Source organism: Nostoc sp. JL33, assembly GCF_017114985.1.
GTDB lineage: Bacteria > Cyanobacteriota > Cyanobacteriia > Cyanobacteriales > Nostocaceae > Nostoc.
Genome location: NZ_JABXKP010000018.1, coordinates 1 through 57,671, shown reverse-complemented (window position 1 = coordinate 57,671; position 57,671 = coordinate 1). Strand labels below are relative to the sequence as shown.

Here is a 57,671-nt window from a genome sequence, read left to right as displayed (position 1 = left end):
GGAAAAGCTTATTACATCAGATTAGATTCTGCCAACAAAACCATTTCGGTTCTCAAGGAATTCAATCTACCAGGAATTATTCCAGGAAATAATTTTGAAGCATTTGGATTACAAAATATAGACGGCAAATTAGTTGCTATTTGGGGACATCGAGGTGAAGCAGAACAACCAGCAACTATTTTTTGGGGAGTGTTTGACTTGGCTAAATATCAAATTACCCTCGCAGGTTCTGCCAATCTGAAAGTACCGTTTCCATCAGGCAATGTTCGCCATATTTCAGATATTAAAGTAGACCCCGTAGGAATTGTGTATATCTCCTCAGCAAGTGATGCCGGAGATGATGGCCCATTTCAGTCAGCTGTGTATGTCGCTGGTTACCTGGGATTGCGTGGTAATAAAATTGCATGGCGACAAAATCCTCAACTTGTTCCCCTCTACCGCTCTAATTACCACAAAATTGAAGGTATAGAACTTGTTCCCGGTGCAGAAGGCGGTGTGATTGTTGGTACAGATGATGAGAATTTGGGTTCCTATGTATACATTGTGGGTGGAAGTAGCTGAACTATGTCCAATGATGATCAGAATAGACGGACATTCTGTCTGCCTACCCACTTTTAGCTTGTTGAGGGTGCGATCGCCTAGCAACTTCCTTAAAACTAGATGCATATATTGAGCATTTTGTCAAGGTTTAGAGTGCGATGCCTACGGCGGGCAAAGCCTACGCAATTAGGTGTAGGTTGACCATTATCTGATTGATAACGGCCACTGATTAATTACCCCTACACATTAAATCGAAACAACATTACATCCCCTTCCTGCACAACATACTCTTTTCCTTCGCTGCGAACCAACCCTTTTTCCTTGGCAGCATTCATCGAACCAGTTGTTACCAAATCTTTATAAGCGACAGTTTCGGCGCGAATAAATCCCCGCTCAAAATCACTGTGGATTACACCAGCAGCTTGAGGTGCAGACATTCCGGCATTAATTGTCCAAGCACGGGTTTCTTTGGGGCCGCAAGTGAAATATGTCCGCAAGCCTAGAAGCATGTAAGTTGCACGAATCAACGATTTCAAACCGCCTTCTTCCACACCTAAAGACGCGAGGAAATCAGCTTTATCTGATTCTGGTAATTCCACTAATTCAGCTTCAACTTGAGCCGAAACTATCACAACTTGGGCATTTTCTGTTGCTGCGATTTGCCGCACTGTTTCCACAAAATGATTACCAGTTGCCAACTCATCCTCAGATACATTCGCGGCGTAGATAATCGGTTTATAAGTGAGCAGTTCTAATCCTTTAATAATTTCTGTTTCTTCTTCATTCAAGCTCACCTGACGCACCGATTTACCTTCATTTAAAGCCGCAGCTAATTTTTCTAAGACTGAGACTTCAAACTGTGCATCTTTGCTGGTACGAGCTTGTTTACGAGTGCGGTCAATTCGCCGTTCAATTTGTGCTAAATCTGATAAACCCAGTTCTATATTAATGATTTCAATATCTCGCGCTGGATCAACAGAACCAGCAACGTGGATAATATCGTCATTTTCAAAACAACGTACCACATGCACGATCGCATCAACTTCCCGGATGTGGGACAGGAATTGATTCCCTAGTCCCTCACCCTGACTTGCACCTTTAACTAAACCGGCAATATCTACAAATTCCACCCGCGCCGGGATAATTTGTGCTGAACTGGCAATCTTAGCAAGAACATTTAACCGTTCATCCGGTACTGCGACAACGCCGACATTCGGTTCAATCGTGCAAAAAGGGAAGTTAGCTGCTTCTGCTTTAGCATTAGCAACTACAGCATTAAATAAAGTAGATTTTCCGACGTTGGGAAGTCCGACAATTCCGGCTCTTAGCATTTTGGATTTTAGATTTGAGATTTTGGATTACATTACCAAGTTAATCTAAACAGGTTCCGGTATGGTTTGGGGAATCGGCCCTGGAACCGTCTGAGGAATGGGAGCAGGTACTGGTTCTGGTACAGGTTGAGGAATCCCTGGCCCCGGTACAGGTTCAGGACTAGGTAACGGGTTCGGGCCAGGAGTAGGAATTTGTGGTTCGGGTATAGAAATCGCAGTGGGATTAATCATCGTAAGTCTAAATTAAATTATTCAACCTTCCCACGGTAGATGACAACCTCATCTGTTGACATCTCCCCAAATAGCTATACCCACGAACACATCCTTTAATAATTTACCGCTCTTATCATTCTCTGCGTCCCTCTGCGCTTCCCTTTGCGTCCCTTTGCGTTTAATCACCCCTCAATTCCCCACCATACACAAAACTACTCCTCCTTCACCTTTTCTACCACCTCTGGCACTGGATCATAGCCACCTGGATGAAACGGATGACAGCGCAAAATCCGCCGAGTTGCCATCCACCCACCACGCAACACTCCAAATCGTTCAATAGCTTCAATAGCATACATCGAACAAGTTGGTTGAAAGCGACAAGTCGGGAGAAACAACGGCGAGATAAACATTCGGTAGCCCCGAATCAGCCAAATAAATAATAATTTCATTACAGCTACCCAAATCTTATAAATTAGTAACAGAGGTAAAAATTTTCATTTTGTTGCATCTTTGTTAATTACATTTTCTGACTTCACCTCAATTCCGGTTTTATGGCTGCAAATTGCGTTGGCTTTGCCCGCCGAAGGCATCGCTGCAATTTGGGTGTTACTCATCCTCCTGATTGCATGGGTGGTAAACCGCTTTGCCGACAAGCCAGAAATCGTGCGGAAGATAGTTCATATTGGCACTGGTAATGTGATTTTAATCGCTTGGTGGCTAGATATTCCCGCTAGCGTCGGGATTACAGCTTCTATTTTAGCCAGTGCAATCACCTTATTATCCTACCGATTACCAATTCTTCCTGGTCTTAATAGCGTTGGACGGCAAAGCTTAGGGACATTTTTTTACTCTGTCAGTTTCGGTATTTTAGTTGCCTGGTTCTGGTACTTGCAACAACCCCAGTACGCAGCACTCGGAATTTTGATAATGACTTGGGGAGATGGATTAGCAGCCTTGATTGGGCAGCGCTTTGGTACACACAAGTATAAAGTTTTTGGGACGCAAAAAAGTTGGGAAGGCTCCCTAACTATGATGCTCGTTAGCTATGTTGTCAGTAGTTTGATTTTAGTTGGAACTCAAGGAAACAGTTGGCAAACTTGGGCGATATCACTGTTAGTAGCAGTTATAGCTACTGCTTTAGAGGCTGTTTCATTCTTGGGTATTGACAATTTGACAGTTCCCTTGGGCAGTGCAGCACTTGCCTTCTTTTTAAGTCAGTTAGTTTTGAGTTAGTAATTGCTTTGAGTACTATTCCTAATTGAGCAAATAAGAGATAGCGCCAAAACTTTATCGTCAGTCAATAATTTGACTTTGGACAAAAAGTTTTTGATAGGGTAAAAGCATTGAAATTACGTTAACTTTTGAATATTTCCGGTAAAAGTTGAGCCTCATTTTGACAAAGAAACCGCCCTATCTAAAATCATCTTAACGTCAGATGGATTTCTTGATATATTTTGTTGCCAAAAACCAAAGCCACCATGCTGATTAACCGCTTGAATCCATTGATCTAAAAATACACTTTTAGCTGCGTCTTTTTGAGTGTAATGACCTTTAGTTTCTAAAATCAAGAAACTCCCACTTTTTAGGCGAATAATAAAGTCTGGCCGATATTTGCGAACAACCCCTTCAAATATATAGAGAATTTCAAACCCAAGGTGGTCATTCTTAACCCAAGCCTCAACATTGGGATTTCTATCTAGTTCAAATGCTTCACTAGCTTCCCATGTACTATCAAAAGTACAGCAGGTGATGTGTGATTTCCGCGTGTATTCACATGGCTTACCCGTATACCATGAGCGCATATCACCAGTAGAGCGAATTGGATGATTTTGGTCAAAAACAGGTTCAATTGCTTCTGTATTTTCCAAATAAATAGCATTCCAAATGTGCTGAACTAATTTGCTCAAGTTCAGAGTAATAATAATCCGCCGTCGAATTTCATCTAAATTGAATAAAGGTGGACTAATGCGGATTAAACCTGAGTCAATAAAGTCTTCTACTAATCTAATCAGCTTGGCTAATAAATATTCTCGATTACCTTTCCATCCAGGTTTCATCTGATCAAAGATATCTCTGGCAGTCTCAAAGGCAATTTTCTGCATCCGAAATTTGCGCCCTAAATCTTCCAGATCAATCCCCTTAATTTTTGTAACATCTGGTTTACCATCAACAATTGGCGCTAATTCAGCCAGTGTACTATTATCAAAGGCATCTAGCTCTAAAGGCTCAACTTGACTTAAATTAAGCTTAAGTTCAGGCTTATAAATGTAATCAACTCGGATGATATTGGGAAAGCTAATTTCAAACTCTTGCTTTTCGGGGTCGGGTTTTATTTCAGTTTTAGGTTGAGAAGGTGGAGGTGTTGTTTCTTCATTAGATTCATGGGGAATAAAGGTGAAGGGAACACCAAAAATGTTGACATACTCTGGTTCAAGTAAATTTGTTTCTGGGTTAACGTCGTAAGCGGTTCTTCTCAAGCCTCGACCCACAACTTGTTCACAGAGAAGTTGGCTGGTGAACGCTCTAATACCCATAATGTGAGTTACTGTTTTAGCATCCCACCCTTCAGACAGCATCCCAACTGAGATAACATTTTGAATTTGTTCACCTGGTTTACCAACTTGACCAACGGTGTCAACTTTTTGTCTTAAAAGTTCCGCTTGCTGCTGTTTAGTTAACTTGGAAGTATTTTCTTCATCAGATGTATTGTCTTCATTAATATCTGAGGTTCTGTATTGGATCTCAGAACTTTCTTCCTGAGACTCTGCCATTTTCAGAACGTTAGAGTCTATGTGGAGAATGCGTTCTGGAATGCAAAGTTCTTCTATTTGAATTTTATGATGATTGAAGGCATAATTAATCCGGGCTGCGGTTTCAGTACGGTTAGCAACAGAAATCATTACTGGAGGAACTTTATGGCCAGCTTCCTCCCAAGCTTTGGCTGTTTCTAACCAGTCTTTACCTAATAAATAATAAGCATTATTTAATAAATCAGGTAAAGATTCATTTGGTTTTGCTTTCCGATTGAAATCATCTTTAACTTCAACATCATTATATAAGTGATAATAACGAGATTTAAAGTCTTTGAGGTTAAGCCTGCCATCATCACGAATAACAACACGAGGAGTTTTAACTAAGCCTGACTCAATGGCATCATTTAACCCAAAATCGCTAACAATCCAGCCGAATAAAGCTTCTTCAGAACTTCTCTTACCAGAAGGTACAAAGGGTGTGGCTGAAAAATCAAAACAGGTGAGTATTCCTCTAGCTCTGTGGATACGATCAAGTCCACCAATCCATTTTGTTGCTTCCTCAATATCTTCTTTACTAATACCCTTTATTTTAGTTTCAGCAGGAATACGCCAAGCATGATGTGCTTCATCGTTGATGACTAGGAGGTTCCTAAAATTAGCAAGTTCACCTAAAACATCTCTGACATAAGCTTCGTCACTTTTTGCTCCACGTTTATCTACTCCCTTCTTTTTCTCAATCTGTTCCTCAGTTTCCCAATTGAGAATGTGCCAATTACGGACTAAGACTTTACCCTGACGCAGCTTATCAAACAAGCCAAGGGGAATGATGTTGAAAATCTCATAGTAATTGTTTTCGCCAGAAGGAATTAGAACTTGTAGGCGATTCTTAACCGTTAATCCGGGTGCGACAATAAAGATGGCTTTGGAAAAACGCGGATCTTGGGGATAGGTGACTTTGTTGAGGATTTGCCATGCAATTAGCATTGCCATGACGATTGTTTTTCCTGAACCTGTCGCCATTTTGCAGCAGAGACGTTTGAGTGCTCCACCATCAGAGGGAATATCAATACCAATCTTTTCAGATGGTGGAGATTCAACCAGCCAGATTAAGGTTTCTATTGCTTCTAACTGACAAAAGAATAAAGGTAAATCACGTTCTTCTGGATTGTGCCAGTGTTCTAATAGATGCTTGGTAACACCTGTAAGGCCGGGATGCCCATTCTTACACCAAGCTTTGACACGCAGACGTATTTGGTTAACTAGAGGGATTTCAACAAACTTACCAGGAGCATCAAAGGATTTTGAGTTTTCAGCAGCGATGGTGTAACCTGCGGATCTTCTGCCTTCTACAAGTTTAAACAGACGAGTTTGGTAATTGTACTGCCAATATTTTTTTGGCTCCTCATAGGGGGAATTTATAATAAGCTGGTGAATTTTGGACGTAGATATCATAGCTTTTTTCAATATTCCCTAACAAGGATTTGTAATTTTTAATTCGTATTTATACAATAAGTAGTGTGTGCAGCTTGGGAATTCATTAATTTAATTTTTTTTAGTTTATTTCTTTTAATTTCTTTATGGAGGTCTGAAGCATTATTCAAAATGTCTACCCCATCATTAGTAATTAAATCAGCAGTGGTTAAAGCAGCAGTCGCTACAAGGCAACGATCAACACTTTTGGTTTTATCATTAATAATCTTTTCTATCCCATTTCTTAATTGCTCTGATGGTTCAATGTCTATTATATTTTTTTCCTTGATTAAAATCCAGAACTGGAGAGTGTATTTTTCAAACCTTTGCTCGTCCATATTCTTGATTGCTTCCACAAGCTTCCTTTTATACTCAAGGTCAATTTTACCTGCTTTGTCAATTTGAAGTTGATGTGTGGATGCAAGTCGAGCAAGTAGGATGTCGATATGCCTACCTTCATTGATTTGGGGATTAAGAATATGGATAAATACACTAGTATCAATCACAATTGGTATTAACTGCTTATTATCTGTCATTTTTGATCCATTACATAATATCAATACTGAGAGCTTCTAGAATATCTGCTCCAAAAAATTCCATAGGAAGTCCTTTTTCAAAACTGCCATCCGAGTTAATATCTAGATTTTTTACTTGGACAGAATTATCCTTAATATAAAAATATGCAACTGTCACATCTTTTGAATTCAATTGTCCTGTTGCAATCAGCTTACGCAACCTGATAATGATATTCTCACTATGAGTTTCAATTATGGACGGAACACTTCTTTCTGTCCACAATTCAGCGAAAAAAGAACCCATTTCAAGTTGTGCTGTGGGGTGAATTTGAGCTTCTGGTTGCTCAACAATTAGTAATTTTCCTGGACTGAGTAAAGCTCCTTGTACAAAGATTGGTATACATTGGCTAACACCAAAGCCAAAATCAGCTAGATAAGATTCGGCTCCAGTTAACTTGTTTTTTGCTCTAAATTCAGGAATAAATCCTTTCAATTGAGATTTAAATTTTACATCTTCAATATCAATAACAGATTCAATATGTCGTAAAACAAAATCTGCTCTTTCTCCACCATCCGTAAGCAAACGCTGTAAGTGAGGCATAGCGTATTCACCCCTGTGTCCAACATCATCCAGAGGGGGACTACCTAGTATCACACTTCTCTCTGATTCTTCACGAACAGGTGAGAGATGTCGGATAGATATAATTTCATCTTTTACAGTATCTAGATAGAGATTATCAAAAGCGGATTTAAGTATATCTATAGGATTGTTTGGAAGAGGAAATTTAAGAAATCTAGTTCGCCTAAGATTAGTTTCTTCTTTATGGATAACTTGTTCTCCTTGAATTTTACAGGTGACTATGTGCTTATATTTATTACCTGGAATTTCACGATATGGGATATTTCCAGAAACGCGAAATTCAGCCATTAGCTCATCTGCTTTTATTGGTGAGGTAATTTTTACACTGGTTGTTTTACCTAGTGCATCTTCGGTAGTAACAGTTGAAAAAGGTAAACTAACTGACAATTCAACACTGTCACTTTCTAATTTTTGTATATGGGTACTTTTTTGGAGTGCTTCTCTAATTTGTTGAATTATAGATTCAGGCAAAGAATTAGTTTTGAAATTTAAAGTAAATTGAAAACCATTGTTATTCGACTTAGTATTTTTTAAATCTTTAAAAGTGCCAAGACTGACGTGCCGCCCCTCAGTAGTAAAAAAATTACCTTGACTAGATTCACTGGATTCTAGAGTTTGCTGGAGCATAAGCAAAAACTTAATCAGGGTGGATTTCCCAGCACTATTGCGACCAATCAAAATTGTGATCGGTCTGATACGAATATCTATATTTTCTCGAAATGCTCGAAAATTTTTTAGTTTTATATTGGTGAGCATAGGTAAATTTTAATTAGTTAATCTTCTAAGTTAGCCGGATAATTTTTAGAGATTCGATTCCTCGATCATCAACTATTTTTACAGCAACACGCTGATAATTACCTATTTCAAAAGGTAATGAAACAGTTCCTTGATAAGACTCAATTAAATCTTCATCAATTTCGGATTTAAGATTTCTGGCAAGACGCGACCAGCCATCTTTCTCTCCTGCCATTGGAAAGAAAATTTGGCAAGGAAAAATACTTCTGCCATCATAATCAGTATCCAACATCCACATGGCAATTTTTTCGACAGTGCCAGATTCAATATTTCCGTTTCTGGTGTTGTAGTAATCGAAGCCATGAACTTCCACTTCCCATTTACCTATATTTTCTCCTCTATGAATACGACGAAGTGCGACATCGGGTTGACCTATGAGCCAAAAACTCTCGTTGCTAGCGCGTTTTTTCTTCAGGTCTTTTGTAAATAGATCAGCATTCATTTGTACTTTTAGGAGAGTAACACCAGGCCAGTTAGTTTCATCAATATCTTTTGCTGCTTCAGGGTCAAATTGAAAGGCAGAAAAAATAACTAGCTTAGGCTTAGGAATCAGGCTTTGCGCTTCTTCAATTGCCATTTCTACCTGCCGTTGATCGAGAGCAGCGTGTTCTAGCCCAAAAGAAATAACGGCTCGCATTGGATTGTCTTGAGTGCCGCCACTTAAGAGAGAAGCGTCGTCTTCTTTATTACTGGGTTTAGTTTCGCCATCAGCATGAAGCCAACGAGTTCCCGGTAAAGGTTCAACTCTGGAAAATAGAATGTATTGACCGCCTTTACCTCGAATTCCTGTTTTTAAAAGCTCCTCTCGCCATTCTGCCTGCCGCAGCGTTTCACCAGAACGACCAATTGATTGATCAGTAACTGGAGTATTAGCAAACTCTTCGATATTATCAAGAGGTTTAACAGTTGGGGCAGGAACAGCTTCAACTGTAAATGGCCCTGTAACTCTTACTTTTGATTTATCGACAGTAGGTTGGTCGTAAAGAGTTTCTTTAGCAGCGTATTTTTGAATAACTTCCTCAATTTGCTTCCTTGCCATTCCTTCCTTAATTTCTGGGTTGTTGGCAATGGATTTCAGCGTAATACGTGATACTATTTTATATTTGAAATCGCCACCTAAACCTTCTTTTATATTCGCAAATTCATAATAATCAAAAACTGCCGTCATTAACCTCTGCTTTGCAAGAGTAATAGCTACACGAGAAGTATCGCAAGTGATCCAACGTCTTCCCCAGCGTTCTGCAACATAGGCTGTAGTGCCACTTCCACAGGTTGGATCTAGTACCAAGTCTCCTGGAGCAGTTGTCATCAAAAGACAACGCTCTATTGCTCTATGATCAGTCTGTAGAACATAGGTTCTCTGTTCCCCAAATCCACCCGGTCTTAAATCTAACCAAGTACTGTTTAAAGTCTTGTATGGAAATTCATCGTGATAGACTTTCCATCGTAGTGATTTACCAATGGGATGTAATCTTGCGGCAAATGCTAAACGTTTTAGACCTGTGATAGTAGTTTGCCACCCATATCTTACAGGCGGCTCATACTCAACATCATTAAAGGTGTATTTGAATGAATTATCATTACCACGTCTTTGAGAAAATGTTGGCCATAATCTACAAATACGGCCTTCTGGTAATGGTTGTTTGCCTGTTTTTTGTGCTACAGAAAGATCAATAAGTTCTCCATGTTTTGTCTCAACGCAAATATATCGCTCGTTTGGATTTTCTATAGGGTCGCATTCTGTAAACAATTCCTTATACTTTATCTGGTTCATATCCTTTGCAAACCATAGCAAGAAATCATTTACACCTGGCAATAATTCAGATGATTGGCTGCTTGCTTTCATAAGAACAATTTCCATACAAAAGTTATCACTACCAAATACTTCATCCATTAAGCACCTTACTCGATGGACGTTTTCATCACCTATTTGCACAAAAATAGAACCACGTTCATGAAGTAAATCTTTTGCCAGCCATAAACGATCGCGCAAATAAGATAAATAAGAATGAATTCCTAACTCCCAAGTGTCCCTAAATGCTTTGATCGTCTCTGGTTCTTGGGTCAGGTCTTCATCTTTACCATCCTTTACATCTCGCTTATTGACAAATGGCTGAAAATTTGACCCATATTTAATCCCATACGGAGGATCAATATAAATCATCTGCACCTGCCCTCCCATACCTTCCTTTTCTAGTAATGAGTTCATTACTAAAAGGGAATCTCCAGCAACTAAGCGGTTTGTCCAGTTATGCTTGTGCTTATAGAACTCAATAGCCTGTCGAATGGGGGGATTTTCTTCTGGGGTTTGAAACAAGGACAGTTGTTTAACCTTTTCATCCTTGCGCTTCCGTACTGCCTCAATAATCGTGCGCGGATCTATGCGTTCATGGACGTGCAGCGAAACTGTAGGGACTTCAAAACTTGTATGCTCTGCTTTCCCAGCCCAAACTAACTGAGGATCGAGGTGAGGATCGTAGGCATACTTCTTAGTACCCTCTTCTGGGTCAGTATCTGGGTTAACTAGCCCAATTGGTGGGTTATTGACTCGTTGCTGGTTTTCATGCTCGTACTGCTCAATTTCTCTCTGCTCTGATTTCCTCTGCCTTGCCATATCAGTTTCCCTTGCCTCAGAGCTTTTAATTTACAATCTATTTGACCTTTTAGACCAGTTCGTTAAAATTTTCATGACTTAGCTTTTCAACTGGCTTACTACTCGTTGGTAAATTTTCTCCAACCAAATGGGTATTACGGGTTCACCTGTATCTAAAGATATTAAGCCTACCTCAACCTAAAGGAGGTGCATCTTAGCTCGACTTTATCCAAAATTAAGAACTCGGTTTTCTTTATCTGGCAAAAACCCTGGATTTTTATTTAGCAAATACTTTTTCCACCTCACAGATTATCGGCGAAGCTAAACCACCCATTACGTGAAAATTCAGCCCTTGTCTATTAACGCGATCGCTCCAAAATCCAATCGAGTAAAATCGGATTGACTAACTCCGGCGCTTCATCCTGCGGACAATGCCCCACTCCCTCTAAAGGAATAAACTTTTCTACTTGCCCAAAGTTAGCTAATTCTCTACCTAATTTAATTGGTTCCCACGGATCAGCCGTTCCCCACAAGATAATCGCCGGACACTGTAACAGTGGCAAAAGCTCTTCTGGTAATGGGCCTGTAGAATAAGAAGTAAAAGCCAGAAACACAGCCCCAGCCCCCGGATCACTTGCTGGTGAAGTGAGAATATCTACCAACTCATCTGTCACCATCTCAGGATTCGAGTATGCTTGTAACAGAATTTTCCGCACTGTTTTCGGTTTAGCGAGTTGATTGAAAAAGAAATCACCAACTGGTTTAATAGACAACAGGCGTTGCAGTACAGGTGCTCCGAAACGACGAGACCAAGGTAAAGTTACCCGTTTGCGATCGTGCAACAGCCGTAAAGAACAGTTTAGCAAAGCAACTCCCAAGGCAATATCTGGGTTGCTTACTGCTGCTTGCATAGCTACAATACAGCCAATAGAATTTCCGACTAAAAAAGCTGGCTCACCGACAACTTCCCGGCAAAAATCTGCTACTTGCTGTCCCCAAGTTTCTAGGGTATAGGCAATTTTTTCACCAGGTTGAGGTTTTGCGGAAGCACCAAAACCAATCAAATCAATCGCATAAACACGGCAATTTTGTGCTAATACGGGAATATTTTTTTGCCAATGCCACCAAGAAGCGCCAAATCCATGCACCAGGACAACAGCAGGCCCAGTGGTTCCTTGGGTTTGATAGCAGATCGGGAAATCTTGCCAAATCCAGGTTTTTGTAGAGTTAAGTGCTGTTTTTGAACTTGAGGTTGCCATAAAAAATTTGATGATCACAAGGGTAAAAGCCTTTCAGCAGCAAGACGCAAGTAAAATTGTTGGGAATTTGAATAAAATTTATCAGATTTTAAAAGTAAATCCTTTGCTCTAGTGATAGCTTAGACGTACACTACGAAAGCTTCTAGGCTGATAACACTAGCATCAAGCTGATAGTTTTATCCAGTATAGATTTTCATCTTGTTCAAAGAGGTAATTTACCCACAACTTAGATTATGTCAGTATTAGAAACCATAACTTCTGTAATGTGAGTAATATTTTTGCTATTTTTAGATGTGAGTGAATTAGCATTAGTGCTAGATTCAGTAGTTTCACAATTTACGACAGCCAATGCAAGTCTATAAGATTGTTGAATATGAGGCATCGGCTAAGGGGTGGTTTGCAACTGGAAACTGACGCTGAATTTCACAATATTTTTCTTGTTCCTAGTTCTGCGAGCCAGAAAACATGAATCTATTAGAAACAATTGATACTCCTGTAGGAAGTTACGCACCAGATTTTGAAATACCAGGAATTGATGATCAAGTACACCATCTCAGGCGTTATCTTGAGAAGTTCCGAGCAGTCGGTGTCATTTCCATGTGTAACCACTGTCCTTATGTAGAGTGGTATATAGACAGGTTAAAAAACATTCAAGCCGAATTTGCGCCAGAAGACTTCACACTAATTGGGATGAATGGTAGTGATGGCGATCGCGACACTAAGCCAAGCTTTGAAAATATGAAAGGTTTTGCCCAGCGTCACGATTTGAACTTTCCTTACCTGTGGGACTCGACGCAAGATGTAACCCGCAGTTTTGGGGCGACAAAAACCCCAATGGCCTTTCTCATAGATACTAATGGTATAGTACGCTACAAAGGTCAAATTGACGATCATCCCCAAGATCCATCATCGGCGGGAAAGGATTATTTGAGAACTGCGATCGCTTCTCTGCTTCAAGGTGAAAAAATAGATATACCACAAACACAACCAATAGGTACTACATTGATTTGGCGTAACTAGACATAGATAGTCCCTGTAACTGCTATCTTAAATTGGAGGCAATTGCAACTTTTTTGATAAAGCGGAACTTCATGGGAACGAATTACCGACGGGTTTTACTCAAACTGAGCGGTGAAGCCTTAATGGGCAACATGGGCTATGGCATTGATCCAGAAGTGGTCAAAGGAATAGCACAAGAATTAGCAGAGGTGATCGCCACTGGAGTTGAAATGGCCATCGTTGTTGGCGGTGGCAATATTTTTCGTGGCGTCAAAGCGGCGTCGGCGGGGATGGACAGGGCAACGGCTGACTACATAGGGATGATTGCCACGGTAATGAACGCCATGACGCTGCAAGATTCGCTAGAACGTATAGGAGTACAGACGCGGGTGCAAACTGCGATCGCTATGCAAGAATTAGCGGAGCCGTATATTCGTCGTCGTGCCATCCGCCATCTGGAAAAAGGACGGGTAGTGATTTTTGGTGCTGGTTCGGGAAATCCCTTTTTTACTACAGATACTACTGCGGCATTAAGAGCCGCAGAAATTGATGCGGAGGTGATTTTTAAAGCCACTAAAGTAGATGGAGTATATGATGCTGATCCTCATATTTATCCTGACGCCAAGCGTTACAATAGCCTTACCTACGCACACGTTTTAACGAAAGATTTGCGGGTGATGGATAGTACTGCGATCGCCTTGTGTAAAGAAAATAATATCCCAATTCTGGTATTTGACCTAACGGTGCGAGGTAACATTCACCGAGCAGTCTTGGGAGAATCCATCGGCACCCTTGTGGGAGGTTCTTGTGAAATTAGCTGAAGCTGAAAGTACGATGCAAAAGACCGTTGAGGCGACTCAACGAGCTTTTAACACAATTCGCACTGGTCGCGCCAATGCGAGTTTATTAGATAAGGTATTGGTGGATTATTACGGTTCGCCCACGTCCTTGAAATCACTGGCAAACATTAGCACACCAGATGCCACGACAATCTTAATTCAACCCTACGATCGCAGCAGTTTAAATATAGTCGAAAAAGCGATTTCTTTATCTGATGTCGGTTTAACCCCCAGCAATGATGGTTCCGTGATTCGGCTGAACATTCCGCCTTTAACGAGCGATCGCCGTAAAGAATTCGTCAAAATGGCATCTAAGTATGCTGAAGAGGGTCGTGTTGCTATTCGCAACATCCGCCGCGATGCCATAGACGCGATTCGCAAACAGGAAAAAAACGCCGAAATTCCTGAAGATGAAGCACGCGATCAGCAAGACAAACTGCAAAAACTAACAAACAAATACAATGCTCGAATAGACGAATTGCTGGCAGAAAAAGAAAAAGACATTACGACTGTTTAAAGTCTAAAGTCTGAAGCATAAAGGCTGAAGGATGATGGTTAAATTCTTCAGCCTTTATCATTTGTTAGGTATTTAACAAAAATTGATCAAGTATCTTAAGAGAAAATCACTAATTCAGGAGCAAAAATTCAGCCATATGTACGACTGCATCATCGTCGGTGCTGGCCCAGCTGGTGGAACAGCTGCATATCATTTAGCCAAACAAGGCCGCTCAGTATTAGTATTAGAAAAAGAATCCCTACCAAGATATAAGCCTTGTGGCGGTGGTGTATCTCCAGCGATCGCTCAATGGTTTGACTTTGATTTTAGCCCAGCAATTTCTGTAAAAGCCGACTCCTTTCGCTTTACCTGGAAATTGGGCGACCCAGTGGAAGCAAAAATCGCCACAAAAGAACCAGTCTGGATGGTGCGACGAGATATTTTTGACCATTTTCTAGTGCAGCAGGCACAGAAGCAAGGGGCTGAACTCCGAGATAATACTGAAGTAACGAGTATTGAATTTAAAAGTGACTATTGGCAAGTTAACACAGCCAATGGGCCAGTTACAGGTCGCTACTTAATCGCGGCTGATGGTGCTAAAGGGTCGATGGCAAAATGGCTAGGCTTCAAAGAACGTAAACGCAGTTTAGCAGCAGCTTTGGAAGCAGAAGTTTCTGCAACTGTCAAAGACAAATCCACAATTCACCTTGAGTTGGGCTTGGTGAAAAATGGCTACATTTGGAACTTCCCGAAGGCGGATGGTTATTCTATTGGTATCGGTACATTTGTCGGTGGCCAACCCCAGGATTTTAAAAAGATTTTAGATGAGTACGCGCGATCGTTTGATCTAGATATCAAAACTAGCAAGCAGTATGGTTATCCCCTTTGCTTGTGGAATGGAAAGCAAAAGTTGCATACCCAAAATGCAGTTTTGGCTGGAGAAGCTGCTTGTGTAGTTTATCCCATGACAGCAGAAGGTATTCGTCCTTCAATTTTTAGCGGTTTGATTGCAGCAGGAGCTATTAATGAGGCTCTTTCTGGTGATACCAACGCTTTAGAAAAATATACTGAAGCTATTAATGAAGAATGGGGTACTGAGATGGCTTGGGCACAAAAATTAGCTGGAGCATTCTATCGCTTTCCTGCTATTGGCTACAAAGTTGGTGTTAAGCATCCCTCCGGTGCCAAAATCATGGGTAAAATTCTCTGTGGAGAACTCCGCTATAGCGACGTTACTGATCGCGCCCTCAAGCGTTTAATTCCTGGTTTTGGAGGTTAGTATTAGGGATTAGGTAACGAATCTCTAGCAAAGAGATACACACCCCAGAAAAATTAATCATCTCTTGTGGGGTGGGCATCCTGCCCGCCCTATTTATAACTTTATTTATGCCTATCTACTTAGCATTTCTTTAAACTAGGGTTTTAGACAAGGAACTTTCAAAGGTCTGCAATATAATTCCTAGAATCTTATCGACTGCATTAACATGATATTCTATTGAGTCAATGCAAACAGTATTCTGTTCTAAAGTTAAGAATTTCCAAGCGGTTCCACTTGTTACAACTCCATATATGACTTTAATATCATTACCTGCTCTTTGATTGAATATCTGAGCAGCAATCATTGTGGCTGCACATTGTCCCAATCCGGCGATAATATTCTCATTTTTGGCCTCTACAACAGTGACTACTGGGGCACTGATAAAATACTGTTCACGAGATGCGCTGAGAATGAAGTCACAAAAGCCTGAGAGTCCTTTAGCAGGATCAATATTGAACTCTGTACCTGAAAATAAGCTGATCTGATAATTTAACTGTCGCCTCACCTCAGACAGAATAGGAGCGATTAAGAACTCAGAACGAGCTTTTTCGCTGTTAATCGCAGTCGCTAAAGTTAGGTTCTCATCCAGCAACCGATTTAGCAAGTCAGAGGGCTGCACCGCGCCTACAGTCAGAAACAGATTGCGTGTCTCTGACAAAGTTAAGCTAAATGCATCTCTGACTTTAAGGAGACTAAAATCAGTGTATGCCATAGACTTCTGCTCCAGTTCTATCTTAATTGTGCATAGCTTGCCCGTCTTTGCAAAATATTATTTGAAAGGCAAGCTTCGTTAGCAAGCTCACCTCTTAAATATTGCAGCCTAAAGCGAAGTTAAAAATACCTAGAGAAAAGCCAGATAATCACTCCAGTTCCCAATACACAAATAATTCCCGCCAAACCAGCTAGAGGTTTTTTGTTCTTACCAGTGAACCAGTCAGAGACTTTACCTGTGTAAGTAATTAGTTCTGCTGTGTCTATGGTAGCGATCGCCCATATCCATCCCGCGTGCAATCCCCAAGCTAAACCCAAATTGCCGCTCGTTGCAAAGCGTGCCAACACCAGCACCATTCCCATCAGCCACAATCCAGGGAGTTGGGGTGCCGTTTCGCGTTGTTCCCAAACCAGGTGTAGCAAGGCAAAAATCAAGCTAGAAATTGCTGCTGCTACCCAAACTGGATAATCCTGCGCTAATTCAGTAAACAGGAAACCGCGAAAAACTAACTCTTCTATCCCACCGACTAATAACGCTATCAAGAAAATCGGCAGCAAGATCGGTAGTAGTAACTTGAAATTCGTCTTTTCAAATAAACACCAACCTAGCCCAAATTGCCCACTAAATACAATAGCTAGGCTCACCACTCCCAAACCGAAACCTAGTGCTAAAGAGCCAAGAGTTGAAAGATTGCCAACAAAGCCGTAATCCGAAAAAGATTTATTTGTCAGCCAACTAACTCCCCATAGAATCAGGGGAGCTAATAGGTAGAGTGACAACAATAACGGCATCTTTTGCTCTGGCTGCAAAGGTTTGGCAGGTTGCCAATTGAGCAATATTGCTGATACTGTTGCGATCGGCAACCAGCAAACTATCCAGAAAATAAAAAATGCCATCACTACAACTAGTGCTGGTGCATTTTCCATAAACGCCAGTAAGGCGTTGACCGAAGGCTCAAAGAAAGTTATCAAAATAAACAAAAAAAACACGATAGACTTCTTGCACTATAGATTTCTTGCTGATTAATCAAGAGTCTAATAAATTTGGTGACTCCTGCAAGGGGTCTAATCGTATTTTTAACTTGGGACAAAATTCTCTAAATAGAGCTACTAGTTTCCTGCCGGGGTAAGGACAAGTTATCATCACCTGAAACTTATCCCTACCATCAGCAAATTTACTCTTCGTCTTCCAAATCTTCGTCCAAGTCGTCGGCGTCTACATCTTGTGAGGTTAGTTTTTTATCGGTTTCACCGAGTTGAATTAGGTGAATATGCTTGTATCCCAGCCTAATTTCAAACTCATCTCCAGGTTTTAAGCCCATTGCTTTGGTATATGTAGCACCAATCACAATCTGACCATTTTGATGGACACTAACCCGATACGTCGGTTCACGGCCACGACCATCTTTAGGTGCTTCTGGACTTAGAGGAATTCCTCTAGCAGATAGCAAAGCGTCATAAAAATCGGTGAGATTGACACGAACCTGGTTATTCTTAGTAACAGTGTAATAGCCGCACTGTTTAGCTCTTTCTCGGCGTGGTAAAGTGGAAAGTTCTTTTACTTTACCAAGTAGTGCTTTTCCGGTTAATGGCGCGGTTGCAGTTTCAGTCATTATGCTCAAATTTTCCTTACTCTCTCCAAACTGATAAATGATGTAGTCTCATGCCAGCATTTGACTTTTTAGCATTTGCATAGAGCTACTTAGGACTCTAGTGTAACGGGTGAATTCCTGCTGATAGGAGCCAAAAGCACTTCTATATATGGTTGTCCACAACAAATTAGAGGTCATAGTTTCCACAGACATTAATTTTGCTGATTTTACGGCACTTTTAACCATTATTCGCCATCAGAAATGAAATTGTTTTCTCTTTTGGCGCTACTGTAGCGGTGTAACTTTCAGCCACCTTTACAAGTTGGGTTGGTTCTACTACAAATAAATCGTAGATCCAAAAAATTGCAGGTTTACCACTTTTAGTGCTTGCCCTTCCGGCTAATGGGTAAGTAGAGTTTTCTCTACTTCTACTCTCAACCTTAGGACAGCATAGTATTTCAATAGAGTCCTACGGGCATACGCCCTTTTGTCCTGCGGGTAGAGACGCGAATTTTCTTGTCTCTACATTACGAATCAACAAAGCAGTAGTAGCCGCGCTGATACGGCTCTTGATTCTGGTTTTGTCAGTTCGTAATTTTATATTAAATACTAGCATGGACTAATAATAGCAAAATAGTTGTTTAATTTTGAATTAAAGTTGCTGGTAAATTTTTATTTAAATTCCTGGACTTAAAACTTGGGTATTTTTGTAACTCTTTATTGCAAGCGTGAGTATTGCCCTATGCCTTTTATAAAAATTTATTTAATATAGACTGGTCATTTTGACCAATGACTTAAATCCAAGATTGCCTTGATTGAGAGTCAGCAAAAATCTAAAAGTCTCGCGCATCTGGGATTCCCGGTGCAAGAACTTTTATTTGAAAGTGGTGAGGATTTTTCCTCAGTTTCTTACCGTAAGCTCAAAAGCGGTCAGAAGATTTTCTACGTCTGTCTATGGAAAGAATAAATCTCTTAACATATGCCTAGCGCTTGATTGCGACTACTATATATTGAATATCTGCTTTCACGCTTCTATATAATCAAAAAATTCCGTCAAGCGGTAGCTTGGCGGAATTTTCCAGCCAGGACTGCTTAACTCAAGTTGACATCAAGACGTGTTGCTAACCTGACATGCATTTAATTTGGATATGATCGCTAGGTGAAAGATAAACCTAAGTCCCTTTCTAAGCAAACCCCCTTTCCTTTACATTCCCAAACAGGTAAATTCAATCCAAAGCGGCGATTACACTTTTGGCGTTTTAACTCAAAATTTGACACAAATCTGGCCTACAGCGCTGCAACAAGTAAAATTTTAATGGTTATCCTTAAACTAGAATGAGTTACTCTTTGATCGTCAGCCTATTAACACCAGGATTTGAATTAAGGGCAAAAAAAGTATAGCTCACTTCTCGCAACGACCTGCCTTGACCGATGATTGTTGAGGCGGGTGAAGCAATTTTAAAATTTTGGTTAGTGGTCATGGAAGTTATTTTTAAGGTGATTCGACAGCAACAAAATTCCTCCCCCGTAGTGCAAACCTACCTCGTAGAGGCTCAAGCAGGTAATACAATTCTGGATTGCCTCAATCATATTAAGTGGGAGCAAGATGGAACCTTGGCGTTTCGCAAAAATTGCCGTAATACCATTTGTGGTAGCTGTGCTATGCGAATTAATGGGCGTTCGGCTTTAGCTTGTAAGGAAAATGTTGGCAGTGAACTTGCCAGATTACAACAAATAGCATCATCCCAAAGTAAAGTAAATGCCATTGACGAAATCACGATCGCCCCTCTGGGCAATATGCCCGTGATTAAAGATTTGGTTGTAGATATGAGCAGTTTCTGGAATAATCTAGAGGCAGTTGCTCCTTATGTGAGTACGGCAGCACGACAAGTACCAGAAAGAGAGTTTTTGCAAACACCAGAAGAGCGATCGCGCCTCGATCAAACTGGCAACTGTATTATGTGCGGTGCTTGTTACTCTGAATGCAATGCCCGTGAAGTTGATCCAGACTTTGTAGGCCCCCATGCCCTTGCCAAAGCTTACCGGATGCTAGCAGATTCCCGCGATCGCGACACCGAAAATCGTTTAGCAAGCTACAACGAAGGTACTAAAGGCGTATGGGGTTGCACGCGTTGTTTATACTGCGATTCAGTTTGTCCAATGGAAGTTGCACCATTAGAACAAATCACCAAAATTAAACAAGAAATTCTCACCCACAAACAAGTCAGCGATAGTCGCTGGCTTCGTCACCGGAAAGTATTGGTGGATTTAGTTAAAGAAGGTGGTTGGATTGATGAACGTCAATTTGGTTTACAAGTTGTCGGTAACTACTTTCGGGATTTAAAAGGATTACTCAGTCTTGCACCCCTCGGTTTGCGAATGATCCTCCGGGGTAAGTTTCCCCTATCATTTGAACCTTCAGAGGGAACCGAAGAAGTGCGATCGCTCATTGAATCTGTGCAACAAGAAATGGGGAGTAGGGAGTAGGGAGTAGGGAATAGGGAGTAGGGGGAGTAAGGGATTTTATTTCTCCACACTCAGCAAGTAGAGAGTAGGAGGTAGAGAATTTTATTTCACCACTCCCTACTCCCCACTCCCCACTCCCCATTTTTTCAACGCGGTTCTTGAGGTATATTCAACGGCTGTCCATTGCGGTCATATACCAAAACATCCCACTGCCCGTTGTTACTAGATTCAAAAGCAATTCTACTACCATCAGCGCTAATGGTAGGGTTGCGGACTTCCGCTTGCAGGTTATTAGTCAAATTCCGTGATTGGCGTGTTTCCCGGTCATAAAGAAAAATAGCCGATCGCCCCTGACGACTAGCACCAAAGACCACATAACGACCATCTTGTGAAACGCTAGGATGAGTTGCGATCGCATCAAAGGAGTTTAAACCTGGCAAATCAACCAAATCACGAGTTACCGTATCAAACATATAAACATCTTGGCTACCCCGTCGGTCAGTAATAAAAACAATGTATCTCCCAGAAATTTGGGGGTCTAATTCCGACGCTAAACTATTGAGACTGCGACCCCCTGGATCAAAGGGATAATTCAAAATGCGAGGGTAGCCAAAACATCCAGTCAATAAACTTAAGCAGAAAAATACAGGTATAAAATAAACACGTTTCATATATTAGTCATTAGTCATTAGTCATTAGTCAATAGTCTCACAACTTTTAACTCCTAACTCCTAACTCCTAACTCAGTAGAGACGCGATTAATCGCGTCTCTACCCACTCCTAACTTTCCCCTACGGAGGTGAACCTACAGTTGCACCGTTGGGAATATCTAACTCAATATTTGGCCCCCGGTCTAAGACTTCAATATCCCACTGACCACGGCTGGCGGTTTCAAAAACAACATAACGTCCATCTGGGCTGATATTTGGTTTTCTGACCCAGCCGCGATAGATTGGTGTGACGATTTGCGACTGTTGCGTAGCGCGATCGTAAAGCGCCACCACTGGTCTACCTTGGTCGCTAGTAAGATAAGAAATGTAACGCCCTGTGTAGCTCAAACTAGGACTTTCGGCAATTGTTTCCTGCCGATTTATCCCCGGTATGCTAATAAATAGTTGCCTCTCCAAATCGTACACTAGTAGCTGCTGATTACCATTCCGATTAGATACAAACGCTAAAAAGCGCCCATTTCCACTCAAAGCAGGTTGCTCCTCAGTGTAGCGACTGTTGAGGGAAGTAGGCCCTGTGGGAATATCGTTAGAACCACAAGATACAAGCAAACTTGTTAAACCAAAAACCAGGCTCCAATGAATAGGTCTTTGGAGCCAAAATGTCGGCGTAAATTTTTCCACCTCAACTGCTTTCCGTCGCCTCTAAACCTACTTCCACGCCAACTGTTTTAAACATCGTCATAATCAGTCAAATTATCTGGCTCCTGATTTGGCTTTTCAATCGGGTTATATGGCACATAATCAGTTGGTATGGCGTCATCATCTTCGCGCCCTCTTCGAGGAGTTGAGTCAGTGGGTGGACGACGCCTTCTTGGTCTGGGAGCAACATCATCTTCACGATTTTCTGGTTGCTGGGGTCTGTTATTACTGCGGCGAGAAGGTTTTCTGACTTCCCCTCCCGAACTTTCCCAATCATCAACTTGCCTAGATGAAGAACCCCAATTTTCTTCTTCAGAGCTTTCTGAAGGGCGATTCACAGGACGGCCAGAAGTCCGCCGACGCGTTTTATCAGCTGGAGCCTGTCTTTCGCTACTGGTGCTGTTACGGCGTTCTGTACGACGGGGGGGTTGCTCCTCGTAGTAATCATCACGAGTTGAAATCTCATCCCTGGTACCCTGAATCCGGCGACGCGGGGGGCGTTCTTCCTCATCTTCATAAGGCAGTGGATCTAAGTCTGCCTCCATCTCAGCCCCATAATTCTTGCGATTACGGTTCATTGAATAATTTCCGCTTACCTCTCGCTCATCGTCCACAATCGGAGTGTTGCGCTTTGCTTGCTGGGTAGCTATACTCCGCAGACGAATACTTTCAACTGCAAAAAACACAGTTGTGCCGACTAAAAGCAGTTGACCAAATTGTAGAATCGGGTCTAGCCGCCATCCTTGAAACACGAGAATGAAGCCGCACAGCAAGCCGACTGCTGCAAAAAAGATATCTTGATCCCGTGACAATTCTGGACGCACAGTGCGGAGAAAATACAGTGCTGCCCCAGCCACAGCCAGGAAAATTCCTAGAATACTGGCTGAGTTTGCCCCAAAATTTACCTGAGCCAGAAAACTGGCTGAGTTCAGCCCAAAATTTATCATTGCTGTTTTCCCAATATCAAATCTATGTTAGCGAGTCACAATTAAAATCACTACTGTAATTAAAGACGATATATTGAAGCTTCAAAGCCTCTGGCAAAGAAGCTCTGAAGCTGTTCACCGAAAAATAAAAAAACCTATGTCTGTTAGCTACAACTGCTTCTTGCGGCAAACACTGCTGCTTTTGGTGCAATTATAAATACCTGACAGACAATCGGTTGTGAGAGTCAAACTGACTCTCATAAGCATTATGAACGCTGAATTTTATCTTTCTGGCTAATGAAAATTAGACCAACTGTAACAGGGATCACAACAATTGCACTACCCCAAGCCAAACTCCAAAGAAAATTTGCTAAAGAAGGCGTCATACTTCTAAACCTTTTTTTACACACTTCATCCTAATTTTAATAGTGTATTACTTTCTTGAGAAGCCTCTAACTCTGAACTGCCAAACTTGGTAACTGCTTTCACTAGTTGTTGAGTTAACCGCGTGAGCGAGTTTGCTTTTCTTTTTCAGAAGGAAGTGACAGTATTTGGTTAAAATAAGGATGAGAGTGCTTTACAAAGCTTAAAATTTTCTGGCGATGTCTACGACGGGCTATTCGGTGACGCAAAGCGCGGTGAGCCAGCCCGATCTTCTCGCTTTGGTGAGAGACTAGCGCCAACTCTTGGAGACGCTCCGCGTTGGCGGAAGCCTCTCCAAGAGTTGGGGGTTTCCACGCCACTTCCTTCAAGCCTCTTAACCCGGCCAACGGAGTGGCTCCCCTTTCCTCGACTGGCGTTAGCGACGTAGGAGCATCACCCGTTCGCGTAGCGTCTCCGACAGGAGAAGGGCTTGCCGTTGCCTAAGTTTTCCTTTCTTCACAGATAGATAGATAGATAGATAGTAACTGAAACCGATGACTGGTGTTAACCTGACTGCTTGGATTCTGGGCCCTGTGTTGGGACTGATGACATTTTTATTTATATTCCGGATCATTCTCACTTGGTATCCGCAAGTGAATCTGAATCGTTTGCCGTTTAATTTAATAGCTTGCCCGACTGAACCATTTTTAATCCCGTTGCGAAAACTAGTCCAACCCATAGGCGGGGTAGACATTACACCTATTATTTGGGTTGGTATCTTCAGCCTGGTGCGAGAAATCCTGCTAGGTCAGCAAGGATTGCTGACTATGCTATCTCGTGTTAATTAGGGTACAGGGTACAGGGTACAGGTTATACGTTATGAACCCTGTCCCCTGTAACCTATAACCTGTACCCTTCCTACGATAATTCAAACCTTACAAATAGACGATTTGGGCTATGAACCCTGTACCCTGTAACCTATAACCTGTACCCTTCCCACTCCCCACTCCCTTAACCGTTCATTTCCTGCACAAAATTTGTATAGACATTACCCTGCAAAAACTGTGGATTTTCCATAATTTTTTGATGAAACCCAATGGTGGTGGGTAGTCCAGTGATGGCACATTCCCGGAGTGCGCGTTTCATGCGGTTAATAGCAGTGGGTCGGTCTGGCCCCCAAACAATCAATTTGCCGATCAAAGAATCGTAGTAGGGCGGGATTTGGTAATCTGTGTAAACGTGGGAATCAATCCGAACACCAGGCCCTCCAGGGGGAAGATAGCCACTAATCCGCCCAGGAGAAGGGCGAAAGTCATGATCGGGGTCTTCAGCGTTGATCCGGCATTCGATCGCATGACCCCGTAAGACTACTTGATCTTGGGTAAGCTTAAGTCTTTCCCCTTGGGCAATCCGAATTTGTTCGGCAACCAAGTCTACCCCAGTAATCATCTCTGTTACAGGATGTTCTACTTGAATCCGGGTGTTCATTTCCATAAAGTAGAATTTACCGGATCTATCCAAGAGAAACTCGATAGTACCCGCCCCAGTGTAGTTAATGAATTGGGCAGCTTTGACAGCAGCTTGTCCCATTTTCTCACGCAAATCTTGGTCGAGAGCCGGACTTGGTGCTTCTTCCAGTAGCTTTTGATTCCGGCGCTGAATTGAGCAATCCCGTTCGCCCAAGTGGATAACATTACCGTAGTTATCCGCCAAAATTTGAAATTCGATGTGGCGGGGACGTTCAATAAATTTTTCTATGTAAACGCCAGAATTTCCAAAAGCTGCTCCTGCTTCGCCTTGGGCGGCGAGAAAAAGTTTGACAAATTCATCTTCAGAACGAACTAGGCGCATACCCCGTCCACCACCGCCGGCTGTGGCTTTGATCATCACTGGATAGCCGATATCCTTAGCGAATCTTAATCCTTCTTCCTCGGATTCTACCAACCCCTCACTACCTGGTACTGTGGGTACTCCAGCTTTTTGCATGGTTTCTTTGGCAGTGGATTTATCCCCCATCCGCCTGATAGCTTCTGGAGTTGGGCCGATAAAAGCAATATGATGGTCAGCACAGATTTCCGCAAACCGGGCATTTTCTGCTAAAAAGCCATAGCCTGGATGAATGGCAGTGGCATTGCGTGTCAGTGCGGCAGCAATAATATTGGGAATATTCAAATAACTTTTACTGCTAGCAGGTTCGCCAATGCAAACAGTTTCATCAGCAAGTTGGACGTGAAGAGCATTACGGTCAACGGTCGAGTGAACCGCAACTGTCGCAATCCCCATTTCTTCACAGGCGCGGAGAATGCGAAGGGCGATTTCTCCCCGATTGGCAATTAATATTTTGTCAAACTTCATTTTTTAGTTTCGATATCATTACCAGTAGATTGACATTTTCTGTGATCCAACTTGAAACGACGCTTTCACACTATTTCAAATTATCACAGGAGATTCGCCACCCTGATTCTAAGCAAACTCGCATATTGCAGGCTTGCTGCCTCTACGGGTCTTACAAGACTAACAACATTCATTCATTGCTGCTGTAAGTCTTGGCTAGCTTACCAAACTGGGCTTTTGCTTCGGCGTAGCCTGTCGTAGACATCTCCTACTGCGGGTGGTTACGCCATCGAAAGACTGCCGAACACAGTAGCTCTACCCTTTTTAATATCACTTGTGCAGTTGCTAAATTTCTGTCAGTCTGATACCACCTTGAGAAAATTTATATTTTTGAGCAACTGAATTTAGATATCACCTTACTATAATTATTTTCTTATGCTATAGTCTATCTTTAGACAAACCATGCGGATGTGGCGGAATTGGTATACGCGCACGCTTGAGGTGCGTGTGGCTTTGCCTTGCGAGTTCGAGTCTCGCCATCCGCATTTTTGCTTGTTTAGTCATAGGGTCAATAGTTAAGGGTCAAAAAACCTTAGACTATTGACCCTTAAATCTGAACCTAGCTCTAATACTCTTCAAGGCAACAATGCTTGCTAAGAGACTGCCAAATAAAAAAGTACTCAACTACTTTTTGTGGGGTGGGCCAAAAAGCCCGCCTTTGGCTATGGGCGGGCTTTTCGGTCTACCCCACAAGATTGAATAATTTATTTGTTGGAAATCCCTAGATAAGTTTGTAGTCTAGCCCTTTAGGGAAGCAAGTTACGTGTAAGTCCTTGTAGTAAGCACTTTAGTGCTTACTACATACTTAGAAAATTTGACAAAACGAAAAAATCTTTTCCCACCGCCCACTCCCCACTCCCTACTCCCCAGCCAGCAAAATTGCCTTGCCAAAGTACTAATTTTTTATGCTTTTATAGAGAAAGGTGAAGTTTTGTAAAAAGCATTGAGTATAACTTTTACGCCGACAAACAACTTAACACTGCCAGCAGCTTGGCATCGCCTCACTCCGATTTGGCAAGGAGGGGAGGAAATAATTCAACAAAGTTTACCTCACACTCAGCTGGCACCTGCGTGGCAGCTAATGCTTTTGGGTGACGGCTCTCCAACACGTCATTTAGAATTGCTTACAGGTGAGGCTGTAGAAGTAGATGTGATTGATATGTCATTGATTGGCATGGACTTGGATGCTGCTCCTGAGTTAATCCAAGCTGTCCCAGAGCCGCGACTACGGCGACAAGTGTGGCTGCGTACTGCTTCTGGGCAGCGATTAGCCTATGCTACTTCGTGGTGGGAAGCCAGTCATGTAGATGAGTATTTGCAAAATCGTTCATTACCAATTTGGGCGAGTTTAGCTCGTCTTCGTACAGAGTTGTATCGGGATGTTCGAGGAATTTACTACGGTGACTCATCGGCGCTAGAGTCTGGTTTTGATGTAACTGGGCCTTTTTGGGGTCGCCATTACTTGTTTTGGCATCATGGACAGCCACTAACCTTAATTTATGAAGTTTTTTCGCCTTATTTAACTAAATATTTGGGGCCTATGCAGCTGAGTGCAGTTAATGCTGAGGCATAATACCATTGAAAAATTCAAACGTGTTCTTAGCAGCAGCCTAGTACCCCTTTTCTACGAGACGCTGTATATAGCGTGTTTGTTTGAAAAAGTAGGCTCCAATTCAAAATTTAATTTTTAATCAAAAAGTACCAGTTTATCCTCAGCAAAAATAACAACTGTTTTGTATAATTTTGATGCAAATTCCGAAAAATGATAATTCGGCAACATATCTGATTTGTAAGATTGGTAATCCATGCGAAATGCCGGATACTGAATTTATCTAGGTTAGATAAAGTCAATACAACAGATGGAAGTTCTGTAAATAGAAGGTAGTGTGGGTTGCTGATGACTTGCAGCAATGCCCAAGTTAGTTATATCCTCAAAGTGCTTGAATGACGGATTTAAATCTCGAAGAATTTCCGCAGAGGCAACCGTCCAAAAGGAAGTGTCCGGCGAAATTCAACAACCCGTGTTAAAAAAGGTAACTAACCACTAAAACACCGCTTTTGAAACAGTAGGGAAGGTTGATTACGGAAATATGATCAACAATAATTACTAATTGCTAATTCGTAATTAAACCGATAGCGCAGCGAAGCGCGAGTATTCGTAGAGAAGCGCGTCTGGTAGAGAGCATCGGGTGAGAGTAAGAGAACTCTACAGGTCGTGCCGTTATGGGTGGGGTCTAAATTCGCATCCGTAACGTAATTACTGTCTTGGTAGCGCGAAGGAGTCCGCGTACTCCTGCGTCTAAGCAAGCTAGCAAGAGCGTCTGTCTGCGACAGGCTATTCGCGAACGCACGAGAGCGTCATTTGTAATTACGAATTAGAAATTGTTAATGTCTAGGATGGAGACATTTATGCAGTTAAGTGTCCTAGATAACGAGAAACTTTTTGGTTAACTCAACCAATCAAACAAGTAATGAGTTTGCAAGTATGAGGTATAGGTTTCGATGGCACCGCCTCTTGTGTCTGTTCCGATGAAGAAAGATAAAAATAAAAAACCGTCTCTGGTGTTGACGCTCTCGGCTGCTGGGTTATTGATTGGTGCTGGGAGTGCAGCATACTGGTTGTTAAGCCAGAGACAACCATATTGGAGCGATTTGCTAGTAGGTGCAAATATTATTCCTGGTGATGCCCTGTTTGCGGTTTCTCTGACAACAGATCCCCAGCAGTGGCAGCAATTGCGGCAGTTTGGGACAAGAGAAACCCAAACAGAACTGGACAAAAATTTAGTAGAATTGCGCGATCGCTTTCTGACTAATAATGGTTACGACTTCCAGAAAGATGTCGCTCCTTGGGTAGGCGATGACGTGACGATCGCAATTCTCGCCCCAGCAACAGCGAGTAAACCTGCACCCAAACCAGTTACCACCAATGAAGATGCTGCCAATGATCAGCAGTCGATGGTAATAGTATTGCCAGTGAAAAACCCAGAAATCGCCAAAAGCATTTTGGCACAACCCAAAACCCTTAAACAAGGCAAATGGATTGACCGTACTTATCAAGGGATCGCCATTAAACAAAATCAGGGACAAGCAGGGGAAAACTTCTCAGCCGCATTATTAGATGGGCGTTTTTTAGTCATAACTGATAATCCCAAAGCCACAGAACGAGCGATCGACGCCTACAAAAATAAAACATCCCTAGCGACAACAGGGGGCTTTACTGAGAATTTTCGGAAAATTGGCAATTACCAACCCTTTGCCCAGTTTTACGTAAATGTGCCAACAGCAGCCAAAATAGCCGCAGCTTCTCCAAACCGCCCTTTACCTGCTCAAGTTTTGGCTCAACTGCAAAATAACCAAGGTTTAGCGGGGACAATGACCTTAGAGCCAGAAGGAATCCGCTTCAAGGGTGTTTCTTGGTTAAACCCTAGTAGCCAACGTGTGCTGGCGGTAGAAAACAAAGCTGGGGAAATGCAAAGCCGCCTACCAGCAGAAACCTTAATGATGCTATCTGGCGGTAACTTACAGAGGTTGTGGGGAGATTACGTTTTAACATCTCAGGGAAATCCTCTCTCGCCGATCGCACCAGAACAGATCAGAGGTGGTATCAAATCTCTTACCAATCTCGATTTAGATAAGGATTTACTCAGTTGGATGAAAGGCGAATTTTCCTTATCAGTGATTCCGACTACTGCAAAACAAGGTTCACCAGATAATTTTCGTGCGGGTTTAGTGTTCATGGTACAGGGAAGCGATCGCCAATCAGCTGAAACATCCTTAAAACAGCTTGATGACGTGATGAGAAATCAATACCAGTTCCAAGTCCAACCGGCAAAAGTCGCAAATCAACCTGTTGTTAACTGGGTTTCACCCTATGGTACGTTAACGGCCACCCACGGCTGGTTAGATGGAGATATCGCTTTTCTAGTAGTGGGCGCTCCCATCACTGATAAAATTGTTTCCAAACCCAACAACACACTAGCTAGCACGATCCCCTTTCAACAAACAGTTCCTACAGAACCAAATCCGACAAATGGTCAATTTTTCCTGGATGTGGAACGAACTGTGAAAAATTTCCCTTTACCAACTTTAATTCCCAATCAACAAACTTTGCTAGATGCAACGCGCTCAATTGGGATGACATCTGCTGTCAGCGACAGTCGCAGTAACATCTACGACATTTTTATCGGACTGAAAAAAGTTACGAACTCGACTGCCTTGCCTAGTCCAGGAAGCAATAAGGGGAACTTTGTTAAATAGGGGAGTGGGGAGTGGGGAGTGGGGGAGTGGGGAGTGGGGGAGATGAGGGAGATAAGGAAGATGAGGGAGTAAAGAATAGCAAATAAATTCTTCCCAATGCCCAATGCCTAATGCCCCATGCCCTATTTCCCATTCCCCCTGCTTCATGACCCTGTAAGCATATAGGATCAGAACAGTCAGAATCGGTATTTTAAATCATCCACGGAGAGAACACTTTATGAACCTGGTTGTACTCCAGAACTGGCTGGACAATGCCTCCTTTGCGATATTATTCCTGACAATGCTGGTGTATTGGGGAGGAGCGGCTTTTCCGAATCTGCCTTATCTAGCCGCTTTGGGGACAGCTGGGATGGCGATCGCTAATTTGTGTATGGCGACTCTACTAGGGGCACGATGGATAGAAGCTGGTTACTTTCCTCTAAGTAATCTTTATGAATCTCTATTTTTCTTAACTTGGGGAATTACCGCCGTCCATCTAATTGCCGAAAATAGTAGCCGTAGCCGCTTAGTAGGAGTTGTTACAGCTCCAGTGGCAATGTTGATCGCGGCTTTTGCTACCATGACATTACCATCCCAGATGCAAACGTCAGAACCCCTAGTACCTGCCTTGAAGTCAAATTGGCTGATGATGCATGTCAGCGTCATGATGTTGAGTTATTCGGCTTTGATGGTGGGTTCGTTATTAGCGATCGCTTTTTTAGTTGTCACTCGCGGTAAAAACATCCAACTACAAGGTAGTTCTGTAGGTACTGGTGGCTATCGTAGCAACGGCTACCGCTTGCACAAAGCAGCTGAACTAATTTCTCAACCACCAGCCCCTCTTGTCGAAAATAACGGCTTTGCCCGTTTTGAAAGTAGTAGCAACGGCAACGGTAACGGTAACACCGCAGTTTTGGGTTTAGTAACTACCTCTGAACCTCAAATAGCATCTGCCGAACCTCTTTCACCTCAGCGCCTTAGCCTTGCCGAAACCCTCGACAACATTAGCTATCGGATCATCGGGCTAGGATTTCCCCTGCTGACAATTGGGATCATTGCCGGTGGCGTTTGGGCTAACGAAGCTTGGGGTTCTTACTGGAGTTGGGACCCTAAAGAAACTTGGGCATTAATTACCTGGTTAGTCTTCGCCGCCTATCTCCACGCCCGGATCACTCGCGATTGGCAAGGGCGTCGTCCCGCAATTTTAGCCGCCACCGGCTTTGTTGTTGTCTGGGTTTGTTATCTAGGTGTGAATCTTTTGGGTAAAGGTTTGCATTCTTACGGTTGGTTCTTCTAAAAACCTGATTTATGTGGCGAATTGCCCTGATCCAAAAATAATCAGGGCGTTGCTTGATATGAGTATGAATTCTTCTTTTTAATCTCATGTGAAGATATGTAAAGTAAATATCCTGATTTACTTTGGCTCTTTGCATGAGAGCTTTTCATACCATATATTGAGTAGCACTAAATCTATAAAATCATCATTTTATTTCGGATGAACTGCTAAATCTGTGGAAAGTATAGATTTAGTGACAGGAGATTTTTATGGAAGATGGATTCGAGAGACTGAACCACAATGAAGTTGTGTCTATAGAACCAGACACTTTTAATAAGTTAGATATTTCTAAAACTTTTAAAGTGCGTGATTTGATTACAGCAATTAAGGAATATATTGGAGCAGATGAGACAGATGAAGTAAATTTGTATACCCAAGGATTAAACTGTGAAGTTTTGCAGTTTAGTACTCAGGGATGGAAAAAAGGAAAAGTTAGACTTGCTTTAGAATTTTGTCCTGATGAATCTGAATCACCACTTGATGAAATTTTTGAAAAACTCAAACAAGTAGAAAACTAATACCCAATAAGCAAGGGTACTCAAGTCTGAGAACCTTAGTCTTTTTCTGCTAGTTTACAGTGTAAACACAAGTCTTCTAGAGTTGCCCGATAAACTTTTGATCCCCCCAACCCCCCGATAAATTGGGGGGTAAGAACAAGGCCAGCAAGCTCAACAATAAGCTAAATTATTAGTAGAAAAATTGCGTATAGGCATTCGCGCAGCGTCTCGTAGAGAAGAGGCTTGTCGTTAGACATCGCTCGGTGTAGATCCTGATTCTTTCATCTAAATTATCATCAATATTCATTAATAAAATAAAGATGTACTAATAACTAAGGAATGGGAAATCAATCATGCTAAATTACGATCCATTAGCTTGTTTGCCCTCATCTGAAGAACTGCCAGACTCTGACGATACCCCTGTAGATAATGAATTACAAGATTTAATTCCCGGTTTACTCAAAGCGCTTCTAGCAATGGCTTGGTCAGAACGCATGGATTGGTTTTTTGGCGTAGATATGGGTATTTATTATGACCCAGACTTACCGCCAATAGTACCAGATGGGTTTTTGAGTTTGGGCGTTGAGCGATTTTATGATGAAAACCTCCGCCCTAGTTACAGGGCTGTTTCATTCTAAATTTTGACATTTTATGCCTTTACGAGAATGTGTCATTTTAGGCTTCAGAGATTCCATCTTTCGACGGCTGAAAGTACCTAAATTTGTTGCCTAAATCTAGAATGAAATGACCCTGCCCTAGTTATGTGCTTTGGGAAGAAAAGAAACTACCAATATTAGCGTTGGAAGTAGTATCTCAAAACTACCGTGGCGAATACTCAACTAAGAAAGCAGAGTATGCAAAGCTAGGGATTTTGTATTATGTAGTTTACAATCCATTTCGTCGCCGAAAGCCACGGTTGGAAGTATACAAATTAATTAATGGTAGTTACACTGCATTAGAAGATGGTAGTCCCGTTTGGCTACCAGAGATTGGTTTAGGAATTGGCATGGAAAGGGGAACTTATCTCGGCATTCCCCGCGAGTGGTTGTATTGGTATGATCGGCAAGGACAAAGGCTTTTAACACCACAAGAACAAGCACAACTTGCCCAAAAACGCGCCCAATTATTAGCAGAACGGTTGCGATCGCTCGGCATAGATCCTGATTTAATCTAAATTATTCGTGAGAAACATAGATCCCCGACTTCTCGAAGAAGTCGGGGATCTGGACACCGCAATACATTGAGATTTGGTGTCAAGTCCAAACATTTAAATATTTTTATCGTTAGACATCGCTTGGCGTAGATCCTGATTCTCTTTCCTGAATTGCTGTAACAAACTCATTAACCAAGCTTTGAGGTTCACAAATGAAGCTCCGAGGTTCATTAACGAAGCTCTGAGGTTCACGAACGAAGCTCAAAGGTTCATCAACGAAGCTCCGAGGTTCATTAATGGAGTTCAAAAACTCATTCACGAGTATAAAAGACTCATGCGCCAGTATCAAAGACTCGTCCGCGAGTATCAAAGACTCATTCACGAGTATAAAAGACTCATGCGCGAGTATCAAAGACTCATTCACGAGTATAAAAGACTCATGCGCGAGTATCAAAGACTCATTCACGAATATAAAAGACTCATCCACGAGTATCAAAGACTCGCTCACGAGTATCAAAGCCTTATTACAGCAGTTTTCATTTACTTAAATTACCCTCTTACCTTCTTCTTTGCGCCTTTGCGCCTCTGCGTGACATAAAAATCTTTCAGTAATTACGAATTACGTTAGCGTAGCGGGGCGTAGCCCATTACGAATTACCCTATCAAGACTTGCACTCACTCTTTCAGCGTGTGGTGACTTCAATCGCTGGAAAATCTCTAAAGCTGGTTGCAAATAGGATATCGCTTTAGTGTATTCACCCTGCTGTTCTGCCAAATGTCCTAACCACCTCAGAGTATTTGCTTGAGTTTGGACATCACGAATGCGTTGAGTTATTTCCAAAGACTGATTGTAGAGTGTGATCGCTTCATCCACTTCCCCTTTGTTGGCGTAGATACCTGCCAGTTCGTGCAACGTCGCCGCTTTGCCTTGGACATCACCAATGCGTTCATTTATTTCCAAAGACTGATTGTAGAGTGCGATCGCTTTATCCACTTCCCCTTTGTCGGTGTAGATATTCCAGACATTGCAACGTCGCCGCTTTGGTTTGGACATCCCCAATGCGTTCAGTTATTTCCAAAGACTGATTGAAAAGTGCGATCGCTTCATCGATTTTCCCTGTATTGGCGTACATAACTGCCAGATTGTTCAACGTCGCTGCTTTGGTTTGGACATTACCAATACGTTCATTTATTGCCAAAGACTGATTGAAAAGTGCGATCGCTTTATCCACTTCCTCTTTGTCGGCGTAGATCATTCCCAGACAGTGCAACGTCGCCGCTTTGCCCTGAACATTACCAATGCCTTCTTTGATTTCCAAAGACTGATTATAGAGTGCGATCGCTTCATCCACTTCCCCTTTGTTGGCGTAGATTCTTCCCAGTTCGTGCAACGTCTCCGCTTTGCCCTGAACATTACCAATGCGTTCAGTTATTTCCAAAGACTCATTAAAAAGTCGGATCGCTTCATCCACCTCCCCTTTGTCAGCGTAGATACTTGCTAGATTGTGCAACATCCTCGCTTTAGTTTGGACATGACCAATGCATTCAAATATTTCCAAAGACTGATTGTAGAGTGCGATCGCTTGCTCCACTTCCCCTTTGTTGGCGTAGATCATTCCCAGTTGGTGCAAAGCTACGGCTTTACCTTGGACATAACCAATGCGTTCAAATATTTCCAACGACTGGTTGTAGAGTGTGATCGCTTGCTCCACTTCCCCTTTGTTGGCGTAGATCATTCCCAGTTGGTGCAAAGCTACGGCTTTACCTTGGACATAACCAATGCGTTCAAATATTTCCAACGACTGGTTGTAGAGTGTGATCGCTTGCTCCACTTCCCCTTTGTTGGCGTAGATCATTCCCAGTTGGTGCAAAGTTACGGCTTTACCTTGGACATCTCCAATGCGTTCAGTTATTTCCAAAGACTGATTGTAGAGTGTGATCGCTTGCTCCACTTCCCCTTTGCTGGCTTTGAGTATCCCAAAATGATTATAAATTAATGCTAATTCTCGTTCGTCTTCTGCGGGACAAAGATTTAAAGCTTGTTCGTAATAGTTTAATGCTCGATCAACCTCACCTATTTGGTGTTCACAATAAGCAATTTCTCTGAGAACACTATGGTTTTTAGTAATTTCTAAAGTTGATTTGCACAAATGTACTGCTTCTCGAAATCGACTTTGATTCCGCAAGTATATCGCCAATGAACTAGCTATTTTCCCCGCAATTCCTTCATCCTTCCCCAACAAAGCCAAGCGATGAATTTCTAAACTTTGTGCTTCTGTAGCAGTTTTCGCCTCCCACCACAGGCGATACAAAATTTGTGCAGCTTGTTTATACAACTCTTCACCCTTGGGGTTTTCTGGAAACTCTAGCAACGGTGACAAAATCCGGGGAACACGATACAACCTCTCTGTGTTGTTGGTGAGGGTAACTTCCAACAAACCCAAAATTTCAGCGCGTTGAATATGACTTTCCCAACTTGAGATATCCTCACAAATCGGAGAAATCGCAGCTAGAGGAACAGGTAACTCATACACCAACAACTTCCCCAGCATTTGACGCAAAGCTGGAGTTTGCTGCTTCAGCAATTCCTCAGCCAAAATATCCTCACGAAATTCCTTTTCCTTATCTGCCATCTTTTGCAGAATCATCTCAACTCCCCTCATATACCCCTCCTCGCTTGCGGGGAGGGGTGCCGTAGGCGGGGTGGGGTTCTGTGAATTTTGCAAAATCTTATCTAACCATTCCAACAGCCGAGGATTTCCATCTGCTGCTGTTTTGGCACGTTCGGGCAAATCTGGCTGAAATTGCCAACTGCCATTAAACGAATCTAGACGATTATACTTTTTAATTAAATCTGCCCCACCCAGAGCACCCAGAGGTTCGCGGTACAGACGATGATTCAGTTCCGACAATGTGAAATCGTAGCGACAGGTAATAATTACCTTGTGGGGAAGTTGGGAATTTTGAATCGCCTTCAGCAACGCCAGCAGTACATCCACAACTTGTGGTTGCAAGACATAAATCCCATTTCGTAAATCCAAATTAGCCTCAAAGTCATCCAGCACAAACACGAAACGCTGTTCTTTGGTATTCAGTCCTTCAGTGAAAAACTTGGTGAGGCGCTGCATCAAGGGTAACTTGCCATTGAGAATATCATGCCCCCGTTCCGAGGTACATTGTTCAGCAAGGGTTTTGAGCAGTTTGTCCTCATCCAGTTGCCGAAAGTTCACCAGCCTGTGATAGCCAACCATCCTTTCCAGAAGTCGCGCCGTCACAGTACTCTTACCCACACCCCCCAGTCCGTGAATGAGTACCCCTAATGAAGTGCGAATCGCTTTGAGACAACGTTGCAAAGTCCGCCGTCTCCCAACAAACTCAAAGGGTTTCGCCACCCGCACCTGTTTGGTATCGGGATCTAAAAACTGTTCATAAGCAGGTTCCGGCGCAGAGGGTGGCACATCTCCCAACACTTCCACCAACGCACCGGGACATTCTCCCTGAACATATAACCGCAACAAATGCCAGTCACGTACATTCTGTTTAAACAACTGCTTGTAAGTGCTAGCGAGTGCTTCAGCTAATTGATATCCGGCAGCCAATTTGCCGTAGAGGTGCGCGGCGGCGGCTGTGGCTGTCCGATCTTCCACAGGCCGCCCCCAACTTAAAACCGCCCTAGCCCCTTGTGCAATCAGTGCCTCAGCCATTGAAGGGACAGCCCCTTTATCTGGTGCTTGTCCAGTCCGACACCCAGATAAAAACACCAACTTAGGAAAGCGAAACCGGAAGACTTCCGCAAGTTCTGCGGCTGTGGTTTCGTGGCGTTCCCCAATATCCGTCTCAGTAATAAAGTAAGGCGTATTCGCCTCTAAATCTTCTCCCCTCCTTGCTTGCGGGGAGGGGTTAGGGGTGGGGTTCTTTTCCGCTTCAGGAGGAGTAATTGAGGCGTGTCCTGTGAGGTGAAACACATCAAAGTCATTAAAATAGCGACTCCACACCTTACCCAACTCGCTAACGCAACCGCTTTCTTCCACCCGCAAATCAACAGCAAAATCTCGCGTATCTGCCAGAATTCTCGCTTCTTCCTGTTCAAAGTCTAACTTTGGTTGCACATCTTCCGGGTCGGTTGCCATAAACAATACTCGCAATTGTCGTGCTTCCACAGAAAACGGTTCTGTTTCTTTCTCAATCCAGCGCAGAGGCAAAACCACTGGATTAACGCGCTTTACCAAAAAATCCTCACCATCATGCAGCACTTCCCAAGGTAGATGTGCCAGTTTTTGATCAGTATCAATAGCAATTACCAACCCCTCACCGCGACAGTTAGCAATTCCACGACTCAACCACCGTCCATCCCCATCCAACCAAAAAAATAACTGCTGCCCGATTCCTGGTAAATTGGGCAGCAGTTTATAGTAATCTCGTTCGCCTTGGTTGAGTAAATCAGCGATTTCTGCTAATTTCAGGCGACGTGATTCATAGTGATTTTTTTGAGGTAGCCAATACCTGAGTTCAACTGTTTCCTGCGTACTTTCCCGAAGTTGAATGCGGATAGTTTGCACTTATTTGCTGATAGATTTGAGGATTTCCGTGATTTCCTCTATAGTAGCTTCTTCGAGTAAAATCCTATTTCCAGTCTCAGGGTCAAGAATTACCACATCAAATTGCTTTCCTGGATGGGATTTATGCCATTCTTGATACCATTTGCGAATTTGTTCAGCTAAAGCCACAGCACCACCCACAATGCCAATAATAGTAGCGATCGCCGCCAAAGTTCCCTCTCTTTGCGTCGGAATTTCATAGCTTCCCGATACTCCAGGAATTTCTAGCAAAGCCTCGGCTGCTGCTGGTGCGCCTTCACCCTCAATACCGACTTGAATTCCTGCCATTAAATCACCTATGAATTTATACAAGATTCTGTATATTATGCGTTGAATTGGGGATAAGGTTCACGCACAGAAACAGAGAGAATTGCAAAATTATTTACTTTGTGTTGCAAGAATTGCCTAAAATAAGGCAACAAACTCAAACCTGGAAGCCCAAATTGAATCTGACTTTCAAAAATTACGAATTACGAATTAGTATGAGAAGTTCCAAATATGGTGTGGACTCCCCTACATGCAAAAATACATCGCACCATCCGATCGCGCCACTTATTTGAGCGCAACCACCGGCTATTAATTGCTGTCTCTGGCGGACAGGATTCTCTGTGTTTAATAAAATTACTTTTAGATTTACAATCAAAATGGGGATGGTATTTAGGTATTGCTCACTGTGATCATCGCTGGCGTTCTGACTCGGAAGCTAATGCTCATCACGTTGAAAACTTAGCTAAAACTTGGGATATATCCTTTTATTTAGAAACAGCGATCGCTCCGGTAAATAGTGAAGCTGCTGCACGCGATTGGCGCTATCAAGCTTTAAGTGCGATCGCCAAAGCAAATAATTATCAATATATAGTTACAGGACACACCGCAAGCGATCGCGCCGAAACTCTCCTCTACAATTTAATTCGCGGTACTGGTGCTGATGGCTTACAAGCCCTAACTTGGCAACGCCCTCTAACTACAGGGATTATGCTAGTGCGTCCACTTTTAGAAATTACGCGAACCCAAACAGAGCAATTTTGTCAAGAGTTGAAATTACCAATTTGGGAAGATTCCACCAATCAAGATTTGCAATATGCCCGCAACCGCATTCGCCAAGAGCTTATACCATATTTGCGGGAAAATTTCAACCCCCAAGTAGAATCAGCCTTAGCCCAAACAGCAGAACTTCTCCAAGCGGAAGTGGAATATTTAGAAAAAGCTGCCCAGCAGTTGCGGGATGGGGCATTGGGCATTGGGCATGGGGCATTGGGCATGGGGCATGAAGAAGATTCCTTTACTCCTGTTCTTCCCTTGAGGTTAAATCGTCGGGTATTGCAGAAAGCACCATTGGCGTTGCAACGTCGGGTGATGCGTCAGGTATTACAGCAAATACTGACTGATGCCCCCAGTTTTGAACACATTGAGAAATTAACGGCTCTAATTATAGCCCCCAACCGATCGCAAACTGATCCATTTCCTGGTGGTGCGATCGCTCAAGTAGAAGGTGATTGGATCTGTTTAAAATAGTTATTTAAAGTCTTTTTGTGATCAGGGACGATGCACATTATTAGTTTTAGAATATTAAGAAAATATGCAGAAACCCATGCAGATTGTCAGGAAGCATTAAACAATTGGTATAAAGTTGCCACTAAAGCGAAATGGTCAAATTTAGTTGAAGTACAGCAGGTTTTTCTTAAAGCTGAAGCTGTTGGTAATTTTACAGTTTTCAATATTAAAGGAAATAAATATCGCTTGATTGTTAGTATAGATTATCAAGGGCAATTAATTTATATTAAGTATATCCTCACCCATGCGGAATACGATAAGGAGAACTGGAAAGATGACCCTTACTTTTAATCCAGAGAAATACAAGGAATTATTAACAGCTTATCTTCCCAAGCTGATAAAAAGTGAAGCTGAGAATGAGCAAGCTTTAGGGATAGTAGAAGATTTAATGCACCAGGAACGCACCCCAGAAGAAGACGAACTTTATCACTTATTAATTATTTTAATTGAAAAGTTTGAACAAGAATATTATCAGCCAAGCCAGCAGAATAATCCTGTATCCATGTTGTTATTTATTTTAGAAGAATCTGAGAGAAGTAAAGATGATTTAGTAGCGGTTTTAGGGACAGAAGATTTGGTTGATAATATTTTAAATGGACAAGAGAAGATAAATACAGAACAAGCGCGTAAGCTGGGAGAGTTTTTTCATCTAGAATCTAGTTTATTTATGGAATAATAACTAAGTTCGTAGTTGGGCTTTAGCACAAAAAAATAAGTTAGGGCTGAAGTGTGATCGCAAACTGATCCATTTCCTGGTGGTGCGATCGCTCAAGTAAAAGGCGACTGGATCTGTTTGAAATAGTTCGCCCTCTGCTCTTAGGCTGCGAATTCCCCCAATCCAAGAATCCACCTCTGGCTCCACAAGAGCGATCGCCACTTCAACTTTGTCAAATCCAGAATAAAAGCGGATATCGCCCCAGTTGTTACAGAAACTAATAGTGTCCATGATTATCTCAGTGGTAGTAGCGATGTAGAATCAGCGTTATCCGAATATACTTGTTATTTTAATAACGTCTTTTAACCCAAATTCGCTGTGAAGCAACAGTTAATCCTGATAATAATGAAACAGAGGGGAAATCAAAAGTTAAGAGAAGACCAGATGTTTATATTGAGAATAATACAATAGTTGAGGTAGAAACATTAAGAGGTAAGGCATACGGAGAGAACGTTTTTCTTGATTTAATACAAGATATATCAATAAAAATAGATGGATGGCCTAGTCAAGCGAAGTATGTCTGGCTGGTACTTCCTGGATTTGAAATTGCCCGTAATTACTATCAACTAAAAAAAACGCAAGAAATTTTAGAAGAAAAATTAATAGAAAAATATGATAAATCAATTCAATTTTATATTATTGCTCCCGATTATAAAAATCATCAACTAATTCCTGTATCATTTGATTTGATAAGCTATCCATCCTTTCAAAGAAGACCAGTAGAGTCTAAAACTACAAAATCTTTTACTTCAGAAGAACCAATAATTTATGACTTCCAATATGTCAAGGGTTTAAATGAAGAGAAGAGTAAGCTTAATAAGCTCTTAAAACTACAGTTAAAAGGAATTAATAGTCGTATTAATGGAATATTATTTTTTGGCTTACCTGGATGTGGTAAGACTCTTTTAGCAAATGCATTTGCTAACGAATCTGGAAGATACTTCTTTAAGCTGTCTCCATGTGATATTCAGAGTATGTGGATTGGACAAAGCCAAAAAAACTTGAGAGCTATTTTTGCTCAAGCTAAAAAGAAAGCGCCATCTGTCGTATTTATTGATGAATTAGATAGTATTGGCTTTAGTAGGCATGAACTACACGCACATACAGATCAAAAAGCGACCATTAATCAACTCTTAATAGAATTAAATAATATTGCAGAACATGATGTAATCGTTATTGCAGCAACTAACTATCTAATTGGCATTGATAATGCCTTAAAACGTTCGGGTAGATTAGATTGGAAAATACCTATTTTTCCACCTAATGCACCTGAAACAACTGAGCTATTCAAACATTATCTTTCACTATCAAAAATTTGCGATAATCTTTCAGTTACAACCGAAACTTTGAATTTAATAGATTATCAAGAATTAGGCAAGGAAAGTAAAAAGCTAACTCCTTCTGACATTGAGCTAGTTTGCAAAGAAATTAAAAATGATATTTTACTTGATGAAATTTCGCCTCAATTAACAACTTCATGTGTGGCTTCTTATATAAATAACCTTAGAGAAGGAAATTTAACACTAATAGAATCCCAAGTTTCACAATTTATAAGTGAGTGTAAGAGCTTAAGTATAAAAAATTATAAGCTTGAACAGCTAGAGAATGAGTGGAATATTTATTGAATCAGATATAAATTAAAAATTAATACCAGACCCAAGGCATCAATTTAATGCAGTTGACAATTGCCTCAGAGAAAGCGATCTCACAGCAAGCAAAGCAATTAATTGGGCGGGTACAATTAGAGGATGTTTGAAAAGTATTGGGCCAATAGAATTCACTACTACACAAAGCTTAGTCCACCTCCGTGGACTAACACACTCATCAAGAGTTTTTAACCCACGGAGGTGGGTTTTGTCTGTGTAGCCGCGACTTCCAGTCGCCCGGTGAGTAGTAAATTAGACTTTACTGGGCACTTGTTAAGACGCCAGTAATTCTGGTTGAGACATTAAACTTTCAAGAGTATGGCGCAACTGTGCGATCGCTTGGACTTGAGAATCACCAGTTTCCTGGAATTGATCCAAAGATTCTCCAATTAAGAGCAGCTTTTGCCGTAAGCTATCCAGAGAATCCTGAATTGGTTGTAGTGCTTCTTCATAAAGATTCACTCGACCACAGCATTCAGCAGTTGTTCTTCGCAGGGATAGCAAGTTTTCCTCGATCGCTTTGAGTTCTTGGCGTTTTCCATCCAAATCATGAGTTTGATTGTCAATCATTCCCTGATTTAGCTCAATACCAGCACGGATCTGCTCAATCTCACGTTCCAACTTTTGGATTTCCTGTGAATATTGTTGTCGCTGGGTTTCAATTTGTAACAGAATCGGTTCTAAATTAATTTTGTTGTTGCTTTCTTTTTCATCAGCAACAGTATATCCTTGCCGCCGTAACAGTACAGCTTGGTGTTGCTTGAGAAACTCCTGATGCTGTAACATATTGCGGCGTTGTCCCACCAAACTGGAGTTTAGCATCTGATAAAGGTCTTGTTCATCCGTTAGTTCCATTTCCAAATTCATGTGGTCATGGTTAGATGCGTGATTTATTTTAGTTTGGAGTTCTTCTATAGCTTCTTGTTTATATTTCAGTTCTTGTTCTTGATCGTGAACAAAACTAGCGTCTATTTCCACCTTATATTGCAAGTCTTGCACTATTTTTTGTAGTTCTTCTAAAGGCTTTTTCTCCAAAGCTTCCACATCAACTTGCTGACGGAGAACTACATCACCAGATGTTGCAGCCAAAGACTGAATCTGTTGATATAACTCTTCAGTGTTTCGTAACTGCTCTTTGATTATCCGAGCATACTCTTGCTTGCTGGTAAGGTCTGCTGTATTCACCTGCAATTGGGCTGTATGCTGGGTTAAAGAATTTTGTGCTTGTTCCCATGCGTTTTGGCGATCGCTAAAGTTTTGTGACAAACCCTCAACTTCTGCTTGCTGTTGAGCGATCGCAGTTTTTTGCTCCTCCAGTTTTTGCCAGTGTGGGGTTAGAGTAGCTTGCTGTTTTTCGATTAATTCAAAAGCCAAATGCAGGTGTTCTCTGACAGTTTCCGCCGGAGCCACAGGACTAGACAAGCGATCGAGTAACTCACTCATTACCCGACTTTGCTCCTGATCTAAAACCGTCCCTTGTTGAAAATCCGCTTGACGTTCGTCTAGGCGACGCTGCTCACCTCGCAAATGCTCCCAAGCGCCTTCCAATTCCTGGCGGTTGCGCTCAACTTCAGCTTGTAACCGTTCAATTTCCTGGCGCGAGGTGTCAACTTCCTGTTTTTGCTCCTCCAAACGTTGCGACTGCTCCTCCAGTTCTTGCAACTCTTCTGATCGTACTTCCATGTCCATTTCACGGCGATTCAACTCTTGCGCCTGAAACGTCAGTGACTGCTTCCACTGATCAATCTCATCTTCCTTGAGCTTAAATTTCTCCAATTGGCGAGAAAAATTCTGCAAAATGTTGACTAGTGGACGCCCTGCTTCTTGAATGCGCTGCACTTGACGATTTGGATTCAGTTCAACCAGTACCAAAGCACCATCATTTAATTTGCTTGCGTCCTCAGCCGGAATCACATCTTCCGACACAGGACTCCAATTCTGGTCAGTTCGCTGACCAGCTAGCAGTTTCAGTTCGGTTTTAGCACCGCCACTGAGTAAACCACCTTTCTGTTTTTGTACTTCTGCTAAATACAGCACACCGTTAGTCCTTTATTGATGCACTTAAAGTTCATGTTTTGGGATATACCTTAAATAATTCTGTTAACTTGTCTCACTGAACCGAAGTTTAGGAGAACAAGACAGACAAAACTATAGACGCGAGATATTACGTCTTGGATACTTATAAAAGCGAGTAGATCACGCCTTTATATTTTGTACTGATGACAGTGATGATGACTTCCGTGTTAACACTAGCTTTGTCGAAGTGTATTACGAAACATTAAGGTTTATAGCTTAATGTATTCTCGCATGAGAACAAGCAACAGGGTAATAATTTTTCCAATACTCCATAATCAATACTTAAACTACCTACTCGAAAAATGGAAAAATTGCGGGAGACAATAAATAAATAATATTAACGGCATTACCAGGAGTACTTTTTAGATAAATGCAGGGAAATTTAAATGAAATTGATATTTGCAGTATCCTGCAATTGATTGAGTTGGGGCAGCGAACTGGGCAACTATGGGTGAGAGCTACTAGCTCTCACCATAGCAACAAACTGGGTGGAGAGGGAGCAAGCATTTATCACCCTAAACAACAGTCTTGGTTCGTCTTTTTCCTGAATGGTCAAATTATCTATTGCCAAGAAGGCGAGACTAATTTATCCAGAATTAAGGATTATTTACGTCATTACAGAGTTGAAATGCGACTCACCGACAAACAAATTGCCTCCCTACCATCAATCGACGCGTCAGAGTATGCCTATCTTTGGGCACTCTTGGAGCGGAATATCATCAACCCAAAGATAGCTGGTAGTATCATTCACGGCTTGGTGCATGAAACTCTTTTTGACCTGTTGAGCTTACACCAAGGTAACTTTATCTTTGATCACGGTGCGGCACTTGCCCCGCAATTAAATACTTTCGAGATTGCTCCTTTTGTTACAAAAATTACCAAACAGGTGCAAGAGTGGAAGCAACTCTATCCACACATTCAGTCTCCAGAACAATTGCCAGTGCTATCTGACAAAGTTCAGCTACAGTCCTCGCTACCAGAAGCAACCGTTAATAAGCTACAACATTGGGCTGATGGGAAAACATCCTTGCGTCAACTGGCTCGTTATCTCAACCGAGACATTTTGACAGTCGCCAAGGCAATATATCCATATGTGCAACAGGGTTCGCTACAACTAGTATATTCAGTCACAACCCAACCAGAGACCCAGACACATAGCGGGGAATTGAAGGGAAAACAAAAGGGGCGGATAGTATGTATTGACGATGCGATCGCCATCGGTGAAACTATAAATTCCATCCTACAACCACAAGGTTATGAAGCGATCGCTCTCACCCATCCCTTAGAGGCATTGAGTCTGGTTTTTCAACTCAAACCGGATTTAATTTTATGCGACATTGCCATGCCGGAATTGGAGGGGTACGAGGTTTGCGCCATGCTGCGACATTCAACAGCATTTCGGCTCATACCGATTATCATGCTTACTGGTAAAGATGGATTTATTGATCGAGTCAAAGCTAAGATGGTCGGGGCTACAGATTATTTAACAAAACCGTTTACAGACACTGAGTTACTTATGCTCGTAGAGAGATATATCAACAACCAATGAAAATAGGGCATTGGGCATGAGGCATAGGGTATAGGGTACATAAACAGATCCAAGATTTGTTGATCTAGTAAAAGATCAGGTAAAAAATGTTATCACAGAGTCAGCCAACTCAGTGAAAAGTCAATATCCAGGAAAATAGTGAATAACTAGAATTAATTTATACAGTTAATACTTGCGGAGGAATCAGGGAATGTTCCAAGTAGGAACGTCTACATCAGGAGGTAGATAGACACTTATGAGTACAGTTCTGATTGTGGAAGATAGTATCGCGCAAAGGGAGATGATTACAGATCTCCTGAAAGCTACTGGCTTAACTGTTACCCATGCCAGTGACGGATTAGAAGCATTGGAGGCAATTCAAATAGCACCTCCCGATTTAGTGGTATTGGATATTGTTATGCCCCGGATGAACGGCTACGAAGTTTGTCGGCGGTTAAAATCTGATCCAAAAACCCAAAATGTCCCTGTAGTTATGTGTTCTTCCAAAGGCGAAGAATTTGATCGCTATTGGGGCATGAAGCAAGGCGCAGACGCCTATATAGCCAAACCATTTCAACCAACCGAGTTGGTCGGAACAGTCAAACAACTGCTGCGAGGATAAGGATAAAAGCAATATGGTCAGCAAACCGGACTTTTTTTTAAGTGGCAGCGGTCAAGACCATTTCCGTCCTGAATTACAAGTAGAAAGTCCTGAAGGTGAGTTACATTTGAGGTTTTACATTCCCTCGCATCAGGAGTTTGCACTACAAGCAACTGGCATCCGGGAGGTAATTGAACTAAGTCCTGATAGAATCACCCCAATTCCTAATGTTTCTCCTTTACTTTTGGGTACTCTAAATTTACGAGGTCGAGTTATTTGGGTAGCTGATTTGGGTCAATTTCTTGGGGAAGCAAGTGCATTAAACACGGATAGAGCTGAAATTCCGGTGATTGCCATTGAAGAGCAAGACACAATAGTGGGTTTAGCAGTAGAGGAAATCGGTGGTATGGACTGGCTGGATATCCAGAATCTCATGCCACCAACTAATGTTCCAGATACTATGGCTCCCTTTTTACGTGGAGAATGGTTATTACGTGCTAAAAATAATCAGTCTCTACGATTACTCGATCAAATGGCAATTTTACGGAGTGCGCGGTGGGCAGGATGAAATTGGAGGAGGAAATGGCAGCAAGTATTGATAATCACGAGCCAACATATCAACAGGCGATGAACGCCTATGTTCAAAGAAATTATGAGGTTGCCGCCACTTTAGTTGACCAAGTGGTGCAAAATCTACCAAATGACCCCAACTCCCATTTGTTAAGGGGTCACATCTTCTATATGATGCAGCAGTACGATGTCGCAAAAGAAGAATATCAACAGGTATTAGGTTTGACTGACGATCAAGAAATTATTGGTTTTGCCAATAATGGAATTGAGAATATCAATCAATATTTACAGTCATTCGCTGGGGAGATTGATACATCACCAAGTCAAGAGCAAATAAATTCCTCAGAGACGTCTGATGCACTGGCATATAGCGAACCAGAATTAGAAGATTTGGGCGCTAATAAGGATTTTGACAGCAATAGCCTTGATTTGAATTTTTTTGGAGAGGAGCAAGAAACTGTAAATGCCGTTGAAGAACTATCTTCAAAAAGTCCATTTGACATCCCTACAGAAGATAGTATTGGAACAGTAAAAATATTAGATTCTTCTACAGCTTCTGGTGACGACCCTTTTGCCTTCAATGAAGAATCACAGCAGCAATCAAATAGCAACTGGGAGGAGAAAACAGAATTAGAGTTGCCTGCTTTCTGGCAGGAAGATGGTTCAGAAAATAGTCTCGAAGAATCATTAGTAGATAGTCCTTTCTCAGATAATGGGATAAATTCTGCTCACGAAAATTCAGCTATTGACAATAATAAATCTTCATCTTCTAATTCCCAAACTGGCAATAGCGAGAATAATTTCCCTGATTTGTTGAGTGAACCAAAGTCTCCAGAGCCTAGTGTTGGGAATTTAGAATATAAAAAATCTAGTTTTGGAGAGGAAATACTGATTCTTGGAGAAGAACTTAGAAATGGTTCGGCAACAACAAATAACTTGGAATCTGGCAGTCAACATGATTTGCCGGAAACCGAAGCAGATAATTTGTTGGAACCACCAACCAAATTAGGGGCAAATAAGGCTTTTGTGCCTGATTTATCTGAGGATTCTTCATCTTTTAGCAGCAATCTCCCTCTGGAAGAAAAACAGTTAAAATCAGGTGAACTTATCGATAAAAATAGCTTTGACGACGATGAAAATTTTGATATGGAAGCATTTGAGTCTGCCTTTGGCTCAGAGGGGTTAAACTCTTATGAAGACTCAAGCAATATACTAAATGGAGAAAATTCTAAGAGCAATATCGAGTTTTTAGATGACTTTGAGGAATTTGACGATTTAGGCAACATTCCAGGGTTTGACCTGATGGAAGGAGATTCTAACTTTGCTGATCTAGCAAGGCATTCTGATCCATCAGAAACCAGTGGCAGTGGACGCCCTCAAAGCGCGGACGCTTTTTTAAGTAATGCAGCCGATCGCGAAGAGGAACTATTCACGATGACTGGTTCGCATGAATCAGTTCCAGTCTTTAGCCAAACAGATGTCTCGAAACTAGAACCCAACGTTAACGTCGAGCAAGGCTGGTTAGCACCATTAGAGAATGCCTCCATAGAAAGGAAACAATGGTTAATTGCTGGAAGTGTAGGCATTGTCTCGGCGCTGGTTGTAGCCACGGTTAGCTTTGTCGCCACCACCTTTTCGCCAGCCCAACAACGAGAATCAGTACGCAACACAGGTTGGGCAATGTCACTAGCAGCTGGGATTGCCGGTTTTGCTACCGCAGGCTTCATGGGGAATCTGGCGCTTAAACAAATTCGGCGCACAACTGATGATCTCCAAGCTCAATTTGAAGCTGTACGTCAAGGAAATCTGAATGCTCAAGCCACAGTGTATTCCGAAGATGAATTGGGGCATTTAGCCACTGGCTTTAATGAAATGGCGCGGGTAATTTTCACAACCACAAGTGAAGTTCAACGGAAGGCCGATGAACAAGAGGAAGCCAAAGAAAACCTCCAACGCCAGGTGATTCGTCTGTTGGATGATGTGGAAGGAGCTGCTAGAGGAGATTTAACAGTCCAAGCTGAAGTGACAGCCGACGTACTGGGAGCCGTAGCTGATGCTTTTAACCTGACAATTCAAAACCTCCGGGATATTGTGCAACAGGTGAAAGTGGCAGCCAAGGATGTAACAAAAGGTGCAACCAACTCTGAAACTTTTGCTAGAGCCTTATCTGGTGATGCTTTGCGTCAAGCAGAAGAGTTGGCAGTGACGCTGAATTCTGTACAGGTAATGACTGACTCGATTCAACGGGTAGCAGAGGCGGCGCGGGAAGCTGAAACCGTCGCCCGCGATGCTAGTGCGATCGCTCTCAAAGGTGGAGAAGCAGTAGAAAATACTGTGGCGGGGATTTTAGAAATTCGAGAAACCGTTGCCGAAACCACCCGAAAAGTGAAGCGGTTGGCGGAATCTTCCCAAGAAATTTCTAAAATTGTGGCGTTGATTTCCCAGATTGCTTCGAGAACTAATTTGCTGGCACTCAATGCTAGTATTGAGGCGGCAAGGGCGGGAGACGCTGGACGCGGGTTTGCGATCGTCGCAGATGAAGTGCGCCAGTTAGCAGACAAATCTGCTAAATCCCTCAAGGAAATTGAACAAATTGTGATGCAAATCCAAAGCGAAACAGGCTCTGTAATGACCGCGATGGAAGAAGGCACACAACAAGTAATTAAAGGTACAAAATTGGCAGAAGAAGCCAAGCGATCGCTCGAAAACATTATTCAAGTAGCGAATCGCATCGATATTCTTGTGCGCTCGATTACCACCGACACTGTGGAACAGACTGAAACCTCCCGCGCTGTCGCTCATGTAATGCAATCAGTAGAACTAACTGCACAAGAAACTTCCCAGGAAGCACAGCGAGTTTCAGGTGCCCTACAACACTTAGTAGGTGTATCCCGTGACTTGATCGCCTCCGTTGAACGTTTCCGAGTGGAAACTATGGAAACTAGGTAAAAAAGTTAGGAGTTAGGAGTTAGGAGTTAGGAATAAAAATCACAACTCACATCTCACAACTCATAGCTTGGAAATAAGTTAGGAGTTAGGAGTTAGGAGTTAGGAATAAAAATCACAACTCACATCTCACAACTCATAGCTTGGAAATAAGTTAGGAGTTAGGAGTTAGGAGTTAGGAATAAAAATCACAACTCACATCTCACAACTCATAGCTTGGAAATAAGTTAGAAGTTAGGAGTGAGGAGTTAGAAATAAAAATCACAACTCACATCTCACAACTGATAACTTGGAAAAAAGTTAGGAGTTAGGGGTTAGAAATAAAAATCATAACTCATAGCTCATAACTCATAACTCATAACTCATAACTCATAACTCATAACTTTTGCTATGCTGCCGGAACAACAACAGCGGATTTTGGGTTACTTTATCGAAGAAGCCAGGGATCACCTGAATACCATTGAGCAGGGGTTGCTGAATCTAGAGAGTACCTTGAACGACCCGGAAATGATCAGTGAAGTCTTCCGGGCGGCTCACTCCATCAAAGGAGGAGCAGCGATGCTTGGATTGACTAGCATCCAGCATACCTCCCACCGTCTGGAAGATTGTTTCAAAATTCTCAAAGATAATCCGGTTAAGATTGACGAAAAGTTAGAATCTTTATTTCTCGGTGTATCTGATACTCTAAAAGCGCTATTAGAACAGTTGAGCGGCCCATTTGGTCTTTCTGAAGATGCGGCTAATACTTTGATGTCAGAAACTGAGCCGGTCTTTCAATGGCTGTATGAGCATTTGGAACTACTTGTACAACAAGCGAACAGTGGAGTAGCCAGCAGTCCTGACGCAACAGAACTACACACAACCTCTGTAGATAATGTCTCCACACTTACAGAACTTTTCCTGCGGCGAGATATTCCCGGTTTGGCAGAAGGCATCCATCAGCAATCTCCACAAAGATCCTTCTCTGTAGCACCCCAAGAGGTGCCAGACGCTGGTGGACTCGTTGGCAAAGCCTCTCCAAGAGTTGAGGCTGCGCTATCGTCAAAGACGTTGGCGCAGTCAGACGAACGCGGACACGGGTTAGCTGGGCGAGACGCTCGCGGACTCGCTAACGCTGCGCTATCGCCAGTCACCGCCAAAGAAAATAATAACAGGAGCGAGTTTCAAGCCCAAGTGCTGCAAACACTGCGGGAAATGTTGAAACTGTTTAAGCAAACCACAACACCCTCAACTCGGCAAAACCTTCAGCAATGCTGTTACCAGTTAGTCAAACTTGGTGAGGCTTGGAATTTGTCCAAGTGGTGTGGTTTGTGTCAAGCAGCAGCCAGTGCGATCGGCAATCCTGAAAATACTTATCTGACTTTAGCTAAAATTATCATTACCGAAATCAAGCAAGCTCAAGAATTAGTCCTGCAAGGTAGGGAAGCCGAAATTGCAATTAGTCAGCAACTAGAAGCACTTTTGAGCTTTGCAGAAATTGAGTTATTAGAAATTACCACTGATTTGTTTGATGAACAGTTTGCGGCTTTGACAGAATTATCAACTGTCTCGGAGCCAATTGTATCTGGTAACACCGAGCCGTTAGTCATAACTAACCTAGCCCAGGCGACTGAAGAACTTAATCTAGATGAGGATATTAGCGAACGCCCTTATCTTCTCCAAGGGACACTACTAAACGCTGCAACTCACACTAGTCTTGCTTTCACCGCACATGATGAAGCACATCCAATCAGCAGCAATATTGATCCCAGTGGGCCAGAGGTAGGAATAGCTGAGTTAAATACGCTTGCTGATTTATTTGAAGGTGGGACTCCCGAACTAGATGAAACTTGGCATCAAGAAGAAACCTTAAATATTGTTGCGATCGATGACTTTGGAATTGATTTCAGCAGTACTGATGCTGAGGATGTTCAAAGCGATTTATTCGATTTACTCTCCTTTGATGAAGGCATAAGCAACAAGCAGCAGCCAACAACCACAGCCGCGACAGAAGATTTATCCCTGTTATTTGGCGACAACTTCCTAGAAAAAGAGAATTCAGAACCGGAAAATCAACAAACATCTGCTACAACTCTAGAGTTGAGTGATATTAACGAACTTGGTATAAATTTAGATTCTTCTTTGGAAAATTTACAAGAATTTATTGATATTACTAGTGATACAAACCAATCTCCTGGGGAGATTGTCCAAAATAGTGTCAACAAAAACGATATAGTTGAAGATTTATTGACACTGGCACTAGATGATGATATAGAACTATTGCCTACAGGCGAAGTGACTCAACCAGAAACTGAGGCGATCGCCAGTGCGGAACTATCTACCAACCAACAAAACAGTTTTGATAACTTATTCTTAGAAACTAGAAATGCAAATTGGGTAGAAGAAATTACCCCTAGTGACTACATAGAATTCTCCCAGCAAACAGACTTGTCTTTGGACAGTCTGTTTGCTGAAATGGAAGAACAGACACTACTGCCTACAACTGAAGCAGAAATTGGTGATTTATTTGATACATCTCCAGCAACAGCGCCAGAGCTTTCTGAAGCAGAAAATGATCTGAGCAACTTCTGGAGCGAGGAAACCACAGAGGAACAGGACGAATTCGATTCCTTAATTGAGCAGAATGTGGAAAGGGCGTTACAGGAGAGTTTGTTTGCTACGGCTGATGACATTTTTGCCGATAGTCAGCAGCCCATACCGAATCCTATAGCCAGTTTTGACATAGAAGAAGATTTTGATATCAATTTCCAGCGCCAAGAGCAGCTAGATTTGGTATTCTCATCAGATTCTGAAGATGATTTATTTGATGAGTTCACACCGAGTAACTCAACTATTTCCCCTGCAATCAACGATGTTTCCACGACTGAAACGCCGTTGTTCGTGCCGCATCCAGAGTCAGAAATTGTCGGGCGATCGCAACAACCAGAAGCTTTAGATTTTGTTCCAGAATTTACTAATCAGCCCCCAGAGATATCTGCTATTGATCTGGAACTTGATCCATTCGCCTCTTTCGATGAAAATCCGCAACTGCTGTTTGAAGATGTAGCTACAGATGACTCCACCTACATTCAGATGGAAACCACAGATAATCCTGTGGATGAACTCCCGGCTAGAGAAACTTCTTTAGATATCAATTTTGGGGAAACTTCAGATTTAGTATCACCCCAAGTACAGCCAGATGATTTGTTCGGTTCTTTCGATGAAAATCCGCAACTGCTGTTTGAAGATGTAGCTACAGATGACTCCACCTACATTCAGATGGAAACCACAGATAATCCTGTGGATGAACTCCCGGCTAGAGAAACTTCTTTAGATATCAATTTTGGGGAAACTTCAGATTTAGTATCACCCCAAGTACAGCCAGATGATTTGTTCGGTTCTTTCGATGAAAACACCGATGAGAATTCGCAACTGCTGTTTGAAACGGTTATTCAGGAAGATGTAGAAACCGATTTGTGGGATCTAGGAGAGACATCTGAACCTGCACCAAGATCAGAGGCAGAAAATGCTATTATTGCCCCGACTGTAGAATTGGCAAGCACAGAAAGCATTGAAGTAGTTGCTCCAGAAGATGAATTTGCAGACTTGGCAGCATTACTAGGAGAGGAAGTAGCACCCATCCCCAAAGCTAAGGAGATACCAGAAGTAGATTTTGCTGCCCTGGAAGAATTGCTAGGTACAGATAACGACGAGGCAGCTGCTATATCTAGCGATGTCTACGACGGGCTACGCCAACGCCAGCCCTTCAACACTCAACCAATCTTGGCTAAAAATACCCTCCCATCACCAGGCACAGATGAATTTGGTGACTTGGAGAACTTGCTGGCAGAAGCAGATCAAACAATATCTCATTCCCCAGTAGTAAAATCTAACATCAGTAAAATTATACGTCCTTCTACTCGTCGGGCTGCGAGATTTGAAGAAACGATGAAGGTTCCAGTTAAGCAACTGGACGATATGAGTAATTTAGTTGGGGAGATGGTGGTAAATCGCAATACCTTAGAGCAAGATAATGAACGGCTGCGGCAGTCACTAGATAACTTGCTGATTCAGGTACAACAACTCTCGGATGTGGGTGCAAGGATGCAGGAGTTGTATGAGCGATCGCTACTGGAAGCTTCTCTGTTAGCCGGACGCAAAAAGAAAGACACTGGTTTGCCAACCTCTGACTTCAATGCCGATAGGGGTTTTAGTGAGCTAGAAATGGATCGCTTTACTCCTTTCCATACACTGTCCCAGCAGATGATTGAGCGGATTGTCCGCATCCGGGAATCGTCTAGTGACATTGATTTTGTTACCGAAGAAACCGAGCGAGTAGCAAGACAATTCCGCCAAGTAACCACCCAGTTACAAGAGGGACTAACAAGAGCGCGAATGGTGCCTTTTGCTCAAACTATCGATCGCTGGCGGCGAGGAGTGCGTGACAATGCCATCAAGTGTGGCAAACAAATAGAGTTGGTGATCGAAGGTGGCGATACCTTAATTGACAAGATGATTTTGGATCATCTGACCGATCCGTTAACTCATATGCTGAATAATGCGATCGCTCACGGTATTGAAACGCCAGAAGAGAGGCAAGCTGCTGGTAAACCACCCGTGGGAATCATTACTATCCGTGCCTTCTACCAAGGCAACCAAACTATCCTTTCCGTAGGCGATGATGGCGCAGGCATCGATTCAGCAAAGGTTAAGGCTAAGGCGGTGAAGATTGGCATGATTACACAAGCGCAGGCAAAAACCATGTCTCGCCTAGAAGTCTACGATTTGCTGTTCCAGTCTGGTTTTACGATCAAAGACCAAGCAGATGAAATTTCTGGCCGTGGTGTGGGTATGGACGTAGTGCGCTCCGAAATTAGCGAAATTCGGGGGACAGTCACCACCGATTCGACGCTCGGTAAGGGAACCATCTTCACAATTCGTCTGCCACTGACTCTGAGTATTTGTAAAGCTCTTTGCTGCGTCTCTGATCGATCTAGAATTGCTTTCCCGATGGACGGTGTAGAAGATACGCTGGATATACCAGTCAAAAATATTCAGCATGATGCCAATGGGCAATCATTTATTGCCTGGCGCGATACGGTGCTGCCATTCCGACCCCTGAAGGAACTTTTAACCTTCAATCGCCAAATCAGTCGCGGCAATGTCTATGGCGGCACCAGAGATGATGATATGGTTTCTGTGGTTGTGGTGCGATCGGCAAATACTATGATTGCTCTACAGATTGACCTGGTGTTGAGCGAACAAGAAATTGTAATTAAGCAATTTGAAGGCCCAGCACCTAAACCCATTGGTGTAGCTGGTGCTACAGTTCTGGGTGATGGTCGCATTATGCCTATTGCTGACGTGCTGGAAATAATTGACATCTTCCAGGGACGGATTTCTACACAAATTGGTGGCAGTTCTTGGCAACAAAAAGCTACTCCCCCAGACACCTCTGTTGCGAAGATTGACCCGACAGTGCTGATAGTGGATGACTCAATTACAGTTCGAGAATTGCTATCCCTGACGTTTAACAAAGCAGGTTATCGCGTAGAACAGGCGCGTGACGGCCAGGAAGCTTGGGATAAACTCCGCTCCGGTCTGCCTTGCGACATCGTATTTTGCGATATTGAAATGCCCCGTTGCGATGGTCTGGAGTTACTATCTCGCATTCAGAAAGACCCAAACCTCAACCACCTACCGATCGCTATGCTCACCTCGCGGGGTGCAGACAAGCACAGACAAATTGCAGCTCAACTCGGTGCTAGTGGCTACTTTACCAAGCCCTATCTCGAAGAAGCTCTACTTGAAGCTGCGGCGCGGATGTTGAAAGGGGAAAAACTTCTTACCACTACGAGTAATATTTAGTAACTAAAACCAAACTAAGAATCGAACCGCCAAGACGCCAACTCTTCTCTACGAGAGGCTGCGCCAAGGAGACACTACGTGTAGCTTGTCGGACGCTCTTTGTACGCAAAGCGTCTCGTTAGAAAAGAGCGCTGAGAATTCGTAGAGTGTGCGTAAGTCCTAAATTACATAAAGTTTGTATAAAGGACTTTAATTAACCTACTTTTAGTACTGAATCTCAAATTTGTACTCTCATGTGCTCAAATTTATATCTTTATATATAGAGGAGCAACGAATTTGGTATATCTAATCATTTGTCTATACCAAAACCTACGTTAACGTGAGTTCGATGAACCTCTCCCTCTCCGTTGGCGTCAGCCTGCCGTTAGGCAAGCCCAAAGGAAGGAGCAACGAAAAATTCAGCTTTTTGCTCCCCTCTTTGCGTCGGAGAGGGGCCAATACGGTTCGGTTAAGGCAAGAGACGCGATAAATCGCCGTCTCTTGCATTGGACTGATTATTGTAAAGACGGCGATTTATCGCGTCTTTGCGATTAGCGGCGTGTGATCAAAAAACCTTATCCTAACCGTATTGGGAGAGGGGCTGCTCTTGAGAGGTCAAATAAGGCTTGTCGAGCTCACGTTACGTTAGGGCTGAAAAATAAAAAAATACTCAACTACTGATTGTGGAATAGCCCAAAAAGCCTGCCCCTAGACCAATGTGGGCTTTTCGGGCTACCCCACAAGTAGTAGTAATTTATTTGTAGGAAATCCGTTAGAAAGAGAACAGATCAAACATCTAAGCAAAAGCCACTATAACGATGCAAAACTACGTTATGATCTCTAATAGCAGTTAATTTGGCTACACACCGCCTATAAAAACGTAATATGTAGCTTTTCTGTAGTTGACTAGTGGTAGATTTAAGTTACTCTTAAAGCGGATCGCTTCCTCTAAGAATCTACCCTGACAGAAGTGTATAAAGATATAGTTAAATTTAGCAATTCTGTCCGAGATTTTGAATTTGCAAACTGAATAGTTTGATACGGCGCTCAAAAGCCTGATCCACTACCCTAAACAAGGTAGTCAATTACATGACTCAATATCATCTCTCTGGTAATTGTAATGAATAGTCTACAATACAGTGGATGAGAAAATCTAAAGAAAATATAAAAGAGACTCAACTGTGGTGTCTGGAGGACAAAAGTGTTTCTGAGACTAGCACATCAACATCGACAATTCGTTCAAGACTTGGTAATGAACCTGAAAGCCTTGGCGATTGTACTAGAGGGGCGCGGGTATCTTGCTTCTTGCTACACCTGTGGCGACCAAATGAATAGTGCATCGTTTATGGTTAGCTTGGGTGATAACCACCTGATTCGGTTTTTAGTGTCCGATTACGGGATTACTTGGACGGAAATGCGGGATGACCGCGAATTAATGAAGCTAGAAGGTGCGGAGGCAATTAGCCAATTAGACGAACTGGCTAATCTTGTCAAGCAATCTATGCAAACTGATACAGCCTCTAAAACTCTTGCCAAGAAGTATTAAGGTTCCAAAGGTCGATGGCAAATTAAAAATGATTATTGGTAATTGGTAATGGTGGCAAAGTGGCGCGATCGCCCTTAGCTATTTTCCATTACCATTAAGTGATTGGCTCGTGCCTAGCCCATCGCACATTTTTTTGTATCTGCCAAAACCTCACAAGCCGGATTTTGAGCCTTTAGCTTTTGGTCTGTTTTAACACCAAAATCAGAGGTTGGGTAATTTTCGTTAATTAAGTCTAGAATTTTTCCAGCAGCGATCGCGATTACCAAATCTTCAAATTTATACATCAGCCACAAGAAAAGAAAAAGTCATCTTCTGGCAGAGGTGGGAACAATCAACACCTAAGCACAATTATATAATCATCCATTTGGGGTACAGTGATTCTGGAGTAGCTAAAGCTGTTGCCAGATTTTTTCTAGAGGTTTTCTCTCCCCAAGCGCTTAATCTTGGTGTGCCCTACCGTACTTAAACATGCCGCTAAAATATTCAGCGCTGCGTTTTCGTCCCTGCTATTGAATGATTTGGAGAATTTATAGGTGCTGAGAAAATTGAAGATGTCAGAAGAAAAACCCAGCCAACCAAAACTACCACCAACCAGCGCCCTTGACAATCCATTAAGTCATGAATTTGGGAATTGGTTTGAATATCCTGTCAGAGTGCAACCCCACCACACTGACTATGCCGGTAATGTCTGGCACGGTTCGTATATAGCTTGGATGGAAGAAGCACGCATTGAATGCTTGCGATCTATAGGGATTGAATTTGCTGATTTAGTCGCTATAGGTTGTGATTTACCAGTTGTAGAACTGTCGGTGCGCTATCACCGTTCAATTCAATTGGGTATGGCAGTGGTGGTAAAAAGCCGCATGGCTGAGGTGACTGGTGTGCGAATCAATTGGGATTATGCCATTGTCTCAACTGATGGACAACAATTATATGTCACTGCCAAGGTGACTTTAGTAGCTTTAGATCGCGAAAGAGGCAAGATTATGCGTCAGTTACCGGCGAGTGTTAAAGATGCATTAGCCAAGATTTCAGCATTCAATAATAATTAACCAAGAAAGAGGGTTCCTATTTGATTGCGCCAAAAGACTCTTTAGGTATGTAGCTGCGAGAGTACGACACCATTTATAAGGATTTGGTGCCGTACTCTCGGCGTTAACACACCCTACAATACCTAATTTTTTTTATAAATCAAACCGGATTCCTATAGCGGTTCTCAGTTGGGTGCAATATAGTAACAGCAGTGGGTAAACCATCCAA

46 protein-coding genes, 1 tRNA gene and 1 pseudogene (1 of these 48 running past the window's edge) are annotated in these 57,671 nt (G+C 42.3%); 25 read left to right on the top strand and 23 right to left on the bottom strand.

What is annotated here, in order from left to right; translation table 11 throughout:
• On the top strand, positions 1–561 hold the 3' portion of the coding sequence (locus tag HWQ23_RS03755; protein WP_292823974.1) for a hypothetical protein. It extends 351 nt beyond the left edge of the window; 561 of the gene's 912 nt are visible here — the last part of the coding sequence; its start codon lies off the left edge, out of view; the stop codon is at positions 559–561.
• A gap of 218 nt (positions 562–779) precedes the next feature.
• Here HWQ23_RS03755 and ychF read toward each other — a convergent pair whose 3' ends face one another.
• The 3 genes from ychF to yidD all read right to left on the bottom strand — a co-directional run bounded on the left by ychF (position 780) and on the right by yidD (position 2,533).
• A complete protein-coding gene (gene ychF / locus HWQ23_RS03750; protein WP_292823730.1) occupies positions 780–1,871 on the bottom strand; it encodes a redox-regulated ATPase YchF in 1,092 nt (363 codons plus the stop codon).
• A 45-nt stretch (positions 1,872–1,916) separates the two neighbouring features.
• The gene (locus HWQ23_RS03745; RefSeq protein WP_292823727.1) at positions 1,917–2,102 is read right to left on the bottom strand and encodes a hypothetical protein; all 186 of its coding nucleotides are present in this window, start codon (positions 2,100–2,102) and stop codon (positions 1,917–1,919) included.
• 194 nt (positions 2,103–2,296) lie between these two features.
• Positions 2,297–2,533 (bottom strand): membrane protein insertion efficiency factor YidD, encoded by a 237-nt coding sequence (gene yidD / locus HWQ23_RS03740; protein ID WP_251960177.1) that lies wholly within the window; start codon positions 2,531–2,533, stop codon positions 2,297–2,299.
• 61 nt (positions 2,534–2,594) lie between these two features.
• On the opposite strand from yidD, the gene HWQ23_RS03735 reads away from it, so the two are divergent.
• Positions 2,595–3,317 carry a diacylglycerol/polyprenol kinase family protein gene (locus HWQ23_RS03735; protein WP_292823724.1) on the top strand — a complete coding sequence of 241 codons (723 nt, stop codon included), beginning with the start codon at positions 2,595–2,597 and terminating at the stop codon, positions 3,315–3,317.
• Between the two features lie 155 nt (positions 3,318–3,472).
• Here HWQ23_RS03735 and HWQ23_RS03730 read toward each other — a convergent pair whose 3' ends face one another.
• The 5 genes from HWQ23_RS03730 to HWQ23_RS03710 form a co-directional block, all read right to left on the bottom strand.
• Complete coding sequence (locus HWQ23_RS03730) at positions 3,473–6,289, bottom strand: BPTD_3080 family restriction endonuclease (protein ID WP_292823721.1); 2,817 nt, start codon at positions 6,287–6,289, stop codon at positions 3,473–3,475.
• Positions 6,290–6,327: 38 nt separating this feature from the next.
• On the bottom strand, positions 6,328–6,843 hold the full coding sequence (locus tag HWQ23_RS03725) for a hypothetical protein (RefSeq protein WP_292823718.1): 516 nt from the start codon (positions 6,841–6,843) through the stop codon (positions 6,328–6,330).
• 10 nt (positions 6,844–6,853) lie between these two features.
• On the bottom strand, positions 6,854–8,218 hold the full coding sequence (locus HWQ23_RS03720; protein WP_292823715.1) for an AAA family ATPase: 1,365 nt from the start codon (positions 8,216–8,218) through the stop codon (positions 6,854–6,856).
• Positions 8,219–8,243: 25 nt separating this feature from the next.
• Complete coding sequence (locus HWQ23_RS03715) at positions 8,244–10,871, bottom strand: site-specific DNA-methyltransferase (protein ID WP_292823712.1); 2,628 nt, start codon at positions 10,869–10,871, stop codon at positions 8,244–8,246.
• Positions 10,872–11,209: 338 nt separating this feature from the next.
• Positions 11,210–12,109 carry an alpha/beta fold hydrolase gene (locus HWQ23_RS03710; RefSeq protein WP_292823709.1) on the bottom strand — a complete coding sequence of 300 codons (900 nt, stop codon included), beginning with the start codon at positions 12,107–12,109 and terminating at the stop codon, positions 11,210–11,212.
• Between the two features lie 465 nt (positions 12,110–12,574).
• Here HWQ23_RS03710 and HWQ23_RS03705 point away from each other — a divergent pair, with 465 nt between their 5' ends.
• The 4 genes from HWQ23_RS03705 to HWQ23_RS03690 all read left to right on the top strand — a co-directional run bounded on the left by HWQ23_RS03705 (position 12,575) and on the right by HWQ23_RS03690 (position 15,722).
• Entirely contained in the window at positions 12,575–13,129 is a 555-nt protein-coding gene (locus HWQ23_RS03705) for a thioredoxin family protein (RefSeq protein ID WP_292823706.1), read from the top strand.
• Between the two features lie 71 nt (positions 13,130–13,200).
• Positions 13,201–13,929 carry a UMP kinase gene (gene pyrH / locus HWQ23_RS03700; protein WP_292823703.1) on the top strand — a complete coding sequence of 243 codons (729 nt, stop codon included), beginning with the start codon at positions 13,201–13,203 and terminating at the stop codon, positions 13,927–13,929.
• Positions 13,916–14,464 carry a ribosome recycling factor gene (gene frr / locus HWQ23_RS03695; RefSeq protein ID WP_292823700.1) on the top strand — a complete coding sequence of 183 codons (549 nt, stop codon included), beginning with the start codon at positions 13,916–13,918 and terminating at the stop codon, positions 14,462–14,464. The genes pyrH and frr overlap by 14 nt, the downstream gene beginning before the upstream one ends.
• 136 nt (positions 14,465–14,600) lie before the next feature.
• A complete protein-coding gene (locus HWQ23_RS03690) occupies positions 14,601–15,722 on the top strand; it encodes a geranylgeranyl reductase family protein (protein WP_292823697.1) in 1,122 nt (373 codons plus the stop codon).
• A gap of 130 nt (positions 15,723–15,852) precedes the next feature.
• Here the strand turns inward: HWQ23_RS03690 and HWQ23_RS03685 are convergent, their stop codons facing one another.
• From HWQ23_RS03685 to HWQ23_RS03675, 3 genes are all read right to left on the bottom strand, one after another.
• Complete coding sequence (locus HWQ23_RS03685; RefSeq protein WP_292823694.1) at positions 15,853–16,473, bottom strand: hypothetical protein; 621 nt, start codon at positions 16,471–16,473, stop codon at positions 15,853–15,855.
• Positions 16,474–16,592: 119 nt separating this feature from the next.
• Entirely contained in the window at positions 16,593–17,462 is an 870-nt protein-coding gene (locus tag HWQ23_RS03680; protein ID WP_292823691.1) for a CPBP family intramembrane glutamic endopeptidase, read from the bottom strand.
• A 185-nt stretch (positions 17,463–17,647) separates the two neighbouring features.
• On the bottom strand, positions 17,648–18,085 hold the full coding sequence (locus tag HWQ23_RS03675) for an AbrB family transcriptional regulator (protein WP_292823688.1): 438 nt from the start codon (positions 18,083–18,085) through the stop codon (positions 17,648–17,650).
• A gap of 1,458 nt (positions 18,086–19,543) precedes the next feature.
• Between HWQ23_RS03675 and HWQ23_RS03670 the strand changes: the two genes are divergently transcribed.
• The gene (locus HWQ23_RS03670) at positions 19,544–20,551 is read left to right on the top strand and encodes a succinate dehydrogenase/fumarate reductase iron-sulfur subunit (protein ID WP_292823685.1); all 1,008 of its coding nucleotides are present in this window, start codon (positions 19,544–19,546) and stop codon (positions 20,549–20,551) included.
• A gap of 125 nt (positions 20,552–20,676) precedes the next feature.
• Here HWQ23_RS03670 and HWQ23_RS03665 read toward each other — a convergent pair whose 3' ends face one another.
• From HWQ23_RS03665 to HWQ23_RS03645, 5 genes are all read right to left on the bottom strand, one after another.
• The gene (locus tag HWQ23_RS03665) at positions 20,677–21,201 is read right to left on the bottom strand and encodes a TolB family protein (RefSeq protein WP_292823682.1); all 525 of its coding nucleotides are present in this window, start codon (positions 21,199–21,201) and stop codon (positions 20,677–20,679) included.
• 120 nt (positions 21,202–21,321) lie between these two features.
• Positions 21,322–21,882, bottom strand: coding sequence for a TolB family protein (locus HWQ23_RS03660; protein ID WP_292823679.1), 561 nt, complete (start codon positions 21,880–21,882; stop codon positions 21,322–21,324).
• 47 nt (positions 21,883–21,929) lie between these two features.
• On the bottom strand, positions 21,930–22,847 hold the full coding sequence (locus HWQ23_RS03655; RefSeq protein WP_292823677.1) for a Ycf66 family protein: 918 nt from the start codon (positions 22,845–22,847) through the stop codon (positions 21,930–21,932).
• A gap of 245 nt (positions 22,848–23,092) precedes the next feature.
• Positions 23,093–23,212 (bottom strand): photosystem II reaction center X protein, encoded by a 120-nt coding sequence (psbX, locus tag HWQ23_RS03650; protein ID WP_292763886.1) that lies wholly within the window; start codon positions 23,210–23,212, stop codon positions 23,093–23,095.
• 114 nt (positions 23,213–23,326) lie between these two features.
• Positions 23,327–23,569: a hypothetical protein gene (locus tag HWQ23_RS03645; protein WP_292823674.1), complete on the bottom strand. Its 243-nt coding sequence runs from the start codon at positions 23,567–23,569 to the stop codon at positions 23,327–23,329.
• 174 nt (positions 23,570–23,743) lie between these two features.
• Between HWQ23_RS03645 and HWQ23_RS03640 the strand changes: the two genes are divergently transcribed.
• Positions 23,744–24,037 carry a YggT family protein gene (locus HWQ23_RS03640; RefSeq protein WP_292823671.1) on the top strand — a complete coding sequence of 98 codons (294 nt, stop codon included), beginning with the start codon at positions 23,744–23,746 and terminating at the stop codon, positions 24,035–24,037.
• Positions 24,038–24,200: 163 nt separating this feature from the next.
• Here HWQ23_RS03640 and accC read toward each other — a convergent pair whose 3' ends face one another.
• Entirely contained in the window at positions 24,201–25,544 is a 1,344-nt protein-coding gene (gene accC, locus HWQ23_RS03635) for an acetyl-CoA carboxylase biotin carboxylase subunit (protein ID WP_292823668.1), read from the bottom strand.
• A 443-nt stretch (positions 25,545–25,987) separates the two neighbouring features.
• On the opposite strand from accC, the gene HWQ23_RS03630 reads away from it, so the two are divergent.
• From HWQ23_RS03630 to HWQ23_RS33565, 6 genes and pseudogenes are all read left to right on the top strand, one after another.
• A tRNA-Leu gene (locus tag HWQ23_RS03630) sits at positions 25,988–26,068 on the top strand.
• Between the two features lie 458 nt (positions 26,069–26,526).
• Entirely contained in the window at positions 26,527–27,156 is a 630-nt protein-coding gene (locus tag HWQ23_RS03625) for a chorismate lyase (protein WP_292823665.1), read from the top strand.
• A 929-nt stretch (positions 27,157–28,085) separates the two neighbouring features.
• Positions 28,086–29,840 carry a DUF3352 domain-containing protein gene (locus tag HWQ23_RS03620; RefSeq protein WP_292823662.1) on the top strand — a complete coding sequence of 585 codons (1,755 nt, stop codon included), beginning with the start codon at positions 28,086–28,088 and terminating at the stop codon, positions 29,838–29,840.
• Between the two features lie 217 nt (positions 29,841–30,057).
• The gene (gene ccsB / locus HWQ23_RS03615) at positions 30,058–31,116 is read left to right on the top strand and encodes a c-type cytochrome biogenesis protein CcsB (protein WP_292823661.1); all 1,059 of its coding nucleotides are present in this window, start codon (positions 30,058–30,060) and stop codon (positions 31,114–31,116) included.
• Between the two features lie 248 nt (positions 31,117–31,364).
• Positions 31,365–31,673, top strand: coding sequence for a KGK domain-containing protein (locus HWQ23_RS03610; RefSeq protein ID WP_292823660.1), 309 nt, complete (start codon positions 31,365–31,367; stop codon positions 31,671–31,673).
• 332 nt (positions 31,674–32,005) lie between these two features.
• Positions 32,006–32,826: pseudogene (locus HWQ23_RS33565) on the top strand (Uma2 family endonuclease).
• 598 nt (positions 32,827–33,424) lie between these two features.
• Here the strand turns inward: HWQ23_RS33565 and HWQ23_RS33350 are convergent.
• Genes HWQ23_RS33350 through HWQ23_RS03590 form a run of 3 tightly spaced genes read right to left on the bottom strand, consistent with a single transcriptional unit; the run spans position 33,425 to position 37,691 of the window.
• The gene (locus tag HWQ23_RS33350) at positions 33,425–33,859 is read right to left on the bottom strand and encodes a tetratricopeptide repeat protein (RefSeq protein ID WP_365740492.1); all 435 of its coding nucleotides are present in this window, start codon (positions 33,857–33,859) and stop codon (positions 33,425–33,427) included.
• The gene (locus HWQ23_RS03595) at positions 33,792–37,364 is read right to left on the bottom strand and encodes a tetratricopeptide repeat protein (protein ID WP_365740490.1); all 3,573 of its coding nucleotides are present in this window, start codon (positions 37,362–37,364) and stop codon (positions 33,792–33,794) included. The genes HWQ23_RS33350 and HWQ23_RS03595 overlap by 68 nt, the downstream gene beginning before the upstream one ends.
• The gene (locus tag HWQ23_RS03590; protein ID WP_292823658.1) at positions 37,365–37,691 is read right to left on the bottom strand and encodes a hypothetical protein; all 327 of its coding nucleotides are present in this window, start codon (positions 37,689–37,691) and stop codon (positions 37,365–37,367) included.
• Between the two features lie 210 nt (positions 37,692–37,901).
• Here HWQ23_RS03590 and tilS point away from each other — a divergent pair, with 210 nt between their 5' ends.
• The 3 genes from tilS to HWQ23_RS03575 are packed head-to-tail and all read left to right on the top strand — an operon-like array spanning position 37,902 to position 39,633.
• Positions 37,902–38,918 (top strand): tRNA lysidine(34) synthetase TilS, encoded by a 1,017-nt coding sequence (tilS, locus tag HWQ23_RS03585; RefSeq protein ID WP_292823655.1) that lies wholly within the window; start codon positions 37,902–37,904, stop codon positions 38,916–38,918.
• 30 nt (positions 38,919–38,948) lie between these two features.
• The gene (locus HWQ23_RS03580) at positions 38,949–39,248 is read left to right on the top strand and encodes a type II toxin-antitoxin system HigB family toxin (RefSeq protein ID WP_292823652.1); all 300 of its coding nucleotides are present in this window, start codon (positions 38,949–38,951) and stop codon (positions 39,246–39,248) included.
• Positions 39,232–39,633 carry a helix-turn-helix domain-containing protein gene (locus HWQ23_RS03575; protein WP_292823649.1) on the top strand — a complete coding sequence of 134 codons (402 nt, stop codon included), beginning with the start codon at positions 39,232–39,234 and terminating at the stop codon, positions 39,631–39,633. Before HWQ23_RS03580 ends, HWQ23_RS03575 begins: the two co-directional genes overlap by 17 nt.
• A gap of 3 nt (positions 39,634–39,636) precedes the next feature.
• Here HWQ23_RS03575 and HWQ23_RS03570 read toward each other — a convergent pair whose 3' ends face one another.
• Positions 39,637–39,903 carry a hypothetical protein gene (locus HWQ23_RS03570; protein ID WP_292823646.1) on the bottom strand — a complete coding sequence of 89 codons (267 nt, stop codon included), beginning with the start codon at positions 39,901–39,903 and terminating at the stop codon, positions 39,637–39,639.
• A 455-nt stretch (positions 39,904–40,358) separates the two neighbouring features.
• Here HWQ23_RS03570 and HWQ23_RS03565 point away from each other — a divergent pair, with 455 nt between their 5' ends.
• On the top strand, positions 40,359–41,297 hold the full coding sequence (locus HWQ23_RS03565) for an AAA family ATPase (protein WP_292823643.1): 939 nt from the start codon (positions 40,359–40,361) through the stop codon (positions 41,295–41,297).
• 294 nt (positions 41,298–41,591) lie between these two features.
• Here the strand turns inward: HWQ23_RS03565 and hmpF are convergent, their stop codons facing one another.
• Positions 41,592–43,355 carry a pilus motility taxis protein HmpF gene (gene hmpF, locus HWQ23_RS03560; RefSeq protein ID WP_292823640.1) on the bottom strand — a complete coding sequence of 588 codons (1,764 nt, stop codon included), beginning with the start codon at positions 43,353–43,355 and terminating at the stop codon, positions 41,592–41,594.
• 409 nt (positions 43,356–43,764) lie between these two features.
• On the opposite strand from hmpF, the gene HWQ23_RS03555 reads away from it, so the two are divergent.
• The 6 genes from HWQ23_RS03555 (at position 43,765) to HWQ23_RS03530 (ending at position 56,411) form a co-directional block, all read left to right on the top strand.
• Entirely contained in the window at positions 43,765–44,943 is a 1,179-nt protein-coding gene (locus tag HWQ23_RS03555; protein WP_292823637.1) for a response regulator, read from the top strand.
• A gap of 235 nt (positions 44,944–45,178) precedes the next feature.
• On the top strand, positions 45,179–45,544 hold the full coding sequence (locus tag HWQ23_RS03550) for a response regulator transcription factor (RefSeq protein ID WP_069073698.1): 366 nt from the start codon (positions 45,179–45,181) through the stop codon (positions 45,542–45,544).
• Between the two features lie 13 nt (positions 45,545–45,557).
• Entirely contained in the window at positions 45,558–46,091 is a 534-nt protein-coding gene (locus HWQ23_RS03545) for a chemotaxis protein CheW (protein WP_292823634.1), read from the top strand.
• 14 nt (positions 46,092–46,105) lie between these two features.
• Positions 46,106–49,042 (top strand): methyl-accepting chemotaxis protein, encoded by a 2,937-nt coding sequence (locus HWQ23_RS03540; protein WP_292823631.1) that lies wholly within the window; start codon positions 46,106–46,108, stop codon positions 49,040–49,042.
• Positions 49,043–49,429: 387 nt separating this feature from the next.
• Positions 49,430–54,886: a hybrid sensor histidine kinase/response regulator gene (locus HWQ23_RS03535; protein WP_292823628.1), complete on the top strand. Its 5,457-nt coding sequence runs from the start codon at positions 49,430–49,432 to the stop codon at positions 54,884–54,886.
• A gap of 1,180 nt (positions 54,887–56,066) precedes the next feature.
• The gene (locus HWQ23_RS03530; protein WP_292823625.1) at positions 56,067–56,411 is read left to right on the top strand and encodes a DUF1815 family protein; all 345 of its coding nucleotides are present in this window, start codon (positions 56,067–56,069) and stop codon (positions 56,409–56,411) included.
• A gap of 113 nt (positions 56,412–56,524) precedes the next feature.
• On the opposite strand, the gene HWQ23_RS03525 is transcribed toward HWQ23_RS03530, so the two are convergent.
• Positions 56,525–56,695: a hypothetical protein gene (locus tag HWQ23_RS03525; RefSeq protein WP_292823622.1), complete on the bottom strand. Its 171-nt coding sequence runs from the start codon at positions 56,693–56,695 to the stop codon at positions 56,525–56,527.
• A 267-nt stretch (positions 56,696–56,962) separates the two neighbouring features.
• On the opposite strand from HWQ23_RS03525, the gene HWQ23_RS03520 reads away from it, so the two are divergent.
• Positions 56,963–57,463: an acyl-CoA thioesterase gene (locus HWQ23_RS03520; RefSeq protein ID WP_292823619.1), complete on the top strand. Its 501-nt coding sequence runs from the start codon at positions 56,963–56,965 to the stop codon at positions 57,461–57,463.
• Positions 57,464–57,671 lie beyond the last annotated feature (208 nt).

What these genes read in the sequence shown, in the direction of transcription:
- ychF (WP_292823730.1), bottom strand. Translation starts at nt 1,871, where the DNA reads ATGCTAAGAGCCGGAATTGTCGGACTTCCCAACGTCGGAAAATCTACT.
- HWQ23_RS03745 (WP_292823727.1), bottom strand. Translation starts at nt 2,102, where the DNA reads ATGATTAATCCCACTGCGATTTCTATACCCGAACCACAAATTCCTACT.
- yidD (WP_251960177.1), bottom strand. Translation starts at nt 2,533, where the DNA reads ATGAAATTATTATTTATTTGGCTGATTCGGGGCTACCGAATGTTTATC.
- HWQ23_RS03730 (WP_292823721.1), bottom strand. Translation starts at nt 6,289, where the DNA reads ATGATATCTACGTCCAAAATTCACCAGCTTATTATAAATTCCCCCTAT.
- HWQ23_RS03725 (WP_292823718.1), bottom strand. Translation starts at nt 6,843, where the DNA reads ATGACAGATAATAAGCAGTTAATACCAATTGTGATTGATACTAGTGTA.
- HWQ23_RS03720 (WP_292823715.1), bottom strand. Translation starts at nt 8,218, where the DNA reads ATGCTCACCAATATAAAACTAAAAAATTTTCGAGCATTTCGAGAAAAT.
- HWQ23_RS03715 (WP_292823712.1), bottom strand. Translation starts at nt 10,871, where the DNA reads ATGGCAAGGCAGAGGAAATCAGAGCAGAGAGAAATTGAGCAGTACGAG.
- HWQ23_RS03710 (WP_292823709.1), bottom strand. Translation starts at nt 12,109, where the DNA reads ATGGCAACCTCAAGTTCAAAAACAGCACTTAACTCTACAAAAACCTGG.
- HWQ23_RS03705 (WP_292823706.1), top strand. Translation starts at nt 12,575, where the DNA reads ATGAATCTATTAGAAACAATTGATACTCCTGTAGGAAGTTACGCACCA.
- pyrH (WP_292823703.1), top strand. Translation starts at nt 13,201, where the DNA reads ATGGGAACGAATTACCGACGGGTTTTACTCAAACTGAGCGGTGAAGCC.
- HWQ23_RS03690 (WP_292823697.1), top strand. Translation starts at nt 14,601, where the DNA reads ATGTACGACTGCATCATCGTCGGTGCTGGCCCAGCTGGTGGAACAGCT.
- HWQ23_RS03685 (WP_292823694.1), bottom strand. Translation starts at nt 16,473, where the DNA reads ATGGCATACACTGATTTTAGTCTCCTTAAAGTCAGAGATGCATTTAGC.
- HWQ23_RS03675 (WP_292823688.1), bottom strand. Translation starts at nt 18,085, where the DNA reads ATGACTGAAACTGCAACCGCGCCATTAACCGGAAAAGCACTACTTGGT.
- HWQ23_RS03670 (WP_292823685.1), top strand. Translation starts at nt 19,544, where the DNA reads ATGGAAGTTATTTTTAAGGTGATTCGACAGCAACAAAATTCCTCCCCC.
- HWQ23_RS03665 (WP_292823682.1), bottom strand. Translation starts at nt 21,201, where the DNA reads ATGAAACGTGTTTATTTTATACCTGTATTTTTCTGCTTAAGTTTATTG.
- HWQ23_RS03655 (WP_292823677.1), bottom strand. Translation starts at nt 22,847, where the DNA reads ATGATAAATTTTGGGCTGAACTCAGCCAGTTTTCTGGCTCAGGTAAAT.
- psbX (WP_292763886.1), bottom strand. Translation starts at nt 23,212, where the DNA reads ATGACGCCTTCTTTAGCAAATTTTCTTTGGAGTTTGGCTTGGGGTAGT.
- HWQ23_RS03640 (WP_292823671.1), top strand. Translation starts at nt 23,744, where the DNA reads ATGACTGGTGTTAACCTGACTGCTTGGATTCTGGGCCCTGTGTTGGGA.
- accC (WP_292823668.1), bottom strand. Translation starts at nt 25,544, where the DNA reads ATGAAGTTTGACAAAATATTAATTGCCAATCGGGGAGAAATCGCCCTT.
- HWQ23_RS03620 (WP_292823662.1), top strand. Translation starts at nt 28,086, where the DNA reads ATGGCACCGCCTCTTGTGTCTGTTCCGATGAAGAAAGATAAAAATAAA.
- ccsB (WP_292823661.1), top strand. Translation starts at nt 30,058, where the DNA reads ATGAACCTGGTTGTACTCCAGAACTGGCTGGACAATGCCTCCTTTGCG.
- HWQ23_RS03610 (WP_292823660.1), top strand. Translation starts at nt 31,365, where the DNA reads ATGGAAGATGGATTCGAGAGACTGAACCACAATGAAGTTGTGTCTATA.
- HWQ23_RS33350 (WP_365740492.1), bottom strand. Translation starts at nt 33,859, where the DNA reads ATGTCCAAACCAAAGCGGCGACGTTGCAATGTCTGGAATATCTACACC.
- HWQ23_RS03590 (WP_292823658.1), bottom strand. Translation starts at nt 37,691, where the DNA reads ATGGCAGGAATTCAAGTCGGTATTGAGGGTGAAGGCGCACCAGCAGCA.
- tilS (WP_292823655.1), top strand. Translation starts at nt 37,902, where the DNA reads ATGGTGTGGACTCCCCTACATGCAAAAATACATCGCACCATCCGATCG.
- HWQ23_RS03580 (WP_292823652.1), top strand. Translation starts at nt 38,949, where the DNA reads ATGCACATTATTAGTTTTAGAATATTAAGAAAATATGCAGAAACCCAT.
- HWQ23_RS03575 (WP_292823649.1), top strand. Translation starts at nt 39,232, where the DNA reads ATGACCCTTACTTTTAATCCAGAGAAATACAAGGAATTATTAACAGCT.
- HWQ23_RS03570 (WP_292823646.1), bottom strand. Translation starts at nt 39,903, where the DNA reads ATGGACACTATTAGTTTCTGTAACAACTGGGGCGATATCCGCTTTTAT.
- HWQ23_RS03555 (WP_292823637.1), top strand. Translation starts at nt 43,765, where the DNA reads ATGCAGGGAAATTTAAATGAAATTGATATTTGCAGTATCCTGCAATTG.
- HWQ23_RS03550 (WP_069073698.1), top strand. Translation starts at nt 45,179, where the DNA reads ATGAGTACAGTTCTGATTGTGGAAGATAGTATCGCGCAAAGGGAGATG.
- HWQ23_RS03545 (WP_292823634.1), top strand. Translation starts at nt 45,558, where the DNA reads ATGGTCAGCAAACCGGACTTTTTTTTAAGTGGCAGCGGTCAAGACCAT.
- HWQ23_RS03540 (WP_292823631.1), top strand. Translation starts at nt 46,106, where the DNA reads ATGGCAGCAAGTATTGATAATCACGAGCCAACATATCAACAGGCGATG.
- HWQ23_RS03535 (WP_292823628.1), top strand. Translation starts at nt 49,430, where the DNA reads ATGCTGCCGGAACAACAACAGCGGATTTTGGGTTACTTTATCGAAGAA.
- HWQ23_RS03525 (WP_292823622.1), bottom strand. Translation starts at nt 56,695, where the DNA reads ATGTATAAATTTGAAGATTTGGTAATCGCGATCGCTGCTGGAAAAATT.
- HWQ23_RS03520 (WP_292823619.1), top strand. Translation starts at nt 56,963, where the DNA reads ATGTCAGAAGAAAAACCCAGCCAACCAAAACTACCACCAACCAGCGCC.